Source organism: Rhizobium sp. ZK1 (assembly GCF_047782645.1).
Lineage (GTDB): Bacteria > Pseudomonadota > Alphaproteobacteria > Rhizobiales > Rhizobiaceae > Rhizobium.
This window is the reverse complement of record NZ_CP180587.1, coordinates 287,062-344,542: the sequence shown is the minus strand read 5'-3', so window position 1 is coordinate 344,542 and position 57,481 is coordinate 287,062. Positions and strand designations below refer to the sequence as shown.

General features: G+C 59.4%; 49 protein-coding genes (2 of these 49 running past the window's edge). 25 read left to right on the top strand and 24 right to left on the bottom strand.

Going from position 1 to position 57,481, the window contains the following annotated elements; translation table 11 throughout:
* Positions 1-314 carry the 3' portion of an RT0821/Lpp0805 family surface protein gene (locus tag ACK9YZ_RS24200; protein WP_416067885.1) on the top strand. It extends 58 nt beyond the left edge of the window, so 314 of the gene's 372 nt are visible here — the last part of the coding sequence; its start codon lies beyond the left edge, outside the window; its stop codon occupies positions 312-314.
* 400 nt (positions 315-714) lie between these two features.
* Positions 715-969 carry a hypothetical protein gene (locus tag ACK9YZ_RS24195; RefSeq protein WP_216759330.1) on the top strand — a complete coding sequence of 85 codons (255 nt, stop codon included), beginning with the start codon at positions 715-717 and terminating at the stop codon, positions 967-969.
* Between the two features lie 121 nt (positions 970-1,090).
* Here ACK9YZ_RS24195 and ACK9YZ_RS24190 read toward each other — a convergent pair whose 3' ends face one another.
* The 6 genes from ACK9YZ_RS24190 to ACK9YZ_RS24165 all read right to left on the bottom strand — a co-directional run bounded on the left by ACK9YZ_RS24190 (position 1,091) and on the right by ACK9YZ_RS24165 (position 5,909).
* Positions 1,091-2,419, bottom strand: coding sequence for an ATP-binding protein (locus ACK9YZ_RS24190; protein WP_416067884.1), 1,329 nt, complete (start codon positions 2,417-2,419; stop codon positions 1,091-1,093).
* Positions 2,416-3,075: a response regulator gene (locus tag ACK9YZ_RS24185; protein ID WP_416067883.1), complete on the bottom strand. Its 660-nt coding sequence runs from the start codon at positions 3,073-3,075 to the stop codon at positions 2,416-2,418. Before ACK9YZ_RS24185 ends, ACK9YZ_RS24190 begins: the two co-directional genes overlap by 4 nt.
* A 289-nt stretch (positions 3,076-3,364) precedes the next feature.
* Positions 3,365-4,060, bottom strand: coding sequence for an outer membrane protein (locus ACK9YZ_RS24180; protein ID WP_416067882.1), 696 nt, complete (start codon positions 4,058-4,060; stop codon positions 3,365-3,367).
* Entirely contained in the window at positions 4,057-4,812 is a 756-nt protein-coding gene (locus tag ACK9YZ_RS24175) for a methyltransferase family protein (RefSeq protein ID WP_416067881.1), read from the bottom strand. The genes ACK9YZ_RS24180 and ACK9YZ_RS24175 overlap by 4 nt, the downstream gene beginning before the upstream one ends.
* Positions 4,813-4,817: 5 nt before the next feature.
* Positions 4,818-5,579 carry a carboxy-S-adenosyl-L-methionine synthase CmoA gene (gene cmoA / locus ACK9YZ_RS24170; RefSeq protein WP_416067880.1) on the bottom strand — a complete coding sequence of 254 codons (762 nt, stop codon included), beginning with the start codon at positions 5,577-5,579 and terminating at the stop codon, positions 4,818-4,820.
* 57 nt (positions 5,580-5,636) lie between these two features.
* On the bottom strand, positions 5,637-5,909 hold the full coding sequence (locus tag ACK9YZ_RS24165; RefSeq protein WP_216759336.1) for a hypothetical protein: 273 nt from the start codon (positions 5,907-5,909) through the stop codon (positions 5,637-5,639).
* A 136-nt stretch (positions 5,910-6,045) separates the two neighbouring features.
* On the opposite strand from ACK9YZ_RS24165, the gene ACK9YZ_RS24160 reads away from it, so the two are divergent.
* The 3 genes from ACK9YZ_RS24160 (at position 6,046) to ACK9YZ_RS24150 (ending at position 9,104) form a co-directional block, all read left to right on the top strand.
* Positions 6,046-7,839 carry a glycosyltransferase family 8 protein gene (locus ACK9YZ_RS24160; protein WP_416067879.1) on the top strand — a complete coding sequence of 598 codons (1,794 nt, stop codon included), beginning with the start codon at positions 6,046-6,048 and terminating at the stop codon, positions 7,837-7,839.
* A gap of 35 nt (positions 7,840-7,874) precedes the next feature.
* Positions 7,875-8,561 carry a glycosyltransferase gene (locus ACK9YZ_RS24155; RefSeq protein WP_416067878.1) on the top strand — a complete coding sequence of 229 codons (687 nt, stop codon included), beginning with the start codon at positions 7,875-7,877 and terminating at the stop codon, positions 8,559-8,561.
* Positions 8,562-8,858: 297 nt separating this feature from the next.
* Positions 8,859-9,104, top strand: a complete 246-nt coding sequence (locus ACK9YZ_RS24150) for a hypothetical protein (RefSeq protein ID WP_416067877.1) — start codon at positions 8,859-8,861, stop codon at positions 9,102-9,104.
* A gap of 80 nt (positions 9,105-9,184) precedes the next feature.
* Here the strand turns inward: ACK9YZ_RS24150 and ACK9YZ_RS24145 are convergent, their stop codons facing one another.
* Both ACK9YZ_RS24145 and ACK9YZ_RS24140 read right to left on the bottom strand, forming a co-directional pair.
* Positions 9,185-10,537, bottom strand: coding sequence for a GAF domain-containing protein (locus tag ACK9YZ_RS24145; RefSeq protein ID WP_416067876.1), 1,353 nt, complete (start codon positions 10,535-10,537; stop codon positions 9,185-9,187).
* On the bottom strand, positions 10,534-11,019 hold the full coding sequence (locus tag ACK9YZ_RS24140; RefSeq protein WP_416067875.1) for a pyridoxamine 5'-phosphate oxidase family protein: 486 nt from the start codon (positions 11,017-11,019) through the stop codon (positions 10,534-10,536). The genes ACK9YZ_RS24145 and ACK9YZ_RS24140 overlap by 4 nt, the downstream gene beginning before the upstream one ends.
* A 304-nt stretch (positions 11,020-11,323) precedes the next feature.
* Here ACK9YZ_RS24140 and ACK9YZ_RS24135 point away from each other — a divergent pair, with 304 nt between their 5' ends.
* Genes ACK9YZ_RS24135 through ACK9YZ_RS24125 form a run of 3 tightly spaced genes read left to right on the top strand, consistent with a single transcriptional unit; the run spans position 11,324 to position 13,027 of the window.
* Positions 11,324-12,139, top strand: a complete 816-nt coding sequence (locus ACK9YZ_RS24135; protein WP_416067874.1) for an arylamine N-acetyltransferase family protein — start codon at positions 11,324-11,326, stop codon at positions 12,137-12,139.
* Between the two features lie 39 nt (positions 12,140-12,178).
* A complete protein-coding gene (locus tag ACK9YZ_RS24130) occupies positions 12,179-12,790 on the top strand; it encodes a YceI family protein (protein WP_416067873.1) in 612 nt (203 codons plus the stop codon).
* A gap of 30 nt (positions 12,791-12,820) precedes the next feature.
* Positions 12,821-13,027 (top strand): hypothetical protein, encoded by a 207-nt coding sequence (locus ACK9YZ_RS24125; protein WP_416067872.1) that lies wholly within the window; start codon positions 12,821-12,823, stop codon positions 13,025-13,027.
* 145 nt (positions 13,028-13,172) lie between these two features.
* Here the strand turns inward: ACK9YZ_RS24125 and ACK9YZ_RS24120 are convergent, their stop codons facing one another.
* From ACK9YZ_RS24120 to ACK9YZ_RS24095, 6 genes are all read right to left on the bottom strand, one after another.
* Positions 13,173-14,018 carry a carbohydrate ABC transporter permease gene (locus ACK9YZ_RS24120; RefSeq protein ID WP_216759345.1) on the bottom strand — a complete coding sequence of 282 codons (846 nt, stop codon included), beginning with the start codon at positions 14,016-14,018 and terminating at the stop codon, positions 13,173-13,175.
* A 6-nt stretch (positions 14,019-14,024) separates the two neighbouring features.
* Positions 14,025-14,942 carry a carbohydrate ABC transporter permease gene (locus ACK9YZ_RS24115; RefSeq protein ID WP_416068493.1) on the bottom strand — a complete coding sequence of 306 codons (918 nt, stop codon included), beginning with the start codon at positions 14,940-14,942 and terminating at the stop codon, positions 14,025-14,027.
* Positions 14,943-15,061: 119 nt separating this feature from the next.
* Entirely contained in the window at positions 15,062-16,315 is a 1,254-nt protein-coding gene (locus ACK9YZ_RS24110) for an ABC transporter substrate-binding protein (RefSeq protein ID WP_216759346.1), read from the bottom strand.
* Positions 16,316-16,885: 570 nt separating this feature from the next.
* The gene (locus ACK9YZ_RS24105; protein WP_216759347.1) at positions 16,886-18,031 is read right to left on the bottom strand and encodes an ABC transporter ATP-binding protein; all 1,146 of its coding nucleotides are present in this window, start codon (positions 18,029-18,031) and stop codon (positions 16,886-16,888) included.
* Positions 18,032-18,162: 131 nt separating this feature from the next.
* Entirely contained in the window at positions 18,163-19,101 is a 939-nt protein-coding gene (locus ACK9YZ_RS24100; protein ID WP_416067871.1) for a PfkB family carbohydrate kinase, read from the bottom strand.
* A 3-nt stretch (positions 19,102-19,104) separates the two neighbouring features.
* On the bottom strand, positions 19,105-19,905 hold the full coding sequence (locus ACK9YZ_RS24095; protein WP_416067870.1) for an aldolase: 801 nt from the start codon (positions 19,903-19,905) through the stop codon (positions 19,105-19,107).
* A gap of 226 nt (positions 19,906-20,131) precedes the next feature.
* Here ACK9YZ_RS24095 and ACK9YZ_RS24090 point away from each other — a divergent pair, with 226 nt between their 5' ends.
* The gene (locus ACK9YZ_RS24090) at positions 20,132-20,893 is read left to right on the top strand and encodes a DeoR/GlpR family DNA-binding transcription regulator (RefSeq protein WP_112542647.1); all 762 of its coding nucleotides are present in this window, start codon (positions 20,132-20,134) and stop codon (positions 20,891-20,893) included.
* 155 nt (positions 20,894-21,048) lie between these two features.
* Complete coding sequence (locus tag ACK9YZ_RS24085; RefSeq protein ID WP_416067869.1) at positions 21,049-22,083, top strand: LacI family DNA-binding transcriptional regulator; 1,035 nt, start codon at positions 21,049-21,051, stop codon at positions 22,081-22,083.
* On the opposite strand, the gene ACK9YZ_RS24080 is transcribed toward ACK9YZ_RS24085, so the two are convergent.
* Together ACK9YZ_RS24080 and ACK9YZ_RS24075 are read right to left on the bottom strand one after the other, a co-directional pair.
* Positions 22,071-23,024, bottom strand: coding sequence for an alpha/beta hydrolase (locus ACK9YZ_RS24080; RefSeq protein ID WP_416067868.1), 954 nt, complete (start codon positions 23,022-23,024; stop codon positions 22,071-22,073). The two genes, ACK9YZ_RS24085 and ACK9YZ_RS24080, sit on opposite strands and share 13 nt — an antisense overlap.
* A gap of 9 nt (positions 23,025-23,033) precedes the next feature.
* Entirely contained in the window at positions 23,034-24,182 is a 1,149-nt protein-coding gene (locus tag ACK9YZ_RS24075) for a Gfo/Idh/MocA family protein (RefSeq protein ID WP_416067867.1), read from the bottom strand.
* 252 nt (positions 24,183-24,434) lie between these two features.
* On the opposite strand from ACK9YZ_RS24075, the gene ACK9YZ_RS24070 reads away from it, so the two are divergent.
* The 7 genes from ACK9YZ_RS24070 (at position 24,435) to ACK9YZ_RS24040 (ending at position 30,430) form a co-directional block, all read left to right on the top strand.
* Complete coding sequence (locus ACK9YZ_RS24070; protein WP_416067866.1) at positions 24,435-25,256, top strand: sugar phosphate isomerase/epimerase family protein; 822 nt, start codon at positions 24,435-24,437, stop codon at positions 25,254-25,256.
* A gap of 9 nt (positions 25,257-25,265) precedes the next feature.
* Positions 25,266-26,342 (top strand): Gfo/Idh/MocA family protein, encoded by a 1,077-nt coding sequence (locus tag ACK9YZ_RS24065; RefSeq protein ID WP_216759354.1) that lies wholly within the window; start codon positions 25,266-25,268, stop codon positions 26,340-26,342.
* A complete protein-coding gene (locus ACK9YZ_RS24060) occupies positions 26,342-27,163 on the top strand; it encodes a sugar phosphate isomerase/epimerase family protein (RefSeq protein ID WP_416067865.1) in 822 nt (273 codons plus the stop codon). The genes ACK9YZ_RS24065 and ACK9YZ_RS24060 overlap by 1 nt, the downstream gene beginning before the upstream one ends.
* The gene (locus ACK9YZ_RS24055; protein WP_416067864.1) at positions 27,160-27,993 is read left to right on the top strand and encodes an alpha/beta fold hydrolase; all 834 of its coding nucleotides are present in this window, start codon (positions 27,160-27,162) and stop codon (positions 27,991-27,993) included. Before ACK9YZ_RS24060 ends, ACK9YZ_RS24055 begins: the two co-directional genes overlap by 4 nt.
* On the top strand, positions 27,990-28,712 hold the full coding sequence (locus ACK9YZ_RS24050) for a ribulose-phosphate 3-epimerase (RefSeq protein WP_416067863.1): 723 nt from the start codon (positions 27,990-27,992) through the stop codon (positions 28,710-28,712). Before ACK9YZ_RS24055 ends, ACK9YZ_RS24050 begins: the two co-directional genes overlap by 4 nt.
* Positions 28,709-29,653 (top strand): ROK family protein, encoded by a 945-nt coding sequence (locus ACK9YZ_RS24045; RefSeq protein WP_416067862.1) that lies wholly within the window; start codon positions 28,709-28,711, stop codon positions 29,651-29,653. The genes ACK9YZ_RS24050 and ACK9YZ_RS24045 overlap by 4 nt, the downstream gene beginning before the upstream one ends.
* A gap of 471 nt (positions 29,654-30,124) precedes the next feature.
* Positions 30,125-30,430 carry a hypothetical protein gene (locus ACK9YZ_RS24040; protein ID WP_183734098.1) on the top strand — a complete coding sequence of 102 codons (306 nt, stop codon included), beginning with the start codon at positions 30,125-30,127 and terminating at the stop codon, positions 30,428-30,430.
* Positions 30,431-30,663: 233 nt separating this feature from the next.
* Here ACK9YZ_RS24040 and ACK9YZ_RS24035 read toward each other — a convergent pair whose 3' ends face one another.
* On the bottom strand, positions 30,664-31,524 hold the full coding sequence (locus tag ACK9YZ_RS24035) for a helix-turn-helix domain-containing protein (RefSeq protein ID WP_416067861.1): 861 nt from the start codon (positions 31,522-31,524) through the stop codon (positions 30,664-30,666).
* A 140-nt stretch (positions 31,525-31,664) separates the two neighbouring features.
* Here ACK9YZ_RS24035 and ACK9YZ_RS24030 point away from each other — a divergent pair, with 140 nt between their 5' ends.
* Complete coding sequence (locus ACK9YZ_RS24030; RefSeq protein ID WP_416067860.1) at positions 31,665-32,513, top strand: N-acyl homoserine lactonase family protein; 849 nt, start codon at positions 31,665-31,667, stop codon at positions 32,511-32,513.
* 138 nt (positions 32,514-32,651) lie between these two features.
* On the opposite strand, the gene ltnD is transcribed toward ACK9YZ_RS24030, so the two are convergent.
* The 5 genes from ltnD to ACK9YZ_RS24005 all read right to left on the bottom strand — a co-directional run bounded on the left by ltnD (position 32,652) and on the right by ACK9YZ_RS24005 (position 45,437).
* The gene (ltnD, locus tag ACK9YZ_RS24025) at positions 32,652-33,530 is read right to left on the bottom strand and encodes an L-threonate dehydrogenase (protein ID WP_416067859.1); all 879 of its coding nucleotides are present in this window, start codon (positions 33,528-33,530) and stop codon (positions 32,652-32,654) included.
* Between the two features lie 304 nt (positions 33,531-33,834).
* Positions 33,835-38,544 (bottom strand): hypothetical protein, encoded by a 4,710-nt coding sequence (locus ACK9YZ_RS24020; RefSeq protein ID WP_416067858.1) that lies wholly within the window; start codon positions 38,542-38,544, stop codon positions 33,835-33,837.
* Positions 38,545-38,560: 16 nt separating this feature from the next.
* Positions 38,561-42,883: a hypothetical protein gene (locus tag ACK9YZ_RS24015; protein ID WP_416067857.1), complete on the bottom strand. Its 4,323-nt coding sequence runs from the start codon at positions 42,881-42,883 to the stop codon at positions 38,561-38,563.
* Between the two features lie 501 nt (positions 42,884-43,384).
* Positions 43,385-44,695, bottom strand: a complete 1,311-nt coding sequence (locus ACK9YZ_RS24010; protein WP_416067856.1) for an ATP-binding protein — start codon at positions 44,693-44,695, stop codon at positions 43,385-43,387.
* Positions 44,688-45,437, bottom strand: a complete 750-nt coding sequence (locus ACK9YZ_RS24005; RefSeq protein WP_416067855.1) for a response regulator transcription factor — start codon at positions 45,435-45,437, stop codon at positions 44,688-44,690. The genes ACK9YZ_RS24010 and ACK9YZ_RS24005 overlap by 8 nt, the downstream gene beginning before the upstream one ends.
* 226 nt (positions 45,438-45,663) lie before the next feature.
* Here ACK9YZ_RS24005 and ACK9YZ_RS24000 point away from each other — a divergent pair, with 226 nt between their 5' ends.
* From ACK9YZ_RS24000 to ACK9YZ_RS23990, 3 genes are all read left to right on the top strand, one after another.
* The gene (locus tag ACK9YZ_RS24000; protein ID WP_416067854.1) at positions 45,664-46,521 is read left to right on the top strand and encodes a MipA/OmpV family protein; all 858 of its coding nucleotides are present in this window, start codon (positions 45,664-45,666) and stop codon (positions 46,519-46,521) included.
* 100 nt (positions 46,522-46,621) lie between these two features.
* Complete coding sequence (locus ACK9YZ_RS23995) at positions 46,622-47,866, top strand: efflux RND transporter periplasmic adaptor subunit (protein ID WP_416067853.1); 1,245 nt, start codon at positions 46,622-46,624, stop codon at positions 47,864-47,866.
* Positions 47,867-47,875: 9 nt separating this feature from the next.
* Positions 47,876-50,977, top strand: a complete 3,102-nt coding sequence (locus ACK9YZ_RS23990; RefSeq protein ID WP_416067852.1) for an efflux RND transporter permease subunit — start codon at positions 47,876-47,878, stop codon at positions 50,975-50,977.
* A 181-nt stretch (positions 50,978-51,158) separates the two neighbouring features.
* On the opposite strand, the gene ACK9YZ_RS23985 is transcribed toward ACK9YZ_RS23990, so the two are convergent.
* Both ACK9YZ_RS23985 and ACK9YZ_RS23980 read right to left on the bottom strand, forming a co-directional pair.
* Complete coding sequence (locus ACK9YZ_RS23985) at positions 51,159-52,442, bottom strand: cystathionine gamma-synthase family protein (protein WP_416067851.1); 1,284 nt, start codon at positions 52,440-52,442, stop codon at positions 51,159-51,161.
* A 658-nt stretch (positions 52,443-53,100) separates the two neighbouring features.
* Complete coding sequence (locus ACK9YZ_RS23980) at positions 53,101-53,694, bottom strand: transglutaminase-like cysteine peptidase (protein WP_416067850.1); 594 nt, start codon at positions 53,692-53,694, stop codon at positions 53,101-53,103.
* Positions 53,695-54,395: 701 nt separating this feature from the next.
* On the opposite strand from ACK9YZ_RS23980, the gene ACK9YZ_RS23975 reads away from it, so the two are divergent.
* The 4 genes in view from ACK9YZ_RS23975 to ACK9YZ_RS23960 are tightly spaced (at most 48 nt apart) and all read left to right on the top strand, a layout consistent with a single transcriptional unit that may run on beyond the window.
* Positions 54,396-54,830, top strand: a complete 435-nt coding sequence (locus tag ACK9YZ_RS23975; RefSeq protein WP_216759369.1) for a helix-turn-helix domain-containing protein — start codon at positions 54,396-54,398, stop codon at positions 54,828-54,830.
* 9 nt (positions 54,831-54,839) lie between these two features.
* Positions 54,840-56,681 carry a peptide antibiotic resistance protein gene (locus tag ACK9YZ_RS23970; protein WP_416067849.1) on the top strand — a complete coding sequence of 614 codons (1,842 nt, stop codon included), beginning with the start codon at positions 54,840-54,842 and terminating at the stop codon, positions 56,679-56,681.
* An 11-nt stretch (positions 56,682-56,692) separates the two neighbouring features.
* Entirely contained in the window at positions 56,693-56,911 is a 219-nt protein-coding gene (locus ACK9YZ_RS23965; protein WP_183734128.1) for a hypothetical protein, read from the top strand.
* Between the two features lie 48 nt (positions 56,912-56,959).
* Positions 56,960-57,481, top strand: partial view of a YcaO-like family protein gene (locus ACK9YZ_RS23960; RefSeq protein ID WP_416068492.1) — the 5' end (the start) only. It continues 636 nt past the right edge of the window; only the first 522 of its 1,158 coding nucleotides appear in the window; the start codon lies at positions 56,960-56,962; the stop codon falls past the right edge of the window.

The window sequence follows — 57,481 nt, the reverse complement described above, 5'->3', positions numbered from 1 at the left end:
ATGCTTGTTCTCACTCCGAGCCTCTCGAAACAGCGATCACGTCACCGGTCGTCTCCAAGGCCGTTCCGCAAACCGACCAAGCGGTAATTGCGGACGCGGTTGGCCAGGGGACAGTTGGCTCAAGTCCTCTGGCTTGGGCGAATCCTTCGACGGGCAGCGCCGGCGTCATTGATCAGATCGATGCTAGCAGCGATGGTGCGCAGGGATGCCGCAGCTTCGTCACCAGTCAGCAAACTCTTGATGGAATGACACGTTTTGTCGGCGTGGCGTGCCGCTCAGGAAATTCCTGGAAGATGAGTAGCGTGCCCCAATAGTCTCAGCTGAGGCATCAAGGGTGAGTGGCGGTGCAGTGGCGTGTCCTTTGGGTCTTCGGCCATGATCGGCAGGCAACCACTACTCAGATGACAAGCAATCGGATTACAGTTGCGGGACTAGCCACGGTTTTGGTCCCGCTTAGATGGTCCGCGCGGTGTTCACTGTGGCTGATCGCCAGATCGAACTCACCAACCCATTCTGAACGCGCGCGAAACTGCCAACGCTCCCCCTAGAGCTGCGCGCGTTTGGTTGGTCGCTACCGGAGAATATGTTACGACCTTTTAGTGTGGCAGCCTCTCCTGATTGCAGAATTGCTAAGCGTTAACCTTTCATTAACCATGGCTCCTTAGCGTCCGGAAAGTGAAACAATATTGTCCGGCTATTTTCGAGGAGGGTGCCATGTCGCTCGTAACCGTGCCCGGTAAAATTCGCCTCTATGGCGGTCACGCTATCCTGATCATGACGGAAGGAAACCTGCACCAGGCAGTATGCATCACCGACGATGCAATGCCTGCCGGTGAAGGCGACGTTATGCAAGGGCTCCTTCAGTATCTTCATGTTTATGAGGATATCGCCGATCGCAAGTTCTCAGACGGCGAACTGGCATATGATGGACGGGTGTGGATTACCTCCTCCGACATCAAGCCACACTGAAGAGCGGAGCCGATTTCGACTTCGCCAGTTATAAATGAATCTCTGGCGCGGGAGCGACAAGGTCACCTCCTTCGTCGAGGAGCAATCTCGTTCCCGCCGGGCGCCACGACGCCAACCGTCATCACGGAAGGAGGATCCGGGCCTCGAATCCATCCACCCGACCGCTTGCAGGCGATTGAAGCTCGAGTACTCCGCCCATCTGCCGGACGATCGTGTCGGCGATCGCGAGGCCAAGCCCCGAACCCTTGGCGGAGGTCGCACCGCGACGAAACCGCAATTTCAAGCCTTTGAGATCGGTCGGAGAGAGCGCCGGGCCGTCGTTGGCGATGCCAATGATACCTTCATCGTCGACGGAAATCCTGATCCGGCCACCCGGCTCTCCATGAACAACTGCGTTTTCGATGAGATTGCTTACGACAATGCCAAGCGCGTCAACATCGACAGCACGCATCAGTGGTTTGGTCGAACTTGCGTAAACGAGCCGCTGCGTCGTTGCTGAATCGTGCCTGTAGTCGCCTATGATCAGATCGAGCACACGCCGGATGTCGGTCATGACCGCGGTCTGCCCAAGGCCGGCCTCCGCCCGTGCGAGCTGCAAGAGCTTTTCGGACGTGTGTCCAAGCTTGGTGAGTGCTCGCTCTATATTGCGCGCCCGCGCCTTCAAGGCCCCGTCCGGCAGCTCGGCCAGAAGCCTTTGCGTCTGCGCCAAGGCTCCAGCCACAGGCGTACGCAGTTCGTGCGCGCTGTGGGTGGCAAACTCCCTTTCGGCATCGATCGTGGCACGCACTCGCTGAAGCAAAAGGTTGACCGACTGGGCGATCGGTTTCAGTTCTCGAGGCGTCGTCTCAGTCTCGACCGGCGATAGGTTTCCCCCGTTCTTTTCCGAGATCGCTTCGCGCAGCCTATTGATAGGGTCCACCGCTCTTCCCGTAATCCACGCCATCAAGAGCAAGCTGAGCGGCAGCAAGACGGCAAGGGGGATGAGCATGGTCACCGCACTTTCGCGGACTGCCTCACGCCGATTGCTGAACTTGTCGGCGACCTGCAGGAATATCGCACCATTTGTACTGGCAGCCGTGTAGAAACGGTACTTTTCGGAATCATGAAAGCCGACCGTCAGTGGCACATCGAAGGGCTCCGCGGGAGCGTCTTTCGAGCGGAAGAGAATGTGCCCATCTGCTGCGCGCACATGATAGACCAGATATTCTCGGGCGTGAGGGGTCGCCGGCGCCCGCTCTTGCTGATCGCTGTCCTGAATATCCGGAATCCGCCCCTCCTCGACGATCGCCAGCAGTCGTTCGGCAGTTTCCTCGAGCGCATTATCGAAGACCTCGTCAAACTCCGAGCGCATCACATGGATCCCAAGTCCGATGGCCCCAAGCCAGAAAGCGACCATGACGCCCGAAAGCGCGGTCATGAGCGGCCAGATGATGCTGCGGCTTTTCGTCATTCAACCATCAGCATATAGCCGATGCCGCGCGCTGTCCTGATCTTCTCCATGCCGATCTTCTTGCGCAGCCTGCTGATGTAGACCTGCACCGTATTGCTCTCGACCTCCTCGCCGAACGCATAGAGGGCTTCCTCGATGCGCTTCTGCGTCACTAACTTTCCCGGCCTCTGGACAAGCAGATCGAGCAACGCCCATTCGCGTGGGGTCAACTGAACGTCCTGTCCGCTGACCGTGATCGAATGCGTTGCTCGTTCAATCACGATGTCAGCAACTTGGACGATGTTTTGCGGACGCCCCTCGTAGCGACGACGGACGGCAAGGATCCGTGCTTCGAGCTCATCGAGGTTGAACGGCTTGATCAGATAGTCATCAGCGCCTGCGTTAAGACCGGCGATGCGGTCGGAAATCTGATCACGCGCAGTCAGGACGATTACCGGTGCATCGCCTCCCCACGCCCGGAAGTGCTCCAGGAGAACGAGCCCGTCGCCGTCGGGAAGCTGCAGATCGAGGAGGACGAGGCCGTACTCGACAGATTTGCTCGCAGCCTCGGCATCGACGATCGTGCGGACCCAGTCCGTCGCATAGCCGGCCGTGTTGGTGTGGTCTCGAACGGCCTCGCCGATGAGGTCGTCGTCTTCGACCAAGAGTATGCGCACGTTCCACCCCCTTAGTTCAATGTAGAGCGAGCTCCGTGCCTGTGTCGATGGACCGGCTTTGGACCCGCGAGAGCCTCCGGACAAGCTCGCGCAAACCTTATGTTGGTCTGCAACGCGACAGACAGCATGGACCCAACGCCTTACAAGAACTTAAGCCGCCGGCAGATATCGCCAAGAGCGACCAACGTACGCAGCAGCAGACAAGGCCTTCTCCCACACGCAGTCCGAAGCCGCTGCAGGTGAAGGCCAAGACGACCAACGTGCGAAGGTCACGTCGGCGCCATATGCATTACCAGTGGTATGAAATGCCGACATTAACCGCATTGGTGACGATGTTTGTCTTCAGGCGGTCGCCGCTGTCGATCGGAACGTCGACGCGCGAATAGGTGCCCTTATATTCCACGAAGGTCGACCAGTGGTCGGTGACGCGGAAGTCGACGCCGGCCTGCGCCTGGAAGGTCACGCCGCCGAATTCGTAGTCGAAGGTCGTGCCCTGGGGACGGGTGACTTCGACATGCGGAATGTTCACGCCGACACCGGCACCGAGATAGGGTGTCCAGGGCCGCGCCGGGTCCTTGAAGCGGTAGAGGCCGTTGACCGTCACAAGGTTCAGGCCGTCGGTGAATTCGAAATGCGTCCAGCCCGGCGAACGCGCCATGGTTTCGTCGTCGGCATAGACCTTGTCATGGGTGTAGTCGAGCGACACGCCCCAGTTCGTCAGGTTGAAGTCGCCGAGCCACCAGGTGACACGGCCGCCGTAATAGGGCGGGCTGCCGAAGGACTTGCCTTCCCAGCCGGCGCTGAAGGAAGTGCCGTCGGAAACGTCGACGTGGCTGTGCGGTGCCGTCTGGTAACCGCCGTAGATGGAAAATTCCAGATCTTCGGCGGAAGCCGTGCCGGCAATCGATACAAGAGCGGAAAACGCAATGCCTGCCAGAAGCGAGGTGGCCAGAAGCGAGGTGGAAAGGCGCAAGTCGGGTCTCATTGAATACCTTCAGTCTTGATTTCTTCAAATACACCACGCTTTTTGAAGGCACTGACTAATCCCGTGAGGGCGAGAACCGCCCCAAAAAGCAATCCCAGCACGATTGCAAAGGCTCGTTCCTGTTCCGTAATCGAGCCGAGTGCGACCTTATAAAACTCGGTTGCCAACAGCGCGATAAAGGTTGACGACACCGTGGAATAGTCTTTTGCCACCACCCGTTTCAGATTGAACGCCATCCCTCTCGTCGATTCGTCGAAGGCGTCGAGCTTCAATCCCCATCGCGGGACATCTCGGCAGTAGGCTTTGTAAGCGGCGCCGAACTTATCGTGCAGGAACGCTTCTTCGGCGTAGACAATGCACTGATAGATAAAGGCAAAGAGAGTGCATCCGACCGCGATTGCGAACGGATTGCCGTGGAAGACAAACAGTCCGACGTAGATCAGCATGTTGCCGACGTAAAGCGGATTTCTGCAGACGCCGAACATGCCCTCGGTGACAAGGTCATCGGCATAGACACGTTTGTTCAAGCCGCCCCGCCTGATGTAGGCATAGCCAATAACGCTCGCCCTCAAAATCAGCCCACTGAGCACGATGAGCAGGGCCACCATGTCCTTCGGCAGCTCGAGAGCAGGATTTCCCAATGGCGCGGTCGAGGGCGGCACAGCGGCAAAGAGTGCGATAATGATCAGTGGGAAAGCCTGATTGCGATATTTGAAGAAGAACGTGCCGATCCTCAGCATAAAGTATTTCATGATGCTCACTTGATTGCGACGATCCCGCAGAAATTGTACCAGCGGAAAAAGACCTCGGTGCTTTTGAAGCCAGCCTCACGAAGAAGCTGGATGTTTTCGTCCAACCGGTAAGGAATAAGGACATTTTCCAGCGCCTCCCGCTTCTTCGAAATTTCGATTGTGGAGTAGCCGTTCCGTCGCTTGAAATCATAATAATGGTCTATGAACAGGCGGTTGAATGTCGTGTCTTCGCTGGTTAGCTTTTCAACCAGGAGCAGGCACCCCTGCTCGTTGAGCCCGTCGTAAATTGTCCGCATGACCCGCTCGCGGTAGAGAGGCCGAACAAACTGCAGCGTCAGCACCATCGTTACGACGCTTGCCTTCTCAATCGAGAATCCGCGATGGAGGTCGACCGTGTGAAGATCGATGGAGCGGTTGGTTCCGGACTCCGCGATCTTTTCTGCAGCTTTCTTCAGCATCTCCGGAGCATTGTCGATTCCGACGAAATCGATGTGATTGTCAACTTCACGGTCCAGCGCCAGAAGGGTCGTGGCCGTGGAGCAGCCGATATCATAGAGCTTCGACTGGGGCTGCGCGAAATCCCTGGCGAGCTCGCAGACCATCCGTTGCATCTCGCCATAAAAAGGAACCGATCGGCTGACCATATCGTCAAAGACATTCGCGACGGTCGAATTGAACGAAAAGTCGGCAACGGAATCGTGTTCTTCGGCGAAAACTTCGTCTCGCGAATTGGTATGCAATATTAGACGGTTAGACTGTTCGGTCATATCCGCTCCGGTGTTCAATGAATGGAAATCGGGCGCGTCTTTCCCCGGCCCATTGCGTCACAAAACGTTAACATCGAATCCTGACAATAGGCTGAAGGCTCCACAGCATCGCTCCACCAGGAACCGTCGATGCTTTCGGTTAGCGAGGCTGCCAAGGCGCTCCAAGTCAGCGTCAAAACGTGAGAATGAGATGATCTTCTCACCGCGCAGATTGTCGATGCCGATCTTGCTCTTGACGCCTGCGATCACGGAGGCCGTAGGCTCCACACCGTGCCGGTTGTCGGCGAGGCTGCCGCGAATACCAAAAGAGGTAAAACCCTCTGATGGCATTGACAAAACTCTCTTGCGCACAATGTTTGGGCCTTGAGGTGGTTAAGTTGAAATGACTTTTCCGAATTTTCATTGAATATCCAATCTCGAATAAGGCTCCTTTTGTCGTTGAATACTGCATATCTCAGGAGGTGGGATGTCGGTTCCTATACGCCGCAAGGCCATATACGTGTTTACGGATGCGCGAATGCTTCCGGCAGCCTGCTGCGCGCTTCTGTCTGTCGGACGCAACAGTCAAAGGAACGATATCAAGCCGGTCATTGTCGGCATCGATTTGCCTGAGGACCAGAAAGCTCGGGTTGCGACCTTCAACGCCGTCAACGGCATCGATATCGACGTCGTCGATTTCACCTTTCCCACCGATACGCCCGAGACGGCAGGCCGCTGGCACAAGTCGACGCTTGCGCGCCTCTATCTCGACAAGCTGATGGGCGAGGAACTCGAGCGCGTTCTTTACCTTGACGCGGATATATTGGCCGTCGCCAATGTCGATCCACTCTTCGATGTCGATCTCAATGGCAAGGCGATCGGCGCGGTTGACGACTACCGCATTGCCTTCCCCGACAAGATCGGACGGTTGGAGCGGGAGCTCGGCCTCGACCCGGGGGCGGGATATTTCAATGCCGGCGTCCTTCTCATGGATTGCGCCGCCATCCGGGCCGGCGGCTTTTTCGAGATGGCGCGTTCGCTGCTCAGATCAGGGCGATCCTTTGCCTCCAACGACCAGGATATTCTCAATATTGCCTTTCGCGGGATGTGGCAAAGGCTGGACAACCGCTGGAATGTCCAGACCGGTATCATGCCGTATATCCACAATGCTGTGCTCCTGCATTTCACCGGACGTCGCAAGCCGTGGCATCTTTCGGTGCAGGCTGGACAGTCGGACTATGCCGATATTTATAAGAACATGCTTTCGAAAACGCCGTGGTCGGGATTTGTCAGCCAGCGCAGTGGCTTCCGAAAGGCCGCCGACCATCTCCTGGCGCTCGGCAAGCGCGCCGGCGCGATGAACCGCGCGCGACAACTGAAAGCACATTTTGGCGCGAGTGAGGTCCCTAGTGCTGACAGGAGCCCCGGATCCGAAAATTCCCGAAGCCCCGTCTTTCACACGCAGGGCGCCGATGCGTGGCGCGCATTCTTCAATCGCTACTCGCACATCGTTCTGGTCGCCAATAGCGAGGCGCTCGATCCGCAGTCGATGCGGACGGAGTTTCCCGGAGATACGTTGTTCGTCTTCTTCAACAAGGTCTACAAGGTTCTCGACGACAGTTTTCCCGGGCATGCCATTCTTGTGGCGCGTAGCGGCATGATGGGCGCCAATATCGTCCATCGGCGGGAGGTGGACGAGGTCCTGAAATTCTTCACGTCTGACAAGTTCCTCGGCGTTCTGAATATCCGTACGGCACCCGAGGAACGCTTCAGCCCCGTCGGCGCATTCAAGGGTGCGACAGTCATGTACAGTGATCTCGAGATGCTGATGTCGGGGCACTATCCGCCGGACAAGATTCCGACGAGCGGCTTTGCGCTGGTTGTGTGGATGCGCGAGCTTGAGGTGACACCAAAGATCGTGCTCGCCGGATTTTCCGGGAAACGGAGTGCGCGCTGGAAGGTCTTCGACGTTCATGACTGGACATTCGAGCGGATCTATTTCGGGATTCTGGCGCGAAGAGGTATCATCACCAGCGCCGAACATGCCGGGCCGTCACGCTTCGATCTTCTGACCCGGCAATTTCCGGATGCGGAAAGCGAGGAGATCCAGAGGGCGATCAACGACGCACTTTCGACGCGTCTCGATCACGCGCTGACCCTCATCGACGGCCTGATGTCGCTAACCAAATGGCAGCGGGCGCTCGATCAGGCCTTCCGCAAGGCGCGGCCAAAGACCCGCAAGCAGCGCGCACTCGACCGCCAAAAGAAGCAAGCTTCCTGAAGGCAACACAGAATTCGTCCCACGGAGAAATTGATATGACCGATATCGTCAACATCTATGTTGGTTTTGATTCAAAGGAAGTTGTCGCCCATCACGTGCTATCACAGAGCATTCTGGAAAAATCGAGCGTGCCGGTGAGGATCACGCCGATCTACCTGCACAATATCGCAAGCATATTCACGCGTGAGCGCAACGCCCTGCAGTCGACGGAGTTCTCCTTCTCACGCTTCCTGACGCCCTATCTCAGTCGGTATGAGGGATGGAGCTTGTTCATGGATTGCGACATGCTTGCGCGCGCGGATATTGCCGAGCTCTGGGCGCTGCGCGATGAGCGCTATTCCGTCATGTGCGTAAAACACGATTACCAGCCGAAGGTCGAAACGAAATTTCTCGGCCAGGTACAGACGAAATACGAAAAGAAGAATTGGTCGAGCCTGATCCTCTTCAATAACGCGAAATGCAGGGCGCTGACGCCTGATTATGTCAACACCGCGACCGGGCTGCAGTTGCACCAGTTCAAGTGGCTCGACGGCGACGATTTGATCGGCGAGCTACCCATTATCTGGAACTATCTCGTCAACGAATATGACAAACGCGATGACGCCAAGATCGTGCATTTCACAGATGGCGGACCCTATTTCGACGAATACAGGAACGACGATTACGCCGAGGAGTGGTTCGCGACACGCGAGCGCATGCTACACGTCCAGCAGCGTGGCTGACCTGCAGCAGCAATGCTGGGCTGAGTCCGCCTGAGGCTCGCCGAGCGGCCGAGGATCATCACGAGAAGCTGAAGGAACTTCGCGGTCGACGACGGCCGTCGACCGCGACAGGAGGGCGCACCATACTTCAGATACTGAAGCCATTGCTGCGATGCGCGAAATTTGGAGACGCGCCGAATCACCTTTGATGAGGCATCGGCCGTACCACAGCAGCCTAACGGTTCAGGGTTGCAGCTTGTAAACTTTTCGCGGAAGATGGGTGGCGACCTATGGCGCAGCGAGCGTGGAGGTTCAATCGTGAACGATGGAAACCCCTTTATTGAAGTTGTGCTGGACGGCTTGGTAGCCGTCGTTATCTTCCTCAGTGCGGCAACCGTAGTCGCGATGGCAGCAGCATTTGCCTCCCTCATCACTCATGTTGCTGGAATTGTGGAAGAACCAGGCGCGACAGGTCCGCTAATTGCAACATCCTGCATTCTTTTACTGTCAACTCTCTTGTCGGTTCTCGCCTCAATAGCGGCTCAACGTCTCAGCTTCGGCTGATGGGCGATGTCGATTTTATCCCGATTATGGTTTCTGACACCAGCTTCAGCACGAGAGAATTGCCTGCCTGATTTGTCAATTCATGGGTAATCGCCTGCGGTCGCGTCGAGCGTGAGAGGTCCTTCCGCCTCCAGCTTTACCCGACCTCTTCCGACGCGAACGAGACGTATGGGCGCCTGCTTCTCTTCGAGCCGGCGACGCAACAGCAGGAGCCGGGTTTCGAGATTGTCCTTGATCTCCGGCATGCGGGCACCGGCCGCGAGCCGCATTTCCCGGTTCGTGAATTCGCTTCTGCCGTCGCTCAGATGCCAATCGAGCATCAGCCGCAGCAGGGTGCCGGCAACGCCCTTCACTATGTAGGCGCCGTCGACGAAAACGCTGTCGTCGAAGCGGTGATGAACGACGCGGACTTCTCGCCCAGCGGTAGCAGGTTCGGACAAACTGACCACCGGTTTCAATTCGGCGGCTGCCGCTTCCTGTTCGCTGGCCCTGAGGGCGCGGGCGGCCTGTCCCACCAGAATTTCGAGAGCAGCCTCGTCCTCTTCGCGGAAGGCGAGCCGCTCCGTGCTCTCGACGAAGAGTACGCCCGTCACCGTGCCGCGGACGGTCATGGGAACGGCAATCTGGCTCATAGCCGTCGGCAATTGTGGGAAAGCGACGATGCGCGTGACATTTTCAGCCCCGTCCGCCTCCAGACCGATCGCTTCGCCGAATCGACGCACGCGGCTCATATCGCTGACCTTGATCGTCTGGCCACTCGTTGCCGCAGCGCCGATCAATCCCTCGCTGCCGGCGATTTCCGATCCGAGGCCCGAGCGCTCGTAGCCGATGCTGCCGGTCGTGGTGAGGCAGCCGCGATGGTTGTCATGGATCAGCACGAGCGCATTATCGTATCCGAGAACGTGTTGGACGCCGCACAGCAGGCTTTCGATGATCTCATCGGCCTCCGCCTTTCCCTCGATGGCCTTGACCGCCTCGGAAAGGGCGGGAAGGCTGACAGGCGCACGGCCGGTCATGGGCGGAGCCGTTTCCACCGGCGAGGGAACCTTTTCGATCCCGTGCACCCGGAAAATATCGGCGCTCCTGAGCCGCATGACATCCGACATGCCGACCTGCGCGCTGCTCGCCTTGAGCTGGCGGGCGATCTTGTCGAACAGTGCGCCGGCATCGACAGAACGCACAAAACCGATATCGAGCAGGAACTGATCTCCAGTGAACCCGTCGACGACGATCAGCGTGACCTTGGGATTGGCGCGCACATTCGCCGCCGTCTTGGCGAAAAACTGGTTGGAGAGCGCGACATGCTCCTCATCGACCCGCACCACATGGGAGAGATAGGATATGTTCGGCATGCCATCGGCCGAGGCCGTGGCGATGATGGAGGGAATGACACCCTCGAAGCAGGCGGAAAGATCGGAAAGCCGCAGGTTCATTGAGACCTCGCGCCAGCCTGCGTGCCTGCCAGCATGCCGGCGAGCGGGCCGGGCGTCTGGACGTAGATTTCACTGATCACCAGCCGGGCGACCCGCGCTTGGCGCGCCGTCAGCCAAGGCGCGATAAGGCGTCGCGGCACGCCGAGGGATTCGAGCTCGTCCGTCGCCGCGGTCATAAAACGATCGGCACGATCGAGGTCGGGTGTTTCCGTTTCTCGCATCTCGGCAGACCCTTTCAGCTGAAAACTGACGTAATCCGACGGGCTGACGAAGGTGGCCGCGATCCGCCCGGTCTGCCGGATACAGGATTCGAGCCGTGGCCACTGCCAGGCAGAAAAGATGACGTCGATTGTCTCGCGGTCTTCCAGCAGATGGAAGCCGACGCCGCGTCCTGCCGAAGGGCGGCCGGTCTCGTCAGCCACAGCGAGGATGCACATCAGCGGCCGATTGAAAAAATCGAGCAGCCTGTCGTCGACCTTCATTGCCGTCCCCCGTTGCTTATCCCTGGTCTTCTTAGCAAACTTTTAGGATATTCGGCACGGCTTGCACATTCATTTAGGAACGGCGGTTTTCGCGGTGCGCTATAGAAGCGCCGCACCGGCTGGACGGCCTCAAAATCATCATTGCCCGTCGTCAGCGGCCTCGTGCCACCAGGCGAAAGACATCGGCGCACCGCCCGCATGCCGGAGCGCGGCACGGATTTCTACGTCGCATCACCAGAACCTGAACAACGGTCCATCGAAAGGAGACCGAAGGATGACACATGTCCCTTCGAATGAAAACGGAATGACCCTGACAGCAACGCAGCTCGATGCCTATCTGGCCCGGATCGGGATCGAGCGGCCGTCGCGTCTCGACATCGGCAGCCTGTCGCAGCTGCACCGCGCCCATCTCATGAGCTTTACATGGGAGACGCTGGACGCCTTCATGGGATGGCCCTCCGCGATCACCCCGGCTGCGGCCTTCACCAAGATGGTCGAGGGGCGGCGCGGCGGCTGGTGCTACGAGATGAACGGCCTCTTCGGCGCCGCGCTTGCAGCACTCGGCTTCCGTGTGACCCGTCTTTGCGGCGGCGTCGACCGGGAAAAGCTTGGCGACATCGCCATCGGCAATCATCTGACGCTGCGTGTCGACCTCGACCGTCCCTATCTCGCCGAAGTCGGCGTGGCGGACGCCATCGTCGAGCCGGTGCCGATCGCCGCCGGGCCGATCAGCCAGCGCGGTTTCGACTTCTCGATCATGCCGGCGGACGGTCGCTGGCTGCGCTTCAACAATCACGTGCGCGGCATCGCGAAAAGCTTCGACTTTCAGCCCGAATATAGCGATGAAGCCGCGATGGCCGCAGCGCACGGCTGGCTGATGCAGGATCCCGGCTCGCCGTTCACAAATGCGCTCGCGGTCCTGCGGCACACGGCGGACGGCTATGTCGCCCTTCAGAACGACCGCCTGCGCCGGGTAACGGCAAACAGCCTCAGCGAGCAGCGCATCACGAGCGCCGACCATATCTGCGACACGTTCGAGACCGTATTCGACCTCGACATTCCACAACCCGACCGCGTCTGGGAGCGCCTCCAGGCCATCAGCCGCGACAAGGCGGCCTGAGCCGATACCCCGCAACATTCCACGCCTGAGGAAACATCCATGCTTCGTATAACTGCATTCGCCCTTGCTCTTGCCTTGAGCACGATCCCCGCCCTTGCCACCGATCCGGCGCCGGGCGGGGCCTATAAGACCGACCCCTCGCATTCGAGCTTCAGCTGGTCGTTCAACCACTCCGGCCTGTCGCGCTACACCGCGCGCTTCACCAAAGTCGATGCGCGGCTCGACTGGAAGCCGGAAAAGCCGGAAACCTCCACGCTCTCCGTTACAATCGATCCGCTTTCGGTCCGCACCGACTATCCCTGGCCGGAAAAGGTCGACTTCGATGCGGAGATCGGCAGCGGGGAGACCTTCCTGGCAGCCAAGCCGATCACCTTCGTCTCCAAGACGATCCACGTGACGGGCGAGAAGACCGGCACCGTCGAAGGCCTCCTCTCCTTCCGCGGTGAGACGCACCCGGCAACGCTCGACGTCACGTTCAACGGTTCAATGGCCGAGCACCCGATGATGGGCGTCCCGAAGATCGGTTTCTCGGCGACCGGTAGGATCCGCCGCAGCCAATGGGGAATGGATTTCGCAATACCCGAACTTGGTGACGTCGTCACCTTCGCCATAGAAACGCAGATGGTGCCCGCTGATTACTCATTCCAGTAGAAACGAAATGAGATGCAGATCCGGCAGGACATGTGTCTCAATCCCGGCGGCCTGGTTGTGGTCGACAGCCGAAGCTGGCCCTGTGCGGAACTGCGGGTCGACTGGCTGGACGATGGCCGCCCGGTGGCTGCTGTTGGACGCGCTTGGGAAAGCTCTCAGCCACAGGCGAGCGCCTATGTCACCCGCGCGCTGGCCCCTTCGGCAGCGCCGTCCTATGGCGTCCCAGGCGACGAATGAGGATCAAGGCCGGTGGCTCGCTGGGTGGTGTCACGTCGTCTGCGGCTTAACGATCGAAGGGATAAAGACGACGTGACATCACCTTAGCCCACAGTTCATCAGTCTCTCGACTGAGCCTTGGACCAGGCCGGAGAATGGTTCGTTTTCAGCTCTTCACCGATCCGGCGGCCATTCCCGCGAGAAAGTAGCGTTGCGCAATCAGATACAGGACCAGAAGCGGGAGCGATCCGAGCACGCTCATCGCCATCATCTGGTTCCACTCAAACGCATGTTGGCCCATGAGCAATTCGATGCCGATGGGAACAGTCCGCATGTCCATCGACTTCGTCAAAGTCAGGGCAAAGAGGAATTCGTTCCATGCCAACAGAAACGTATAGACCGCAGTCGCCACGATGCCAGGCACCGACAAGGGGATGATCACACGCCACAGCGCCGTCCAGCTTGACCCGCCATCGACAAGCACTGCCTCATCGAGCTCCCTTGGCAGGGTATTGAGATAGCCGGTCATAAGAAGAATCGCATAAGGCAAGGTGAAGACCATGTAGGTCAGAATCAGCGCAAAATAGGTGTTGAAGATACCGAATGCGACGACCATGCCGAAATAGGGGATCAAAAGCGTGATCGGCGGCACGGTCTGCGTGCTGATGATGAACACATTCAGCGTTTTCTTGAGCCGGAATGAATACCGGCTGAAAGCATAGGCCGTCAGGATGGCGATCAGCACCGTCAGAACCGTTACCACTCCTGCGACGAGATAACTGTTGAGGAAGAAGCGAACCTTCGTTGGGTCGTTGAAGATCGCAAGATAGGCGACGCTGGTGAAACGGTCAGGCAGCAGCCGCGGCGGGAGGGCAAAGATCTCGGTGTTCGACTTCAAGGACGTGAAGAACATCCACAGGATCGGAAAGCCCGCGAAGACCAGCCCGACCGCCAGCCCGAGATATGTCAGCAGGGTCGGTACGATGGTGCGACTGAGAGAGCGTTTTGCCATTGCCGGTTACCTGGCCTTCTGATGTTTGATGTAGAAATATGTGGCGCCCATCGAGATGATCAGAATGAAGATTGCACTCGCCGACGCGCGCGAAAATTCGTAACTCGAAAACGCCAGTTTGTAGGTGTAGGTGCTGAGTACCTCGGTCGCATAGATCGGACCGCCTCCCGTCGTCATCCACACGAGGGGGAAGACCTGCATTGTCCAGATGAAATCAAGCAAGGCGATGCTGATGATGATCGGCATCAGTTGCGGAATGGTGATGTAGCGGAATTTCTGGAACTCGTTGGCACCGTCGATGCCGGCGGCCTCATAGAGATCCTTGGGAATGCCCTGAAGACCAGCGAGAAGGCTGACCATGTAGAGCGGGTATCCTGCCCAGATATTCGCAAAGGTCAGCGCATGCAGCGCGGTTTTCGTCGAAGAGAACCACTCGACCTTGAAGTCGATGATATGCAGCGTCATCAGGATACTGTTGACGACGCCGTTGGGATCAAGCAGCAGCCGCCAGATGATGGCGATGATGACAGCTGTGAAGAGCCACGGCAAAATGTAGAGAACCCGCAGAATGCTTCTGATCAGCGGATCGACACGCTGGCTGTTGAGCAAAAGGGCGAAGGCCAGACCGATCAGCAGATGGAAGATGACGCTCATCACCGTGAAGTAGAGGGTCTGCCCGACCGACTGCCAGAAAACCGGATCTCTGAAGATCGTCGCATAGTTCTGCAATCCGACGAAGGACGCGTCCTTTTTCGTGATCGCTCCGTCCATCAGCGAATAGCGCAGAACGGTGATCATGGGAAACAGCATCAGGAGGCAGAATAAAAACGTCGCTGGGGCAACATAAAAGTAGGGAACCAGCCTCTTTCTTACTTTGTAAGAGAGTAGGCCGTGCTTGCGCGTTTTTGATTGCGTCCGGATCATGGTTTCTGTGGCGAGGCTCATGAGAGGTAATTTTCTCCCTGGTCGTAACGCATTGCTTCGTCGCGATGCGGCGGCAGCGTGACAAAAGTCTGTCACGCTGCCGCCACCGTCTTGGGAGACTACTTGCTAAATTCGACCAACCATTGCTTCTGCGTATTGGCAGCCGCGTCCTTTGCGGTCTGCTGACCGTCGAACATTTTTTGAACTTCGACGTTCATCTGGCGCATGAGATCTTCGGCCACCGGCAATCCGACGAATTCGTTGGCCAGCTTCCCGCTTTGGAATATCTTGAAGGCTTCTTCAAACAGCGGGTCCGACTTGGAGAAATCGGGTTTGGCGTGGATATTGCCCGGGAAGGCGTTGGCGATCGACACGAGGCGGCTGTTCACTTCCGGGCTCATCAGATATTCGACGAGTTTCCAGGCTTCCGCCTTGTGCTCGCTTTTGTCGCTGATGCCGATACCCCAGGAAGCATAGGGCAGCCCGCGCTTGCCGGTATAGCCGTCGATGGCCGGAAGGGCGGAGATGCCGAACTTCAGATCAGGGTTTCGCTGGCGGATGAGATTGATGTGCGCCAACGAGTCGATCATCATGCCGACACGCCCGTTGACGAATTCTTCGACCTTGTCCTGCTCCTTCTTGGCAAAAATACCGGGCGAGATGACGCCGGCGTCCTGCAGCGACTTGATGTATTCAAGTGTGCCGACGACGGAGGCATTTTCCAGATCGGGCTTGCCATCCTTCAGCATGGATGCTCCAGATGCCCAGACCCAGGACATCACGTCATTCTGGATGCCGCCGGGATTTTGCAGCGACAGCGGCAGCACCCAACCATATTGGTTCTTGTCCGCATTGGTCATCTTCTTTGCGGCAGCGGCGAACTCCGTGCGGTTCGTCGGCATCTTTTCGACGCCGGCGGCCTTTGCCAGATCGAGGTTGACGAAAACCGGATAGACGAACGAGGCAAGCGGGAACATGACGCTTTGCCCGTTGACCTTGATGATGTCGGCGATCTGGCTCTGATCATATTTGGCATCAGCCATCAGGCTGTCCATCGAGGCGATTGCACCCTGCTTTGCCAAGCCGTTCACCCATGCGCCGTCGAGGCCGACGACGTCGCTGAGTGTCCCGGACGCCGCACCAACGACGATCTGATCATGGGTGGCAGAATAGGGACCGCTGACGAGCGTCACCTTGATGCCGGGGTTTTTGGCTTCAAAGTCGTCCATGATGCCTCTCAGAGCACCGGCGGGCATTTCTGGCTCCCACCATTGGATGAACTCGAGATTGGTCTGGGCAAAGGCGCAGGTGGCGCATAGTGCCCAGGCGGCTACAGCCGATTGAGCCGCCACGATAAATCTTCTGACGTTCATGTTTCCCTCCCTGAAAACGATATTTCACTCGATCCTCCCGATCGAGACCAAAGTAGGTTCCCTTAGGGGTCTGGCTGTCAATGAAGAACTGCAATCGGTAAAAGCAAGAAGGCTGCAGGAGCAAGAAAAATTAAGATAAGCTATTGATTAAATTGGATTTTAACCTCAGACTTTGAGATGTTTTTTCTTTCTAAGACATTTTCTCGTGTCTCATTTTTTCTTTACTTTCGTAAACAAATGAAAGCTGCGGCGCCCAAAGGAAAACAAATGAAAGGCTTGGCGGGCGACGAAAAGGGGGGCCAAGCTGCGTCGTGCTCGCCGTCGACATACGGCTTTAAAGCTGCATTCAGGCACCAACGAGCACCAGGGGAACCTGGCCTATGGCTGCACGGTCACAAGGTTACGAGACGGTGCGAGATCTTGCGATCTCGATACGAGAGCGCGCCAAGCCGCTACGCAAAAAGCAAGGAGCTTGGCGACGAATACGTCCGAGCAACGAAGCAAGCGTGCGATCTTGCGATCGCCACCGACCAGCTCCGCTATCGCGGTTCATCCTGGAGCGTTTCCGGGTTAAATTGCCAAATGCGTCCGGGGGTCGAAGAAGTGCAACTTGGACGTATCGATCGCCAGGTTGATCATTGCGCCCGGCTGGACCGGGCTGACGGCTTCGAACTTCGCTACGGCGTTTGCCGCACCGCTCAAGTCCTCGACGGCATCGGGATCGCCGGAATCGATCCGCACCGCGTCGATCTTCAAATGAACGATCAGTTCAGAGCCCAATTCCTCGATCGATTTTACAAGGGCCGGTATCGTCGGGTAGCGTGATCCCGATTCCAGACCGCTGTCGTAAAGATCTTCCGGGCGAATGCCGAAAATGATCGTTTGGCCCTCGAATGCCGCCAGACCGGGAGAGTGCTCAAATGCACTTGTCGCGACCGGTATGGAAAAGCTCGGCAGATCGATCCTGCCGTTCTGCAAGCGGCCTTCGAACAGATTCATGGACGGCGAGCCGATGAAACCCGCAACGAAGGCGTTGACCGGCCGGCTATACAATGTCTTTGGCGTGTCGACCTGCTGAAGGACACCGCCCTTCAAGACCGCAACCCGGTCGCCCATGGTCAAGGCTTCGGTCTGATCATGTGTCACATAGATCGTCGTCACACCGAGCTGCCTTTGCAGGCTGACGATTTCGGCGCGCATTTGCACGCGCAGCTTGGCGTCGAGATTTGACAGGGGCTCGTCCATGAGAAAGGCCGCCGGTTCCCGCACCATTGCGCGTCCCATGGCAACCCGCTGTCGTTGGCCACCGGAGAGCGCTGCCGGTTTGCTGTCGAGCAGCGTATGCAATTGAAGGATCTTTGCTATTTCGTGGACCCGCTTCGTGCGCTCGTCCTTGCTTTTCCCGGCAAGCTTCATCGAAAAGGCAATGTTGTCGAACACTGTCATATGCGGATAGAGCGCATAGTTTTGAAAGACCATCGCGATATCCCGGTCCTTCGGCGCGAGATCCTCGACATTCTCTCCGCCGATGCTCAGGGTTCCGCTGCTGATCTCCTCCAGCCCTGCGATCATGCGCAACGCCGTCGATTTTCCGCATCCCGAAGGACCCACGAGGATGAGGAACTCACCATCATTTATCGTCAGGCTAAGATCCTTGATCGCGTGGAATTTCGTTCCAAAGGTCTTGCAAATCTTGTCCAATACAACAACGGCCACGGCACTTCCTCCCTTATTGTCACCGCCATCCCATCCTCAGGACAGCTCCTCCCCGGCACCGCTTCAGATCGAACCGAAACCGTCATCTGCGCAGCGCTAGGCCGATCGTCCAGGACACCGGTGATGAACTCTCAGTCTGCTGGCGCAATCGCTCTAGGCACGGGCGCATTTTCCTTGACCATCCATGCGAGACAAGCGCTCTGATCCGGCAGGGCCATGCGGCCACCGGGGCCAGTCACCGAGATCGCGGCTGCGGCAGTTGCATAGACGGCGCAATCGACAGGCTGCTTCCCCCGTGTCAGCGCAAAGGCATAAGCGCCGTGAAAGCAATCTCCGGCGCCCGTCGTGTCGACCGCTTTGACCTCGTAGGCCGGAACGTGCCACAAAACGGCGTCTCCCGTCTGCCTGATATAGGATCCTCGCTCACCGTCGGTTAAAACGACTGCGCTACGGTCGTCAGACCACAGCTTGCGCAGGATCGACGTCGGATCGGGTTCGCAGGAATAGGCCTGCGCAAATTTCAATGGCAATACCAAGTGGTTGGACAAGCTCATCAATCGTTCGGTTGCCGGCCCGATCGTCCATTCAATGTCTGCCACCACTGCCAATCCCAGCTTGCGGGCGCGCGCAACGATCGTATCGGCGTGGGTGGCATAACCGTCGATCAAAAGCACCTGGGCCTGCGCAAGAATGCTGTCGGCCAGCGACTCCGAGGTTCCGTGCGGCACGTCGTCGTCATAGGCGATAAACCTGTCGCCTTCAGGCCCGACCATGATCACCGACCGTATTGGCTTGGCATCGGGACGGCGCGGCGCAAAGGATATATCGACCCCGTGCCGTTCAAGCTCGCGGGCGCTGATATCGGTGAGAGGCTGATCACTCAGCCAACCGATGAAACCGGCCCGCCCCCCCAGCTTTGCGACCGCGACAAGGGCCGTCGCGACATTGCCGCCGTGATCCTGGGTACGATTTGTCACTTTCCCCTTGCCGGCACTCAGTGGGCGGTCAACATAGATGATATCGTCGATCGCCAAGGCCCCGAAGCCCAGAACCTGAAGGTTGTGTGCCACCTGTCAACCGCCCGCCGCAGCGAGCGCCTCTTGCGGCGCCATACCGCCGTGAATGACGAGCTTGAAGGCGCGTGCCGCCATCGTCGTGTCGCCGTGCCCCCAAAGGTTTCGCCCCACCACGGCACCCTTTGCCCCCGCACGCAAGGCATCGAAGGTTTGCGTCAGAGCACCGAGCAGATTTTCCGTTTTCGGACCGCCGGCAATAACGATGGGAACCGGGCAAGTGGCAACGGTTTCCCGAAAAGAATCGAAGTCCCCGGTGTATCCGACCTTGATCACGTCAACGCCGGTCTCAAAGCCGATCCGCACGGCATAGGCGATTTCATCGGGGGTGAAGACGATCTTGCCGCCGTTTGAATAGTCGCGGGGATAGACATGGGCAACGACCGGCATTTCAAAGCGAGCGGCGGCGTTGACGGTATCGGTGAGCCAGCGAATATATTCGCCTTCCGTATTGCCGCGCACCGGAATGGCAACGGCCAGAGCATCGGCACCGTAGCGCACGGCATCCTCAGGGGTCGCGATCAACTGACGGATTCGGTCGTCCGGCGTAAAACAGCCGGCTTGAATGACCAATGCGGCCTTGCCGGCATAGGCGGGCCACAAGTGGCGCGCAGCACCAGGCTGAATGCTGATATAGTCCGGCTCTCCGGCCATCACCCGCTTTAGAGCGCCCGGCAGATCCGCCAGGCCGCCCTCACGGACGTTGCCATAACCAACGAAGTGGTCGACCGCGCCACCGAACAAATGCCCCGACGGATGTGAAAACAGCCGTGACAGGCGAATTTTGGTTCCAAGGCCCATAGCGATGCTGTCCCTCTACAAGTTTGATTTCGCGCTGAGACCCTAACTCGAAAATAAACGAATGTTCAATATTTCGATTTCTTTCGTTTTGATTTAAGATGGCTGTAATGTGGGCCGGACATATGCTGATACCGCCCTTCATCGCGTCTTTTGACCACAATGGTTTCCGTGTATTTTCGATTTTCGAAAGCTCCGGTACCGGCACTAAAGGAATTCGAGGTAAGACATGCTTGCGGAACAACGGCGACATCAGATCATGCTGGAACTTCAGCGGACCGGCCAAGCGCGCACGACGCAGCTGGCGGAAAACTTCGGCGTCTCCGAGGTGACCATCAGATCCGACCTGGAAATTCTGGATGCCAAGAAGCAGCTCATCAAGACACATGGCGGCGCGATCGCACTGCCGGCCAGTTCGCCCGCGGCAGCCTTCGAAGAACGGATGAACCGCAATTTCGATGCCAAGCGACGCATCGCGCAGATGGCGGCGCGCCAGATCATCGACAACCAGTCCGTGGTGTTCGACAGCGGCTCGACACTGCTGCAGGTCGCCATGCAAATGCCCCCGGTCAACAATGTCGTGGTGGCCACAACCGCCATGAACATCGCCCAGCATCTGATGTATCGGCCGGGGCTGGACGTGCATATGATCGGCGGCCGGGTCTTTCCCAGTACAGTGAGCACGATCGTCTCTGATTCCGACAAGGCCGTGGGCGGCCTTGTCGCCCACCAGGCGTTCCTCAGTGCTCATGCCATCGATCACGCATTCGATGTCGTCGATGTCTCGGAGGACATTGCGCGCACAAAACGTAATCTGGTCCGAATGGCGAGGCGTGTCATCCTGGTGGCGGATTCCAGCAAGTGGGATATTGGCGCCTCGTCCAAGGCATTTTCGCTTTCACGTGTCGATCTGATCATCACCGACACCGGTATGCCACATGGGATTCGCAGTCGGCTGGACAAGCTGGGAGTCGAAGTACGCTATGTATAGAGGCGGTTACGCCGCCAATTGTGCTTCACGTAACAAAAAATTTTGCGCATGCGACATTGTCAGGCTACAACGCAATTCGAAAGCCCTCACACTGACCGCCTTTGCGATATCGGCTGACACAGACGATCCTTGGCGCAGTGCAACCAGAATTGCCAATGGCCAAGATGACGATCAAAACCATGGACGATTTCGCCCGGTCCTGTGGCGTTTCCCGTCCAACGCTTTCGAGGTATTTCGATGACCCGAACAGCGTAAAGGCGGTGACGCGTAAACGTATCGAGGAGGCGCTGTCGGCATCGGATTACCGTCCTAATCTCTATGCGCGCAACCTCAATCGCAAGAGGACACGGAACATCGGCATTCTCGTGCCCGTCATCACAGATCCATTCTACGCCGAAATGGTCAACCGTCTGGAATTGCTCGTCCGTGGTGAAGGTTACTGGCCAATCGTCATTTCGTCCCACGGCCTGCCAGATCTTGAAGCCGAGGCTGTGAACACGCTTCTGTCCTTGAAGGCTGCCGGCGCGATCATCGCGCCTCTGGGGCTTTCTTCTGAGCCTGGCATCTTCGAAAAACTCCGGGAGAGCATTCCCATCGTCTATTTCGATACGTTCATCGAAGGCGACACGCCCTTCATTGGCAATAACAACGCTCAAAGCGTTGCGACCATTGTCGACTATCTCTGCCGATCGGGCGAGCCGCCTGCATATTTCGACATTCCGCATGTCAATCACAATTCCGGAGAGCGGCTGGCGAGCTATATCGCCACGATGGGGTCGCTCGGTTTCGAACCGGTCGTATTTGGCGACACCGAGAGTTACGGCTGGGACTTCGAACATATGGGATATGAGCAGACCGACGCAATGATCGCGGCTGGTACGCTTCCGGGCAGGACGATCCTCTGCGCGAACGATCGCCTCGCCTTTGGTACGATGGCAGCCGCCCATTCGCGCGGCCTTCACATCGGCCGCAGGAGTGACAGCGATCTGCGCATCGCCGCCCATGACGACCACCCCCTCAGCCGCTATACCTGCCCGCCGTTGACCACGATGGCGCAAGACTTCACCGCCATGGCGCGCAGCAGTGTCGACACACTGCTTTCGATGCTGGACGAAGACGATGACACCAGGCAGGTCGTTGCACGAAAAATCATCCTCGACGGTACATTGGTGATGCGTCAGTCGGCGTGATCGATGAGCCTGCGCCATCCGGCAACCGCCTCTTCCACCGCCCGCCGCGCCGCCGGAATGTGCCGCCCCATGGAAACGAAGCCATGGATCTGATCCTGCCAGCGCCGCAGGATTACAGGGACCCCCGCCTCGGCAAGCCGGCGGGCATAGGATTCGCCTTCGTCTGCGAGGATATCCTGGCCCGCAATCGCGACGAAGGCTGGCGGCACACCCGCGACATTTCCGACGCGCAGGGGAGAGACGCGCCAATCAGCGATATCGGCCGCGTCGCGGACATAATGATCGCGGAACCAGCGCATCGTCGAGGCCGTCAAACCGTATCCTTCCGAAAATCTGACAAAACTGTCGGTCGTCTGCCCGGCATCGGTGTTGGGATAGAGCAGAAGTTGCGCCGAGATTTTCCGCGCAACGCCATCGCGCGAGAGAAGCGATAGGACAGCAGCCAGATTGCCGCCGGCACTATCGCCCGCAACCGCGATCCGTTCTGGATCGATACCGAGCGCGCTTGCCTGCTCCACTACACAGGCTAGCGCCGACAAGCAGTCTTCCAGTCCGGCCGGGAACTTGTGCTCGGGCGCCAGCCGGTAATCCGGGCAAAATACGATACAGGCGCCGATATTTGCAAACCAACGGCAGATCTCGTCATGGGATTCAAGCGTACCGACGACCCAGCCGCCGCCGTGAAGATAGAGAAGTGCCGGCGCATCCTTGGTCGGAGCGCCCACGCCTCGGTAGATCCTGAGACGGATCGGGCCACCCGTCCCAGCGATCGTTTTGTCCTCGATGGCCGCGACCGGCTCACGATCGCCCTGCAATGTCGGGCAACCCAAGTCATAGGCAGCGCGGGCCTCGTTTACTGTCCCCCGCTCAAAGGGCGGCTGGTTTGCGGCGCGACCGAGCGCCAGGACATGCGCGGCGCCGGGATCCAATCGATCTTTCATCGCTTCACCTCAAGCAAGCAGGCTGCGAGCTTCATCGTCCCCAAGCAGCGGCGGTTGCGTGACTGTTCCCGCAATCGCAATCGCGCTCCTCGCCTCGCTGGATGCCAGGGTCGCCTCCATGATCTCGAGAACATGAAGCGCCAAATCGCCGGAGGCGCGCGGCGCCCTGCCCTCGCCAAGCGCGCGGACGAGATCGGCAACGCCCAGCATGCGATAGTTGGCGCGGTCGGGAGCGCTATACGGCCAGTTCAGGGCGCCATACAGCTCGCCTTCGCTCTCGAAATCCTTCCATTCCGCGCCGCGCTCGGAAAGCGAGACCGTTCCGCCGAATGTATCGGGATCAGGCAGGCGCAACGAACCCTCCGTGCCGTGCAATTCGATCGGATGATTGGAATGCCGGAAGACATCCCACGACGTACCGAAATTCACCGTCGCGCCCGACTGGAACTCGAGAAGCGAGAGCACGTTCGTCGGCGTACCCACTTTGAACGTCGTGTTCTTGAAGGGGCCATCAGCCGTTATCAGCCGTTCTTCCTGGCCTTTCGTCGCCATCGCCATGACGCTTTTCACCGGGCCAAGCAGATTGACCAGCATGGTCAGATAATAGGGACCCATGTCGAACATCGGCCCGCCACCGGGTTGATAATAGAATTGCGGATTGGGATGCCAATGCTCCATGCCGCGGCCGAACATGAAGGCGGTACCGCTGACCGGGCGGCCGATCGCACCTGCATCCATCAGGCCTCGCGCCCGCCGGCCGGCGGCGCCGAGGAATGTATCGGGAGCCGAACCCAACAAGAGATCGCGACTTTTGGCCTCGGCCACAAGCTTCCGTCCCTCAGCGGCCGACGTCGCGAGCGGCTTTTCGGTGAAGACGTGCTTGCCTGCGGAAAGCGCCGACATCGTCACGTCGAAATGGACGGCAGGGATCGTAAGGTTCAGGACAAGATCGACCCCGGGGTCTGCCAGGAGCGCATCGACCTCCATTGCCCGGATGCCATATTCCTTCGCCCTCAGCGCCGACACGTCGGATGAGATGTCGGCACAGGCCCTCAATTCGACCCCGGCAAACAGGGCGGCATTACGTAGATAGGTCATCGAGATATTGCCGCAGCCGATGACACCGATGCCCAGCCTGGTTCCCGGATATGCTCTCATGAATTGGCCTCCCCACCAATTTCAGATGTTTCGCCCATCATCGACAGGCATCGCTGCCGCCACAACCGCTATAGAACATTTTATTTGTTGACGCGCGATAAATTTTTATGAACCATGCGGAAATAGCGATCCGACGTCACATGCGGCTTGCCAGGGGAGGTTCGCCACTCCACCGCCATGCCAAGAATGCAGTCATGCGGGTCCGGCGGCATATCAACGAAGGCCTACGCAAGACGAAGTCAAGGAATGGGCATGAGTATCAAAGACCTGAAAGTCGGCTGCCAGACATTCACCTGGGAAATGCTCGGGAAAAACTGGAATGGCGGCCCGGACGATCTGCTGGAGGCCATTGCGGAGGGCGGCTATGCGGGCATCGAGATTACCGACACGATGATCGGCCGCTACGCGGATCATCCCGATCATTTCGCCGCGAGCCTGAAGAAACATGGGCTGACGCTCGTATCTTTTGCGATGGGATCCAAAAGCGGCTTCACCCTCAGGCAAGAGATCGAGAATGACCTCAGGACCACACAACGCTGGATCGATTTCGCGGCCGCCTTTTCCGGCGCCCTCGTTTCGATCGGTTCGGCGACGGTTGTCTCTGAAGGGCCTCGGGAAGCGAAATTCGAAATCGCCGCGGAGTTCTACAATCGGGCCGGCGAATTGGGCAGATCTTCCGGCGTGGATATCGCTGTGCATCCGAGTTCGCACCACAATACGCTGCTGTTCGACCGTGCCGATTATGACCGGATCTTCTCGCTTATCGACAAGAACCTCGTCGGCTGGGTGCCGGATACCGGCCATATCCTGCGCGGCCACGACGATATTCTGGATACGCTGCGAACCTATCAGGACCGTATCCGCTATCTGCACCTCAAGGACGTCGATGCAGAGGGCAAATGGGCCATGCTTGGCAAAGGAGTCTGCGATACGCCCGCCGTGATCGACATCGTCGCTGCCGCGCCGCGCTTCAATGGCTGGCTGGTCTTGGAAGAGGAATCAGACACGGCCGCTGCCGACCCTGCGACAGCCGTCAGGACGAACCGCGAAACGATGCGCCGCTACGGCGCCTGAGGAAGAGATATGATCCGTAAGGAAGACCGACGGCTGCGTGTGGGTGTGCTCGGCTGCGGCCCGATCGCACAGTTCGCCCATCTCGAATCCTGCGTGAAGGCTGGGAATGCCGACCTTTACGCCATCTGCGACGCAGCACCTGACCTGCTCGCGCGCATGGGCGCGACATACGAGCCTCAGAAGATGTACGCCGATTATGACGCGATGCTCGCCGATCCCGAGCTCGAAGCCGTCATCATCGCCACGTCCGATGCCTATCACGTACCGATGTCCATCAAAGCGCTCGATGCTGGAAAGCATGTGCTCTGCGAGAAGCCCACCGGTGTTACGGTCGAGGAAGGCCAGGCGCTCGCCGACGCCGTCAAGCGCTCCGGCAAGGTGCTGCAGGTCGGTCACATGAAGCGGTTCGACCCGGCGCTGGAGGCTGCCCGGGATTTCGTCCGTGACGATATCGGCGAGATTTTCGCGCTGAAGGCCTGGTACTGCGACTCCACCCACCGCTACACCAATACCGATGCGGTCCAGCCGCTGCCGATCACCAGCAAATTCGCCAGAAAACCCTCCGGAAATCCCAAGGCTGACCTGCGCCAGTATTTTATGCTGGCGCATGGCTCGCATCTCGTCGATACCGCCCGTTTCCTTTGTGGCGAGATCGTCGCGGTGCGAGCCCGCCTTCTCGAGCGTGCCGGCACCTATTGCTGGTTCGTGGAAACCGAATTCGCCAATGGCGCGCTCGGTCATCTCGATCTGACGGTCGCCGTCCGCATGGACTGGCATGAGGGGTTTCAACTCTATGGCGAACATGGCTCGGTGATCGCCAAGACCTTCAATCCCTGGTACTTCAGGGCGAGTGAAGTCGAGATCTTTCACGAAAAAGACGCAACGACCCGCAAGCCGCTCGGGGCCGACGGGCACTTCTTCCGCCGGCAGTTGGAAGGGCTTGCCGATACCGTGCTGAACGGCGCGCCGATGCGCGGCGCCGATATAGAGGACGGCATCGCCTCCATCCGCGCCATGGTCGCCATCGCCCGCTCGGTCGAAACGGGCGAACGTGTCGAACTCGCAACCGTCACGGGATCGGTCTGATGCAGCTTGGCATCTTTGCAAAGACCTTCCCCGGCACCGATCCCCGGCAAGTGCTTTCGGCCGTGCGTAACAGCGGATTTGCGACGACTCAATTCAATCTCGCCTGCGTCGGTCTGCCATCGATGCCGGATGCAGTGGCGCCGGAAACGATTACAACGATCTGGGCGGCAGCCGAAGTGGCCGGCGTTTCGCTCGCGGCACTTTCAGGCACCTATAACATGGCCCATCCGGACAAATTCGTGCGGGAAAGAGGGCTCAAACAGCTTGGCGTGGTGATCGAAACGGCAGCGGCTTTGCAGATTCCGCTCGTGACGCTCTGCACCGGCAGCCGCCATGCCCAGGACCAATGGATGTATCATCCGGACAATGCGCTTCCGTCCGCCTGGGCCGATATGGCTGCCGAAATGGAAAAAGCGCTGGAACTTGCCGAGCGGCACGACATCGATCTCGGCATTGAGCCGGAACAGGCAAATATCGTCAGCTCCGCCGCCGATGCGGTGAGGCTGATCGGAGAGATGGGTTCGAGGCGCCTGCGCATCGTGCTTGATCCAGCGAACCTCTTCGAGCAGGCGACACCGGCCGAAGTGTCCGACATCGTCGCCAGGGCGATCGATATCTCGGCCGGGTACGTGACGATGGCCCATGCGAAGGATCGTTATGCCGATGGCCGCTTCGCGACGGCGGGTCAGGGCATCGTCGATTTCCCCGCCTTCATCGACGGCCTGCGCGCGACCGGTTTTAGCGGTGCGTTCGTCACGCACGGTCTTGCGGCAGAAGAAGCACCCGCCGTCGCCAGATTTCTTTCGGATCTGATCCGATGAAAACGCGCCTCGCCTTCAGACGAGACGATGCCGACCTTTCAGTCTACGACTGCGGAACAGGCAAAGCCTTGCTCTTTCAACACGGCCTCGGCGGCAATGAGGCACAGGTCGCACAGGTTATCCCCGAGGCGCTCGACTGGCGGCGGATCACGACCGAGTGCCGCGGGCATGGCAGCTCGACGCTCGGCACGAGACGCCCCTTCTCGATTGCGATGTTTGCGGCCGACGTCATCGCCGCAGCAGACGAAAAGGGAGTAGACCGCTTCATCGCCGGCGGTATCTCCATGGGCGCAGCCATCGCGCTTCATCTGGCAAAAACGCACCCCGAGCGCGTTATCGGCCTCGTCCTGGTCCGCCCGGCCTGGTCTTTTGCGCGCGCCCCAGCCAATCTCGCGCCGATCCGCGAGATCGCGGCATTGCTTCGATCTCATTCGCGTGCCGATGGCCAGGCACTTTTTGCCAGATCGGCGACGGCGGAACGTCTGCGGATGGACGCGCCAGACAATCTCGCTTCCCTGCTCGGCTATTTCGAACGCCCGGATGCGTTAGCCTTTGCCGACGTGCTTGACGACATCGCCTCGGATGGCACGGGCGTTTTGCAAGAGGACGCGGCAAAACTTGCTGTTCCCGCTCTCGTCCTCGGCAACCGGCAGGATGCCATTCACCCTCTCACCGTCGCACAAGTGATGGCTGACACACTACCAAACGCGCATTTCCTCGAAGTGCCTGCGAAGGCAGCGGGTGCGCAAGCGCATTTCGCCGCTGTCCGAGCGGTCGTCCTGCAATTCCTCGACACAGAATTCAAACATCGGAGCGTCGCTCAGCCATGACATCGAAAACTCTTCCGGGCGGCGTCATCGCCGCATTGCCCCGGCACAGACTGCTCGGCGAGTTTTCGCTCTGGTCCGCAGATCTTGCCAATATGGAGCGCGACCTTCACCGCATCGAGCCCTATGTCGATCTCCACCATATCGACGTTGCCGATGCACGCTTCACGCCCGGCTTCCTGTTTTTTCCCGATTTCGTCGCCCGCATCGCCAAGCTGACGGCAAAACCAATTCATGTGCATCTGATGGTCGAGGCCGAGATCGTCGAGGAGCAGACACGCCAGTTCATCGAGGCGGGCGCCGATCTCATCAGCATGCATGCCGAGAACGGCGAAGCCGGCTTGCGCGCTGTGGCACTCGCAAAGGAGCTCGGCGCCGAAGCCGGCGTCGCTCTGCGGCTGGAAACTCCGGTCGCCGAGGCAGAACCGTTCCTCGCAGATGTCGCCTTCTTCACGCTGCTCGGGACCTCGATCGGCGTCAAGGGACAAAGCCTCTCGGATAAAGCGTGCGACCGGCTGCGCGAAGCGCGGTTGCTGATGAAGCGTATCGGACGCGAACAGGAGATTGTTCTTGCAGCAGATGGCGGCATCCGCGAACAGACGGTTCCACTGTTGCGGGCAGCAGGCGCCGAGACGGTCGTGCTCGGATCACTGGCGTTCGGTGACACGGATCTGCCGGGCCGTATTGCCTGGCTGCATGCTCTGGAGACTGAGCCCCGATGAGGAGGATTGCGCTTGCATTTGATCTGGGTGGAACGGAGTTGCGCGCAGCATTGGTTGGCGACGGCGGCAAATTGCTGGCCTTCGCGTCCGTGCCAACGCTCGCCAGGGATGGACCGAATGCGGTCATCGAGCAGATCGCGATGCTTGCGAAAAAAATCTGCTCGGACGTTCCCGACGCCAAGCCGCTCGGCATTGGCATCGGAGCGCCCGGCCCGCTCGATCCGGTCGCTGGCATTCTCACCGCACCACCGACCCTCTCGGGCTGGCGTGAAGTACCCCTGGCGCGCCTTCTTCAGGACCGCCTGAACCTGCCGGTGCGGCTGGAGAACGATGCGAACGCCGCCGCTCTCGGCGAATGGCGTTTCGGCGCCGGCCGCGGCGCGGCCTCGCTGGTATTCGTCACCGTGTCCACCGGCATCGGCGGCGGAGTGATCTCCGATGGCCGAATCGTGCATGGGCGCCGTGGGCTCGCAGGCGAAATCGGCCATATGACCATTACGAGCGAGAGCGAACGATGCCTTTGCGGGGCGGTGGGCTGCTTCGAGGCGGTGGCGTCAGGCACGGCACTCGGCCGGCGTGCGACCGCTCTTACAAGAACAGGCGACGGCTCGGCGCTGCGAATGCTGTCCCACGACGGCGAGGTGACCGGTCGACATGTTGTCGAGGCGGCGCGCGCCGGCGACGAAACGGCACTCGCGCTGATGGACCAGGAAGCCCGTTGGCTGGGCATCGGCTTTACCAATCTGCTCCATCTCTATTCGCCAGACATGATCGTCATGGGCGGTGGAATTTCCCACGGATACGATCTCCTTCGGCGAGCGATTGAGACTACCATTCACGAGCGAGTGATGCCCGCTTATCGCGACGTGCCCGTGGTGCCGGCGCAACTCGGGAGCCATGCTGGATTGATAGGCGCCGCAAGCCTGATTTTTTCAATTTAACATGCAATGAAACCGCAGTTTCCCATCATGAATTACACTCGCGATTGCTCATGCCCTTGCGCGTGAGCACAGCCGAACCTCGAAACGTTGGCCCGATCTGATCATTCAGAACTGCAGCGAGGCGCTCACGAAAAACAGATCGCACATGTTGGTGTCGGCGGTGCTCTTGAAGATGTGGGAATATCCAAGGTCGGCGCTGACCGTGCTGCCCGAAAGCCGGCTTCCAATTGTCCAGCTGGCAATGTCACCGCTTTCAATGCCGAAACGCGCTTGCTCAAATACATGGCCGTAATCGATGCCGGACAGGGACGCAACTCGCCCAGCCTGTCGGCGAGCATCCTATTGCCTGCCCGTGGCTGCGTGCGCCAGACGATTTCGTTGCGCGTGAAGACACCGTTATTAAAGTTTGAGTTGACCGTTTCCGATGGCGAGGCGACATTCGCATCCTGTGGCAAGGCAGGAGGAAAAACGATGGGCGAGTCGGACAGTTGGCGCCATATGGCAAGCGCACCAAAAGACGGCAGTCGAATCCTCGTCACGATACGCCCATCCGAACAGGGGCCGGCAGAAGTTGACCTCGCGTATTGGTCGAAAGGCGATCAATTTGCTGGAGAAGGCTGGCGCGCATCGGATTCCTCGCCCGGACAGGTCATCGAATATGCCGAGCCGGAATTGAAGTGTTGGATGCCCATGCCGTCGGCCAACCTCAATCGCACCTCAATGCCCTCACCCTGGGAAGGCGATGACGACCAGAACCTCGACGGGTCAGGGATTTAGAGATCGCCCCGCATGACAATGGTTCCTGCCTCCGCGAAGACCGCTGAAGGTGACGATGACGTTCGCCGTAGTCAGAAGTCGATCCAGAAATCTGCCCGTTTGGACCGAAGAGGCGAGTGATCGGTAGCGACATCAGCGTTCGTGTTCGCACGAGGCGCTGCAGGGCTCAAGGCTCCCTCCACCTTGCACGGCGCGGCTCCCAAGACGGCTGCGCAGTTTACAGACTTTGGATGCTATGCCCGCCCTGTTGGGCTGGTTCCAAAGCTCTCGCGAAACCGGCGCGAGAAGTGCGAGCGCGACACGTAGCCCGCAGCCTCGGCGGCGGCAATTGCCGTCGCGCCGGATGTGATTGCATGTTGCGCAGCCTTCAGACGCTCGCGCCGCAAGATTGCACGGAAGGAGGTGCCGTCTGCGGCCAATCGACGTCGCAGGGTGGACGCTCCAATTCCGAGTTTTCCTGCGACATCAGAAACGTTCCAAGCCTGCGAAGGGGCCGTTGCGATCAGCCAGGCAATGTCGTCCGACAGGCTTTGTCTGAAGAGTGGGCGTGCCTCGGTAAGTGGCCGCAACAGCGCCAGAACCTCCGTCAGCCTGAGCCGTTTGATCGTTTCGCCGACGCTGACGTCAGCGATCGTGGATGCGGCGTGGCCAATCGTCTCGACGAGATCGATGCTCAGCGGCACGGCGTCGAGATCGACGGCACTATGGGCGCGCTCCGCAACGGACAGCGGTGGGATGCCCTCCGGCAGGAGCGGCACGTCGAGCCGCAACGCTGCGTAGACGCCCGTTTTATCGTCTGGAATGTTGACGACGTCCATCGGCACACCACCGGGCAACACGAAGAGCGAGCCGGCCGGGAAGGACCGGGTGCGATCGCCAAGCCACACGTCCTTTTGGCCATAAAGCACGACGCAGATCATGGGACAATCAAGCCGAAGAGCCGCCACCCGTTCGCGGTCGAAGCAGCAATAGGCGAAAAGCTGCTCGCCATAAGGATGCATTCCCACATCGAGCTTTCCCGCCACCATGGGGCGGAGCCGATCGAGCAGGCGGCGAGAAAGCTCGGAACGTCGGTCGCGTATCATCATGTTCATGAGCGCAATGTATGAGAAGGCGCGGCAAGAAAAAATACCGCGGGTGAGCGTTTCGGGCTCAAGTGATCACAAATCCGGCGCATAGCGTGCGACGGAGGACGGCACAAGGAGGGTCTTCAAGACAAGACAAGGAGACCTTCATGAAGACCTTCAAATTTGCGCTTGCGATCGGGGCAACGGTCGCATCGCTGTCTTTCGCCTCCACGCCGACACGCGCTGCTCCGGACCTGGAGCTCTGGCGTCTGGATTGCGGCGATGTCGTCGTCAAGGATTTGTCGATGTTTTCGGACACCTTCGCTTCTGCCGGCAAGAAAGGCGTGCTGACGGATAGCTGCTACGTGATCCGCCACGGCGGTGACTACCTGCTATGGGACACCGGGCTTCCTGCCGGCCTCATCGGCAAGGCACCGGATCAGGATGCACAGATCGGCGTCTCGCTCAGAAGCGACATCCCGACCCAGTTGAAAGAGATCGGCATCAAACCGGAGCAAATCGCAACCGTCGGCATCAGCCACAACCATTTCGACCATCTCGGACAGGCCGCGACCTTTTCGAAAGCCACGCTGATGATCGGTGCTGCCGATTGGCAGACTTTTCACGACAATCCTGCGCCCTTCGCGGTCGTACCGGATCTCGTCAAACCCTGGCTCGATGGCAAGGCGAAACTCGACCTCGTGAGCGGCGACCGTGACGTCTTCGGCGACGGTTCCGTGATGATGCTGTCGATGCCCGGTCATACGAAAGGGGAAGCCGCCCTCCTGGTAAAGCTTGCAAAGATGGGGCCGGTCCTGCTTTCCGGCGATGTCGTGCATTTCGAGGATAATCTCGTCACTCGCGGCGTGCCGGGTTTCAATGAAAACCGTGCCGACACGCTCGCATCGATGGAACGGCTCCAGGCGATTGCAGCCGGGCTGAACGCAACGCTCGTCATCCAGCACGATCCTACCCATATCTCCCGCCTGCCGGCCTTCCCCGAAAGCGCAAGATAAGCGACACGGTTGCCATTGGCACAAGGTCACAATCGCCACCGGGGTTAACAAGCCGGTGGCAGCAACCCGGTTGAACTCGTCAAGATCGTTCCCCCGTGTCTCGTCCGTCGGCCGTGTCGCGCAATTGCTCCCACGATTTCACTGCAGTTCCGTGATCAGACTGTAGAGACGTGCGACCGAGGCATCATCGTCTCGCTCCATTCCCGCAGCGGCCGTCATCAGAAATAGCTGCAGGGCCTCTGCTGCCATTGGCGTCGGGAACCGCAATTCTCGGGCGATGTCGCCGACGATGCCGAGATCCTTGGTGAATATGCCGACGGCGCTGCGCGGCGCATAGTCCTCTTCAAGCACATGGGGGATGCGGTTTTCAAACATCCAGGAATTACCGGCCGACTTGGTGATGACCTCGTAGACTTTCGTCAGATCCAGACCAAGCCTCTTGGCAAAGGAGATGGCCTCACATGCCGCAGCAATATGCACGCCCGCCAGAAGCTGGTTGACGATCTTGAACGATGTTCCGATGCCCGCCTCGTCACCGAGCGTGTAGACGGTTTCGGCGACCATATCGAGTGCCGGTTTTGCCGCTGCGAAAGCCTGCGGAGATCCGGACGCCATGACCGTCAGCCTGCCTTCCGCCGCCTTCGCGGCTCCCCCGCTGATCGGCGCGTCGAGATAGTGAAACCCTTTTTCCTCAACCCTTGCGGCGAAGTCTCGCGCATCCTTCGGCGCGAGCGTAGCACAGGCGACGATCACCGCGCCTTTGCTCAAATCCTTGACGATGCCATCAGGGCCAAAAATCACCTCTTCGGTCTGTTTCGCGTTGACGAGAACCAGGAAGACAACGTCTGCGTCCCGAACCACGCTCGCCAACGTGTCGCCGGTCCTTCCTCCTGCGGCCTCGAAGGCGGCCCGGACGTCTGCTCGAATATCGTAACCGCGTATGGAGGCTCCACGCGCCAGAGCCGATCTGGCCATGCCCATTCCCATCGAGCCAAGGCCCACAACAGCAATATCCATTGAATCATCCCTCCGTATTCTGACGTTCGAATTTCCCGCCGAATGCCTGAACCCGGTGGCTTGCAGTCAGAACTGGGAAACCCGAACCGCGATCACTGAAAACCAGCTGCATGCCGCTGCCGCAACGGCCACTTTGATGAGTGGTATCAGATCGATTGCCGAACGGTCGACGGAAAAAACCAGCGAATAGGAGGGGCATTTCCCCGCATCCGGGCTGCGCACGTCATTGTCGATATCATGCGAGGGCAGCGAGCATCGAACGGAGGCCGAGGCGCTCCATTGCGTGCCGCCGATGAGCATCCGATCAGGTGCCTGTTTCGAACAGCGCGGCATAAACCAGCCGTTCTTCGATCACCCGGCGATTGAAGACTGCATTGCCGCGCCGTTCCGGAACGGTGCTGTCGGTGTAATAGCGTTCGAATTCGCGCAGCATCAGCCGCGCCGGTTTGCCGCCGGTATCGGGCAGCGTCACCGAAACCGACCATATTTCAGGATCGAGGAAGCCCGGAAGCATGATGGTAGGGTCAAGCACTGCATCTGTTGCTGCCGAAAGGTCAAGTGATGATGACAGGGAGATGGCCCGGCCTGCACGCGGCTCCACCGTCCGCGCGCCAGGTGCAGCAGCGGCTGGAATGGCAAAGATGCCGCCCGGATTGATGCCTGGCGTCACCAACGGGTTATCGCTCGCGTCGCCACCAACAATCGCGCTCGCCAGGACGCTTTGGTCGCGCCAGGCCAGATCGGAATCGATCTCGGGGTCACGGGTTTGAAGCACCAGTTCGACGCGGTTGCGTCCGGTCTCGTGGACGCCGCCGATGAACGATATATTTGTGTACTCCGAATCGACAGGAAACTTCATCGGTCCAAAATGAGGCACCCTGCCCGTGAGCTTGAGGCTGATCTGGTTGCCGGTCATTTGCAGGCTGGCCTTGCGTCTGGGCAGAACCTGCGCGAATTCGGTCATCACCACTTTTGAAATCTTGGCGGATGACAACGCGTTGGGTTGATAGCGCACCAGCGCAAGCCGGACAAAAGGCGTATAGGCAATGCCCGGATCGAGTTCGATATCGCAATACCACAGGTGCCGGTCTGCATCCCAGTGGACCCGATGGCCGATCACTTCGACAAAGGTGCCGTCCGGATGTTCCTGAAGCTTGAGCTGCTCGGACGTCACCCGTGCTGCGAAGTCGCTGGCACTTGTCTTGGTCTTCGGCAGATCGGTATCCCAGATCGGGTCCAGGCCCCATTGGGTCACGACCGGCTGCATCTCGGCCGGAATGTCTGTGAAGCGGGCATTCTCGCCAAAGATGACGACGCCGAGAAGTTCACCGTCTCCGGAGCTGAACCAGGGGCGGTCGAGCCAGACGCGTAGGCCGTTGCCGATGCGGGTAATCTGCTGAGCGCTACCGGAACCTGTGCGGGTCCAGCGGAACGTCGGCACGACATAAAGCACACGCGGATCATCGGGTGGCGCACTGGCGAGTACGAGTGTCTGGCCGGTATCGCCTGCCGGATCGGTCAGCACAGGAGCACCCGCATCGTCGTCAGCGGCAAGCTTGACGGGTGCGCCGGTGGCGATCGGGCCAAGGCGGGTGACAAGATCGCGCACGGCATAGAGCGGCGGCGGCAGATATTCGCGGAAGCGCGTCGTGGCGCGCAGGCGATAATGGATCAACCGGAATTTCGTGTCGCCGAACTCATGGCGGTTCGCCGGGGCTCGCGGCCGAGCCGGATCATGGATCTGGCTATTGACGGCATCATCGAGATTGAATTCATTGTCGTGGTTCTCAGCAAGCTGGATCTCGCCGAGCTGGCCCTTGCCGACAATCCGCTCCGGTGCGGGCTTGCTGAGGTCATCGACCCATTCGTGCCAATCCGCCTCGATCTCGAACTTGCCGGTCGAAGGCCCGTGCAGGCGAACGATACGGGAATGCAGATCGGTGAATTTCGAGCCCGGTTCTCGAAAGTTGGAGAATGCAATGAGTTCGGGCAGGCAGACCGGCTGTTGCGTGGCATGCACCATCACCAGATTGCGGAACGGCGTCAGGAGCCAATTGGCACCCATGACGGCCATGCCGGAAACGAATTTGCGCTCCGCCGTGCTCAGCGTCCAACGGGGCACACCGAACGTTTCGATCAAATGGGGATCCGCAAAACTCGAATAGACGAGCCGCACGATCCGTCCCTTGGCAACAAAAAACGTCAGCGTTCTCTCGTTCTCGTCCCATTTCGGCGCACCGTCGTCAAGGAATGTTTCCTTGCATGGCAATTCCGTCAGATCCGCCTTTCTCTCCGCAACAATCAGGCGGAAACCGCGGCTGTGCGGCCAATCCTCCTGGTTCGCCACCATGAGCACCAATTCCTGATTGGGAGCGCGGCGCACGACGCAGCTTGGCCCGAGGATCATTTCGGTGGCGACGCCAGGCAGCGCGTGTCCGGCCGCGGCCCGCAGCGCGATACCGGCCGCCGCCGCGTCCGGCAGATAAGGGGTTTCAACCGTTGCTTCACGATGAATGACATATTGGCCGGCGGAAAGGCGGTCGCCTTCGGGATTGTCCGGCCCGGGCAGTGCCGGCGGCACGGCGTTGGTCTTGGCAATTTCGGTAAGTGAGGTCGGTGTGATCAGTTCGACCTGTGCGCCGGCTTCGGCATCGTAAAGCGTACCTGCTTCGCGAGCCGCGATTTCGTAGCCTTTCTTGATGGTCAGGGGGTCGGCAAAGAAGGGGTCGAAAAGGCCGTGCTGCTCGCATTGCTGCTGCGAGGATTTCGGCGGCACCAAGTGACGCTCGTTGCGTGCTCTATATTCGAAGTCCTGCGATTCCGGCTTGGCGATGGCCGCGGAAAAATCCGCCGTGCCGAGATAGGCAGCCGTATCGCTGTCGAAGTTGCTGCGGATCACCATGCGTTCGAGAGATTCGCCTTCGCTCACCCGGTGACGCTGCACCAGCGCCGGCGGATCGATGGGTTCGAAGCGCCAGTAACCGACGGCATCGGTTGCCTGCTCGAGTTCACCAAGGGTCGGATCGTCCTTGTCGAGGCTGTTACCGGCGCTGTCGACGAGACGAGCCCGGAAACGATAGAGCTGGCCGAACCGCAGCTTCGGCAATGAGCCCTTGGCAGCCTTGAACTGGGCGGCGATCCCATTGCCGTCGGCTGCCTCGTCGGTGATCACGGCGTGCTGTTCACTTTGCAGCTGCGTATCCTTGACCGGAGCGGATCGCAGCACCAGGCCCGGACGCGGGGCGCTGAGGCTCCAGCCGGTCCAGCGAAACAGCGACTCGTGCAGATAATGATCGTCGGGATTTACTCCGTCGCTCGCAGTGCTTGTTGTCGACGCGCCTGAGACATAACCTTCGTCTGGAGGTAGAGGCAGCGACGTACCGGATTTGATCAACCGGTAGTCGCCGACGCGGGCGCAAAGCGAGAACCATTTGCCCGGGGTAACCTCATCCTTGACGGGAGAGACATCGACCCGGAAGCCGCGTATCACGTCCTCTGCAAAAAACACGATTCTGTTGCCGTTGGCCGATTCGACAGCCTGATTTTTCAGGGCGGCGGCGGCGGCATCGGCGGCAACTTGTGCCGCCCGGCCGTGACGAGACACGCCAAGGCCGCCGGAGCGCAAGGCGGCAACAGCCTGCTTGTCGCCGGTCGTATAGGTCACCTCGCCATCGATCTGGCGCAGGCTGAGACTTTTGCCGACAAGGTTCTGTGCGCTGAGAGTGAAGCCCACCGTCTTGTGCACGGCCCCATCCGGATCGACCTGATAGACGTCGAACAGGCCGGGCTTGTCCTTTTCAACCAGACCCCAGTTATCGTCGGAGGCCTCGAGCCTGAGCAGGCCGCGCTGGAAGTCACTGTTGCGCGGCCGGGTGAAGAAGCGCTCCTTGTCGTCCTGCCAGGCTGTGCGTGGTGTCATATCGTCATTCGGGTCGTGGCCGCCCGGCAGGCTGACCAGTAGCGATATCAGCCCTTTACCAATGCCGCCGCCGGCGACGATGGCCTGATCGAATGGCTCATCGTCTTCGACCACGCAATCGATCAAAAGCCCGAGCGCACGCAGCAAGGACGGATAGTCTGCATACGAAGCGACGATCCGGTGAAAATCGAAATCGGGCACTTTCGGCGGTGCCGGAATATCGGCATAGGACGGACGCCGCATGGTGCGCTCGGCCGCACTCGGCGGTTCACGGTTGTAAAAACGATTGGCTTGATAGTAGGCATATTCGTCCGCGCTGGCGAACTGATCCATGAGCGAAGCGTCCGGCGCGCCGACAAGCGGCGTGTTGGGTCCGCCGGGCCGCGGGTTGAACCAATCGGCCGGCAGGGTGCGCCGCACGACTTGCCCGGCCACTGAAGGACTTCCGGTTTCCTCTGCATCGATCGCGGCAACCGGGGTGCGATATTGTCCGCCCGGTCCGAAGACCGCGTCATTCAGGAAGCTCTCGATCGATCTTCCGTTTTCCGCCTCGCCGAAAAAGCGCGAAAATCCGGGCAAGGCAACTTCGATCGGGCGATCGCCCAGATTGAATTTCTGCGTTCGCGTGCCAATGCCGGTCAGCATGTCCTTGAGGTCGGGATGTGCGTCTTTCCAGGGCAGCAAGGTCGGATGGTTCGAGGCCGCCTGCACCGCAAGCCGCCCATAGTGGCGTCGGAGGAATTTGAGCACGTTGCGGACCTGGAACGAACGCAGATTGACTTTGCTCATGTCCTTGAACTGGAAACCCGCCACCGGGGTCGCGGTACCGAACAGTTGCTTCCAAAGATCGGAATCACCCAGATTCAAGGGTCTCAGGGGAACCTCGGCAGGCCCTACCCTAAGCCCGAATTTCGCATCCGCCATCAGCGCCGGCCAGTCGAGAAACTCCGGAAACGCCTTGAGAACCTGCTCGTCGGCTGCCTGCGGCCGAAGCCTTGGAGAAACGGATATCGTCACCCGGCGCCTGCCGGCATTCGGCCCGTCGGTAAAACGCCCATGAGGCAGAACCGTCCAAAGAAGTGTCTGGGTTGCCATCGATTTTCCTCCCCGCTCAGGCAAAAGCTTCGCAATGGTCGCGCCATGCATATTCAGTATCGGCATCGATCTGGCCGAGTTCCTGATCCAGCGGGACAGTGGGATTAAAGCCGAGCATTTCGCGCAGGCTCGGATCGCCATTGGCGCCCGAGAATTTGCGTTCGCAGGTTATCGTTACGCTACCGGAGAAAATGAACACCGATATCTCGATCGTCAGTTGCGCCTTGCCGACGCATTTGCCCGACTGGAACTCGTAACGAAGCTCCAGATAGAGTTCGAGCGACGCCGTGATGATGCCGAGCACGCTCACATGGCCGCCGAGCCGGAAATAGCCGGTCAGCGAGGCGGCGTCCTGCTCCATACGGAAATAAATCCCGGCCATCACATGCACGCCACCCGAGGCGACACCGAGATCGATGGAAATGCTGGCGCCGAACTCGAACGACGCTTCGAGGATCTGGACGCCGTGCGGATCGATGGTGACTCCGAAGAAGCCGCCGCCGCCGAACATGTAGACCGTAAGGCAGAACGGCTGCTCACGGGTGCAGAAATTGAAGCGGACGCTGAGCGGCTGACCGATGAAGGGCACGGTAAACCCGGCGCCAAGCCCCAGATTGCTGAGACTCATCACCCCGATGCTGATGCTGGGCAATGTGACCGAGAAGCCGGCATCGATGCCCTTGGTCGAGATATCGAGATAGGGCGGGTCGCTGAAACCATCGAGTGGGATGAGGTCGCGCAAGGTTTCGACAAAACTTAACGGACCGACGAACTTGATGTCGTTGAGCAGCACATCGACATCCATCTTGGCGGCACTGTCGATGGAAAATTCAATTTTCTCGAAGTTCAGCTCGAGAAAGCTGGCCGGCGCAATCAGCACGAGATCAAAATGCTTGAGGCCGCAGGAGACACTGATCTTGGGTGCCGAAGCACCGTTTTTCTTGACCTTGGCTTCCACGGCAATCAGGAAACCATGTTTATCGTTGGCTCGAAACAGCGCCTTGTCAGGCGTGTGTGCCGTTCCCGGCAGCCACCAGCTGTCAATTTCCGGGTTCCAGTCGAAGCGAATTGTCAGTTCTTCGCCGACAAGCCCTTCTATCAGTTTGAGCAGATCGGCAATGCCACCGAGGACCTCTTCGACGGCGCTCATCGCGTCGACAATGACCTTGCGCGGGGCACCGTCAAGCAGATCGAAACCGCCCACGGTCGTCTTGAGCGGACCGATCGCAGCAGCCACCGCCTCGACCCGGGTTTTCAACGTCGCCGGATCGGAGAACAGGGCTTCGATCTGGCTTGGGTCGCCAACGATGGCATCAAGCGCGTCGAACAGCGCCTTACCCTGTGCCACAAGCACGGGCAGGGTCTGAAGGTCTTCAAGAACCGTATCGAGCTGGGCAACAAAGCCGAGAAGGCTCTGGCGGATACCCGATGGCAGATTGACGCCGCCGATATTCGCGTTAGCCGCGGTCTTCAGGTCGGCAAGGCGGGCACGGGCCGTCGCGATGCTCGCCGGGATATTGGCGAGATCCGGAGCTGTGGCGGCCCCATTGACGACGAGCGAGGCGAGAGCCTGCAATTTGACTGCGACATCGTTGAGCGCCGTCATTAGCTGGTTGGCGGCTGCCTCTACAGGGGCAATTTGCGCGGCAGCATAGGCCTTTGCCTGCGCAAGCAGGTCGTTCAGCGACGCCTTGAAGGCCGACATTGCAGCATTGCCGATGCTGCTTGGCTGCGAAGCGATGCCTTCAATGAACGAATAGAGACGCACCAGGCCGTTGATAAAGGATTCGACCTGGGTGCTGGCCTCGCTGCCGAACTTCGGAATTTTCTCCGGCGAGTCGACGAGATTTGCAACGGCCTCGATGACTTCGCCGAGCGGAATGCAGCCGAAGAGCAAAGGCAAAGGCAGATCGCTGATCGACGTCGGGAAGCCCCCGCCGGCAGGCACTTTGCCGTCGATAAACTGGCCGACATCTCCCATGACCGGACCGGCAAAACGGGACAAGGCGTTGGGCTTCAAATTAGGCTGGACAAAACCGCCCGACCGGTCGCCCTGTGACGAAAAGTCGAGCTTGGCCATGTTGGGATCGTTCTTTACGTCGGCAAAGACCTCGCCGACATTGGTGTCGAAGCCCTTCCTGAGATAGAACGCGTTCCAGACCAGGGCATTCGATTTGGTGCTGCCGCTGAGATGGGCGAGCGCACCGATGCGAGCCCGTGTCTCGGAGACCTTGGGGAAAAAAACCGGCCGGTTCAGCCCGTTGCTGAAATTGCGCAGTGTCTGGTTGTTGGCCTCAACCTCGCCGCCAAAATCGATCTCCTCGACCTGGACCGATGTATCGCCGGCCTTGACGCTCGTGGCCATCGCAACGCGCTGCAGATTGAGCGTCGCGGTGTGTTTGGCGCCGGCATTGGCATAGTCCTGGTTCGCGATGGCCGCATTGGTTTCCGCAGCGGCGAAATCGGGAACGAGCTTGGTGCTGCCCGGGTTCAGAATCCGCGGACATGCCAGGGTGTTGTCCATGAAAATCATCGGCAGATCAAAGGCCACGCGCCGCCCATCGAGATCGGTTGCGACGAACTGGAATTTGAATGGCTGGCCATTGACGTTGGGCCAGAACATACGCTGCCCGAATCCGGCGACGTCCGAAGCCGTTGGCTGATCGAGATTTGGCGTTACCTGCGTAAGAACCCGTATGCTGGTGAACGGGAACTGGCGGGAATAGAACACATTGCCCGCATTGTTTCGCAGCTGATCTGCACCAGGCTCCACATAACTGCGCTCGCGTTCTCGTACGATGAGAAACAGGCGTTGACGCACATATGCAGCATTGCCCGGCATCTGCTCGATGACCGGTTTGCCCTCACCGTCCTTGGCGCCGTTGTGGAACTTGCGCTCGCTGACTTTGACCAGGGAAACACGATGGCCAAAGGGGAACAGGAAGCCGCGATAAACGACGCGCACATAGTGGTCTCGCCCCATGCTGGCACGATGCCCCCACTCCTCGACCGAAAGACCCGGCGGATCCCAGTTGCCGCGTGATTCAAGCCAGCCGCCAAGTGCCGTCAGCATCATCAGATTGGTATCGACGGGCTGTGGCGTGTAGTTCGACACCGAGAAGTTCGATGAAAGATGCGCAATCTGGAACCGATCGTAATCGTCGAGCGGCATACGGAAGGGAGCGGTGCTCGGCGCGGGCAGTGCGGCGGCAACAGGGACGGGCCAGCCGCTTTGCATGGACTTGGTCGAACCTTCGCCGCTCAGCGCCCAGATCGCCCGCACGGTGCGGTTGGGATCGTCATAGGGCGGCTCGATCGTCTTGCCGTCGGCATCAGGAGCGACGAGCCTGGAGTGCCAGAGTTCGGTGCGGCTTGTCGCCGGGGAGGTTGCAGGAGCTGTGGCGTGGCGCCATTTTTCCGCTGCATGAGGCGACAGGATCAGCCGCCACGGCAACTCGATCGACGTCGTTAGCGCCGACGGCAACGCCGGACGAGGCGCGCCAGGTCTGACCGCTACGGCAACATCGAGATCGAAACGATCCCGTGGTAGTGTCTTGAGCGCAGTGCCACCCGAAAACTGGCGCGCTCTCAATGTTGCGAAATCACTTTGGACGGCGGCAATCTGAGTGCTTCTGATGGCGAAACTGGCCAAGGCGGCGCGTTTTGCGGCCGGCAAGGCGGCCAATCTGCGGCTATCGAATAGATCGGTCGTGGTGAATGCGCGCCGCCTCGCCCCGCGAGGTCCCGCATTTGCCGCCACTTTTAGACTGAGAGCCTGACAGGCATCGAGAACGCCCTCCAAAGTATAGGGAACATCAAAGCCATCCGGCACCTGGAACACCAGTCGCGATTCCCCGGCAATGCGTGCCCGGATCGGAGGCGTACGCGGAGTTTCGGTACCACCCGCGGGGTCTTGCTTGACCTGTTCGTCAGGCCGCTGCGCGGCAGGATTTTGAGTTCCGGAGGGCCGGGTCTCGAAAAACGTTTCCTCGGTGATCGACTGGGGCGGAAAATGCAAGATTATGTTGGCAGCTCCCGAAGCCTGCTTTTTCAGTCGGGGCGGAGTTCCTGCAACGATCGTCAGATTGCGCGTCTCGATACGCAGCGCAACCAGGTCATCGGGTCTGACAACCGCATCGCCCGGCCGGTTTTGCTCAAAGAGATTGCCGACAAAATCGAGCGGGCGCGGGACGAATATCGTGCCCAAATCAATACCGGTCACGGGACCGACGATTGTGCCTGCCGCACCCGTCAGCACGCTCGTGCTGGAGTCCAGGCCTTCCGCACGTATTTTAGTGAGAGACTGCGTTCCCGCCCTGATCGGTCGTTTTACCATCATCCGCCCTCCCCGCAGTGATAGAATAACATTTGCACGGGCAGTTGCGCCCGGAGCCACCAATTCACGAAAAAAGAAAGACAATTCGACCACAAAGAAAAAGATAGGAAAGAATAGTCACCTTCTCGCCAAACAGCAGCGAGAAGGCGAATGTTCTATTTCTTTTTCTATTGCCGCCCTGGCCAACAACATAAATCCGAGGGCAATCTACACCAAATATTAGCATAACTGCGAATGCGCTTTGGCTAGCGGTAACGAATTCCTATCAACGACAACTGAACCAGCGAGAATGTTTCAATTTGGCTCGCAACAGCAACGGCTTTTAAGGCCTTGCAACGAGCTCGCATCACAACCTGACGCTCACACTTCCGCCGCGTGAGACACCGAGCACGACACCTTTGTCGTGGGCCCATAGATCAAGGAGTAATTTATCTTCAACATCGAGCATGCACGTCGGATGGCGATCGTTGAAGAACCTTCGACAGCAGATCACCGCTTCATCCTTCATTTCGGTATCGCGACAACAACGCTGAGGCCAGCCGGATTGCGCTGCCGCAGCTCCAATGTGCCTTGGTGGGCGTGAACAATATCTGCGACGATCGATAGACCGAGGCCAAAGCCGCCTCCAGCACGAGACTGGTCCGACTTGAAGAACGGCTCAAGGACCCGCTCTCTAAGTTCCTGGGGAATACCGGGGCCGTCATCTTCAACGATGATCAGTACGGTTTCCGGCCGCTCAGCCATCGTCACTTCGACCTTGCCTGCAAATTTAGCGGCGTTGTCGCAAAGATTGGTGACCGCGCGCGTGATGGAAAGCGGCCGGCACCTGGCCAGAAGCCGGTTCGGCCCGGTGTATCGGACGGCGTGGCCGATATCGGCGAATTCGCTGCAGACCGTCTGCAGGATGCTGGCGACGTCTACGAGCTCGATCATCTCGGTCGCATAATCGTTTCTAAGATAGTTCAGGCTCTCCACCAGAAGGCTCTCGATCCGATCGATGTCGGAAAGCAGGGCGTCTTTCTGACCGCCGTCGCCCATCCGCTCCACACGGAGTTTCAGTCGCGTCAGCGGCGTGCGCAGATCGTGGCCGATACCGCGCAGCATCCGGGTACGGGCTTCGATCATCAGACGGATGCGCCGACGCATGCCGTTTAGCGCCCGGGCCAATGCAACGATCTCGACCGTTCCCCTCTCCTCGAAAACGGGGGAACCGGTGGTGATATCGGAAACCGCCGCCGCATGGGCAATGCGCTGTATGGGTTCGGTGATCGCTCTGATCGCGAATATGAAGAAAAAGCCGATCAATACGAAAAAAGCGACGAAGTAATAGGGGCCGCGTCCCAGGAACGCGCTGCTCAGCATGGAATCTGGAAAACCCGAGGTGATGACGATCGTGCCGTCGTCGACACGCGCGGCGATCACCCGCCGGTCATCGAGGAAAGTCTGCCAGCCGCCAATCGGCGGCGCGTTGTCTGGCGGAAACAACCGCGCAGTGACGATGTCCAGAAAGCTCTGGTGGCTCGAAGACTGTACGAACCGGCTCGCGGTCGCCGTCGGCGTAAGTTCGATGTCCCAGCCGGCGCGACGTGCGTTGGCGAGGATGATCCGCCGATCTTCAGGCGAGGCGGGTCCGAGAAGCTCGGCGATGGCGTTCAGCTTTTCGGCGATATTCTCGAGATCCGGGGCGGCAAGATCTTCCCTGGCCCAGCGCTCCACCGCATCGCCCATGGTGATGATCGTCACCAGCGCAACCAGAATGATGATGGTGATCTGGCCGCGGATCGTCATCGTGACACGATGCAGGCGTTTAAACATCGGCCTCTTCCACCCGCGCGGTAAACACGTAACCGCCAAGCCGGACCGTTCTGATGAGAAGCGGATCGCGGGGATCCTTCTCGATCTTCTGTCTGAGCCGGCTGATATGGACGTCGATGCTCCGCTCGATCGGACCGGCGAGCCCCGCATGCGTGACCGCAAGCAACTGCTCGCGCGTCAGAACCCGACCGGCATTGCGGCAGAAGGCAAGAAGCAGATCGAACTCGTGGGTGGTCATGGCAATCCTGGCCTGGGCCGGATCGTGGACCTGACGCCGGGCCGGATCAATCCGCCAGCCCTCGAAACGCAACAATCGCGGCGCGGGTCTCGCCTCTCGCTGTGCTGACAAGCCCGACCGGCGCAGGAGGCCTTTGATCCGGGCCAGGAGCTCACGCAAAACGAAGGGTTTGGTGACGTAGTCGTCCGCACCGATCTCCAGCCCAACGATCCTGTCGATGTCGGTGCTCAAGGATGTCAGCATCAGGATTGGGATGCCGCCACCTGCGCGTAGGCGCCGGCAGAGGCTGAAACCGTCTTCGCCCGGCAGCATGACATCGAGGACAACGAGATCGAAGGGCATCGCCCGCATCTTCGCGTCCATCGCTGCACCGTCGCCTGCGAGCTCCGCATCCATACCCTGCTCGACGAGACTGTCCCGCAGCATTTCGGCGATCTGACGATCGTCCTCGACGATCAGGATCCTCGGCCGTTCGACGGCCGCTCGTGCGCGCTCATCAACCAATCACGCTACCTCCGTTCTTCGGCTCCATCCTTACCATGAAGAGCGAGGCCTTCCTCTCCCGCGATTTATGAAGAATTGTTTCCATGGCGCAGTGCGGCCCGCTCAAGCAGAAACAATTCTTAACAACATCCAACACGCAATGCCCGTCGTGCATGGCACTGCTGAGGCGTGGCGTGCTTCCAGGTCGGTTTCGGAGGATGCGCGCGAAGTCAACCTCGGAGCATTCATGTCTGCCTCTAACAAACTGACCGTCGATCGGTCCCGGCTGCTTTCCATCGCCGTGGCGTCTCTGTTCTTATCGCCCTTTGCCGCGCAAGCCGCCGACTTCACAAGCGATGGGCAGACCGCGCAGGAACCGCCACCGCCGGATCCGGAGCGTTTCGGCCCGGTCCGCCAGGCGTTGCACGATTGGCACGTCGTCATCGGCGCCGGCGCTGCCTTCAAACCGAAATATGAGGGAAGCGACGAGCTTGAAGTCTCGCCGTTCCCCTTCATTTCGGCCGAATTCTTCGACCGGATCACCATCGATCCAAGCGGCATCGAGATAAAGGCCTTCGAGAAGGATGCTTTCCGCTTCGACGTCAATGTCGGCTACGACTCGGGCCGTAACGAAGACGATGCCGCCACGCTGCGCGGCATGGGCGATATCGATTTCGGCGTGACGGTCGGCGGCAAAGGCACCTACACGTTCGGGCCTGCCAATCTCTTCGTCTCGGTCGACAAGACGATCGGCGGAAGCGAGGGCCTGCTCGCAACCGCCGGCGCGGCAATCTCGCAGCCCCTGTCGGAGCATCTCATCCTCGGCGCCGAAGCCTCCGCCACCTTCGCCGACGACAATTACATGGAAGCCTATTTCGGTGTCGACGCTGGCCAGTCGGCCCGCTCCGGTCATGCTCAGTACAAGGCTGGGGCCGGGATCAAGAGCGTCGATCTCTCCGCCTCGGCCACCTACCTGATCAACGAGAACTGGGTGGTCAGGGGTGAGCAGGGCGTGGGCTTCCTGGTCGGAGAGGCGGCAGACAGCCCAATCGTCAAGGAAAAGGTTCAGTCGAAAACCATGCTGATGCTGGGTTACCGGTTCTGACTCGGCTGGTCGAAGCATCCTGTTCAAAACCCAAGGGGTCGCCGACGCGGCGGCCTTGAATATCCGGCAATCAAACAAGAATCGCGCAGGGAATGAATAGATGACCTTCTTCACGCCGCTCTCTCCCACGCTCTGCCCGTCGCAGGGCGACCGACCGTTCCAAAACTCCAGAACGGACCGTCTGGTATCGGTCGCCCTGCTGTTTGCGACCGCGGGACTGCCAATCCACGGTTTCGCCGCTGACATGGAGGCGCCGAAAGTGTCGGTTATCGCTGCGAGAGCCCAGATTCTCGAACAGAGCGTTTCCGTCGTCGGCACGGTCGTTGCGATGGAAACGACGCTCGTCAATACCGATCTGTCCGGAGCCCGGATAGTCTCGATCGCCGCCGAAGAAGGCGATCTTGTCAGCCGCGGACAAGTGCTTGCGACACTGGATACATCAAGGATCGATATCGAGCTTATTCAAAACGACGCGCAGGCGGCAAGCGCGGCGGCACAGTTCGGGCAGGCCTCAAGCGCGCTCGACAATGCCTTGATTTCGCAGGAGGAAGCAGGGGCAGATCTTACGCGCGCGCAAAAGCTCGTTCCCAAGGGGTTGATGTCGCAAGAAGCGCTTGAGCAGCGACAAAAGGCGCTCGCGCGCGCAGCGGTGACGGTGCGAGCCGGCAGGCAGGCCGTCCAATCGGCAGAAGCAGCCGTCAAGACTGTCGCTGCGGAGCGCAAGGATATTGAATTGCGACTGAGCTATGCGACGATTGTTGCGCCGGTGGCCGGCCGGATCATCAACCGGTCCGCCAAAGTCGGCGCGACCGCTTCCTCATCCAGCGAGCAACTCTTCGTCATCGCAAATGACGACCAGCTCGAACTGGAAGCGGAAATCCCGCAGGCCCAGTTCGATGTCGTGCCCGTCGGCGCCGTCGCTCATGTTTTTCTCGGCGACGGTCGTGATGGTTTGACAGGCATCGTCCGTTTCGTCGCGCCGGCGCTTGCCGACCGGACACGGCTCGGACGCGCCCGGATCACCCTGCCCCGTGGTTTGGCCGCCCCGATCGGCGCCTTTGCCTCGGCACGTGTCGAGATCGGAAGCAGCAAAAGCATATTCCTGCCCACCTCGGCGATTGCCGGTTCCGGCGAGGAACCGTCGATCAAGATCCTCAAGGACAACAGCATCGAACGAAAGCCGGTTTCGCTCGGTTTTCGCCAAGCCGGTTTCGTTCAGATCCGCTCCGGCGTCGACGAAGGCGACCTGGTGGTGACGAAGTCGGGCGGCTTCATGGAGGCCGGCGATCACGCAGTCCCGGTCGTGGAGCAGACCGATGCAGGCCCGGTTTCCGAAAGCAACTGAGGTTATCCGATGAACATCTCCGCATGGGCGATCCGCACGCCGCTGCCCGTCATCCTCCTGTTCGTCATCCTCACGGGCCTCGGGCTGAAGAGCTACTCAACGCTGCCGATCACCTATTTTCCGGCCATCAATGTCCCGGCAGTCGGTGTGACCGTCGAAGAGACCGCTGCAGCACCCGATCAGGTCGAAATCCAGATCACCAGGCTTATCGAGGGCAGCGTCGCGGCCCTTCCCGATATCAAACATATCGAGTCCACAATTTCGGAAGGTCGATCGGAGACCAAGGTCGAGTTTGAAATCGGCGTGCCGGTCGACCGGGCCGTCTCCGACGTCAGGGACGCGATCACGAAGATCCGTGATCGGCTGCCGGCGGCCATCGATGAACCTGTCATCGACAGGATCGATCCCGAAAACCAGCCGATCGTCACCTACTCGGCCCATAACGGCTCGATGTCGGCGGAAGATCTGTCCTTTTTCATCAGCGACGTCGTCGTGAGAAAACTCCAGGGGCTGGCCGGAATTGGCCGCGTCGAACTCGTCGGCACCGTCAATCGGGAAATCCATGTTCTCCTGAAGGCGGATAGGCTTGCCCCTCTCGGCCTGACGGCGGCCTCGGTCAGCGATCAGATCGCCGCAAGCCAGTTCAATCTGCCGTCAGGGCGCGGCAGCGTCGATACGCAGGACATGACGGTGGCAACCAAGGCGGCCGTTTCTTCCCTCGACGAGCTCAGGGCCATTCGTCTTGCCTTGCCGCAGGGAAAGAGCGTCTCTGTCTCCGATGTCGCTGCGGTTGCCGACACGAGGGAGAAGCGGCAGGATTTCGCGCGCGTCGACGGCGAGCCGGCGATCGGCTTTACGGTCTACAAGGCGACGGGCGCAGGAGACGTCGATGTCGCCGAAAAAGTTGCCGCAGCCCTTGAGGAGATGGCCGACTCAAGGCCCGGAACGGAGTTCAAGATCGTCGACGACAGCGTCACGCTGACGCTCGCCAATTTTCTGTCTGCCCGCAGCACGCTGATCGAGGGGACCATTCTTGCCGTGGTCGTCGTCTTCCTGTTCCTGCGCGACTGGCGCGCCACCGTCATTGCCGCCATCAGCCTGCCGCTTTCGGCAATCCCGACCTTCTGGGTCATGGAACTGGCCGGCTTCTCGCTCAATATGCTGAGCCTGCTTGCGATCACCCTGGTGACAGGGATTCTCGTCGACGACTCCATCGTCGAGATCGAAAACATCGTCCGTCACAAAAGCCTCGGCAAAAGCGCCTACAAGGCTGCGATCGACGCCTCCGACGAGATCGGCCTCGCCGTCATTGCGATCTCGGCCGCCATCATTGCCGTCTTCGCCCCTGTCGGGATGATGCCCGGCGAAGTAGGTCAATATTTCCGGCAGTTCGGCCTAACGGTCGCGATCGCCGTCTTCTTCTCGCTCCTCGTCGCACGCCTGGTAACCCCGCTGATTGCAGCCTACTTCCTGACGTCGCCAAGCAAGGCGCCTGCGGAAGGGCGCCTGGTCGCGCGCTATCGCGCGCTCGCCGGCGTGGCCATCAGATGGCGATGGATCACAGCCGGACTAGCGGCCGGCCTCTTTGCCATGACGATCCTGCTTGCCGGTTTCCTGCCGAGCGCGTTTCTGCCGGCGCAGGATACCGGTCGGATGACGGTTTCGATCGAGCTGCCGCCAGGCTCGACCCTTACCGACAATGAAGAGGTGAGCGATCTGGTTGCCCGTCGCCTCAAGACGATCGAGGATATCGAGACGGTGTTCGTGCGCGCCGGATCAGGGTCCGACGGCGTGCCTGACATCCGCAAGTCGGTCATCGTGATGTCCATCGCAGATCGCAGCCAGCGCAAGCTTTCACTTGAGCAAATCCAGGAAAGCGTCGAGGCTCAATTGAAGGCCATTCCCGACCTTCGCTTCGAATTCATCAACGATCGCGGCGGCCGGGATATCTCGTTCGCAATCCTGAGTGCCAATGGTGAGCAGGCGTCGAGGGCCGCCCGGGCAATCCTGACCGAAATGCGCTCCAACGCGATGTTCGTCAATCCGGCTTCGTCGGAAGCGACACGCCAGCCGGAACTCGGGGTGGTCGTGTCGCCGGAGCGAGCTGCCGATCTTGGCGTCAGTGCAAGAGAGGTCGCGACAGCAATCAGGGTTGCGACGTTGGGCGATGCCGATTCCAGGCTGCCATCGTTCAAGGACAGCGGCAGGTTGATCCCGATCCGCACGCTCGTCGAGGATGCCGGGATAGACCGGTCGGAGAAGCTGCGACAGTTGCGGGTGGTGACGTCATCGGGAACCCTCGTGCCGCTCGAGGCAGTCGCACGCCTGGAGGAAAGCGAAAGCGTGTCCGTCATCCATCGCATGGAGCGTCAGCGTCGGGTCGAAATCGGCGCGGACCTTGCAGCAGGGATCACGCAAGGCGAAGGCTTTGCAGCGCTCAAGAACTTGCCGTCCGTCAAGGCGCTGCCAGCGGAAGTCGAAATGCGGGCTACCGGCGATTCCGATTCCAAGGACAGCGTTTTTGCGAGTTTTGCCTTCGCCATGATCGCTGGCTTGAGCCTTGTGGTGGTCGTGCTCATCTTGCTGTTCGGCAGCCCGCTTACGCCGCTGACGATCGTCACCCCTCTTCCGCTTGCGCTTTCAGGTGTCGTTGCCTCCCTCATCGTCACCGGCCATCCCGTGTCGCTGCCGGTCGTCATCGGGATCCTCATGCTGATGGGCATCGTCGTGAAAAATTCGATCATGCTTGTCGATTTTGCAATCGAGCTCGAGCGGTCGGGCCTGTCACGTATCGAAGCGACGATCGAAGCCTGTGCCGAGCGGCTACGCCCGATCGTCATGACGACGCTGGCAATGGTGGCCGGCATGGTACCAGCCGCATTCGGCCACGAGATTGGCGGCGAGTTCAGGGCGCCTATGGCGGTCGCGGTCATTGGCGGGTTGATGGTTTCAACGGTCCTTTCGCTCGTCGTCGTTCCTGCAAGCCACGTCCTGATCGCCAACCTCGGCGACGCGATCAAACGCCTGGCGCAGAAAATGTCGGGCAGCAGAGCTGCCGCTGATGGCCCAGACGGCGCCTTCGTCGAAAGCCCCGACAATTTTGGCGGTTAGTGCTGCGAGACGATCCGGCTGGCAGGATTCACAGGTGCCTCGCGATCGATGGACAGTAGCAAATGACCGCAAGCGGATGGCTGTGGCGGCACTGTCTGCATCTCAAATCCCGAACACGTCAGCCGAGCGATATCGGGCCGGCGCTGAGCGGCCCAATATGGTTGCGGGTTGACGACGCGGCTTATGCTGCATCGAGCGCCAGGGTGAGATCGGCAATGAGGTCGTCTGGATGTTCGATACCGATCGACAGCCTGATCGTTGCATCGAGGACGCCGATGCGCTGGCGCACCTCGGCCGGCACGCCCGAATGCGTCATGGTTGCCGGATGCGATGCCAGCGATTCCGTTCCGCCGAGGCTGACGGCAAGCTTGAAGATCTTCAGTGCGTTCAGAAAGCGGAACGAGGCCGGCTGGCCACCCTTGATATCGAAGGAGAATGTCGAACCGGCGCCGCTGCACTGGGCCGCGAATGTCCTGCCGACAGCGGAATCGGGATCGCTATATGGCAGGTAGTGGATCGTTTCGACCTTGGGATGCTGCCTGAGGAAATCCGCCACCGCCTTGGCATTGCTGGCGGCGCGCTCCATGCGGATCTGCAGCGTTTCGAGTGAACGCCCGAGCATCCAGCATGAATGCGGATCGAGCTGCGTGCCGATGGCGCCGCGAAGCGCCTTCACCTGCTTGATCAGCGCCCGGCTGCCAAGCGCTGCCCCGGCGATCAGATCCGAATGGCCGCCGACATATTTGGTCAGGGAATAGAGGGAAATGTCCGCGCCATGCTCGATCGGGCGCTGAAAGACCGGGCCGAGCAGCGTGTTATCGCAGGCGACGACAGGCATATGGCCCTGCTTCTGACCGATTGCATCGGCAATCCGCCGGATCATCGCGATGTCGACAAGGCTGTTGGTCGGGTTTGCAGGCGTCTCGATCAGAATGACAGAGACACGGCCCTTGGCCATCGCCTCCTCGGCCGCTGTCTTTACAGAGGCTTCACTGACGCCATCGGCAAAACCGACTGCGGAAACGCCGAAATTGAGGAAAGTCTTCGCAAGCAAGGTTTCCGTCCCGCCATAGAGCGGCTGCGAATGGAGGATGGCATCTCCCGGACGGACGAAGGCAAGTAGGACCGTCGCGATGGCGGACATGCCCGATGAGAATACCGCGCCGATTTCGGCTCGCTCGTAGACCGCCAGACGATCTTCGATGATCTCGCTGTTTGGATGATTGAAACGCGAATAGACGAGACCTGCCCCCTTGCCTTCCGGCGGCTCTTTCCTGCCCGAGACGTAATCGAAGAAATCGCGACCGTCTTCGGCGGAGTTGAAAACGAACGTGGACGTCAGGAAGACGGGCGGCTTGACCGCACCTTCGGAGAGTTCCGGATCATAGCCATAGTTCAGCATCTGGGTTTCCGGATGCAGGGGATGATCGCCGATATGGGTTCTTGGAGGATGCGGTACAGTCATGGAACGTCTCCCTCATTGGCGCTTCCTGGCACAATATGTCTGCGCCTCGCTAATATCTGGAGCGCTGCAGCAACAGAGAAACACCCACGGGCAAATGACCAGCAAATTTAGTGAATCAAACGGCCTGGCTGGTGGAGTTGTGATACTGCAATCTCAGCGGGGCATTGAGATGTAAGTCGACGATACGCCGAGAACCGTACCAAATCGCTCAAACCACAAGGACGGACACACCCTGGCCGCAACCATCTCATCAGGCGACCGGTGACAGGCGTGCTGGCTGGAAAGTGGGCGCTCGGGTTGGCCACAGCCAGGGCGCCGACAGCACTGATGAGTGCAGCGGCCTGAGATCAGGGTCCAAGCGAGCGGACGGCAGCCTATCTCCTCGGCTGACGGTTCACCAATGTCCGAGATTGATTGATGACTGAGACCACTGTTTTGACGAAGCTTTGTGACACCGCCGATATAGCGAGGATCTATGCCCATTCCGGGCTGGAATCGCGGGAGTCGGATATGTGATCTTTCGGGTCGGCGATCAGTGCTCACGCGGGCCAGGCTATTTGTCGGATGGCTTCCTGGCCGGGCGGCGAGCAGCCGTGGCCCTCCCGTCGAAAGAGCTGCACACCACACATGCGTCGGAGATCAGACCATACAGGTAGATCTAAAGTTCGTACCATATCCGCGGATCATCGCCTGACTGGATCATCAGCCACCGAAGATCCGTATCCTTCCAGCTCTTGATCTCATTCATGCGATTATCGAGGACCAGATCGCCACGATCGGTCTTGACGACGAGAACCGCGTGGCCCTTGCCCGTGGGTGTCTTGGTTACGGCGATCCGCAGTGCCTTCGTTGACCAGCCCATAGCGATGAGGTGGTCGCGCTTCGTCAGCGCAAAATCCTCGCAATCACCTGACTTTACGTTCACCTGCCAGACATCGCCCTGATCGGGCCGTTCGTCCACTGGGCGGATCGAGCGGTTGACCGAGGTGTTGACGGCGTGAAGCTGCTTGTCCGCAAGGGGACTTAAGGAGATTTCGGACGCGTCGCCGCGAGCAGTACACTCATCCGGATTTCGGGCGCAGAACATTACATGCGCAAAAGGTGCTGCGGTCCGGCGCTTTTCGGAAATAAAGCTGAATACCGGCGCCGTCTTCAGGCCCCGGGCTACGCCGCCCGGACCGTCTGCATGAGCAGCCTGAACCACAAACAGAGATGCAAGCGTAACCACGACAACCAGTTCATGCTTAGACATTTTCTACCCCGGTGTGGCGGTTTACCGAACGATGATGAACTCAGCCCAGCGGCGATGAAGCATTTTTAGGCGTGCGTCATTCGAACGGTGGGCACGTGATCGCGATCTCTTTTTCTTGGACGTTTCCGGAGACGGTCATCATTTAGGTGTGTCCGGGTCTTCAGTCACAGCGGAGCTGGCGGCATGCGCATCGCGACCGACGCATCGACGCCAACGGTTTGACAATTTAAACTAGCACGGTGAGCAGCAATTTCAATTGTCGCGATAGGTGCTGATTTGAAAAAACGTTGGCGAAGGTGCCGCATCCGCTTGGATGGACTTGCTTCAGGAGCTTGATCGAATAGGCGACGCCCGGCAGTGAACGGTTTGCCATCCCGGTCGCTAACTTAAGCTGACACTAAAGAAGGTGACGATTGCGGGTGGTCGTTCACGAGAGCAAAGCATAAGCACCGTCGTCGTAATCTCAGACATCCAACACCACGAGAAGGCGTGGGAACCTTCTCGCTTGGCGCCGCACGAGACGGCAACCCGTTCGCCAAGCCCAAACCGGTCAATCCGTGCACGCTCTTGGGCCTGGCACAGGTTGGTGCCCAAATTGCGCACGCGTGCGCCGCGGCCTGTTATAAAAACTATTATATTACTTTCGGTTGCATTTTCGCGCAAACCCCGCAATGATCATTCCATGATCGGAGGTACCAGCCATGAAGGCCAAATCGCCCACATCGATTGATGTCTATGTCGGTAGCAGAGTACGAGCGCGCCGCAAGCTGCTCAGGCTATCGCAGGCCGGTCTTGCCGAACGGATCGGCGTCACCTTCCAGCAGATCCAGAAGTATGAAAAAGGCATAAATCGCATTGGCGCGAGCCGGCTGCAGACGATCGCCGAAACACTGGGTGTACCCGTTCAATTCTTCTTCGAAAATCACACCGAGCCTGCCGCTTACAGCCTTGTCAGCAACGGCCGTGATGATGTGAATGCCTTTTTGATGTCGAAGGATGCCCAGGCTCTCAATCGCGCCTTCATGGCAATAGAGAGCTCAGAGATCAGGCAGAAGCTCATCGCCCTGGCCAAGAGCCTTGCCAGGAACACGACTTCCGACATTGATGACGTCATCCATCCAGAGGCCGGCGCCTGAGGACTTTTCGTGATTCATCTCCAGACCTTTGGCGAGTTGCGACTGACAGATGGCCTGGGCGCGCCGATCCGCTATCCGGTCAAGGCTCTGGTGATGCTGGCCTATCTGTGTTGCTCGCCGGATCACCAGCGCAGCCGACAAGAGCTTGCGCGGTTCTTGTGGAACGAGACCGGAGATCATCTTGCCGATCTCAATTTGCGGAAGCTGATTTCACGCATTCGCGATACAACGACCGTATCCGACGAACAGATCCTGAATTTCGGGCCGCCTTTCGTCACCCTGAACAAGGCCGCCATATCGGTTGATCTCGACACATTGCGAACGAAAAAGCAGCCAGTGGCGCAACTGGCCGTCGTCAGCGACCTTGTGCAACGCGGCTTCATTCCCGGTCTCGGCGCATCAACCAAGGCAATCGACGGATGGATCGAGCGCGAACGGCAGCTGCAAGTGCTCACCCTGAGGGACATCTTCGTCAGGGCTGCAGATCATATTCGCGATGATGAGGAACGTCGCCTTCTGCGCCGCTCGGGACTTCAACTTCTGGAAACCTTTCCCAACGACGAGCAGATCCGCTCCATCCTTCGCGGCACGGCGGATGATCATTCGCAACGCCACCTGTGGGCGACGAGATCCGTAGGAGTTGCAAGCAGCCCCATCGCGGAGCAACAAGACACCACCCTGCCGCAGATCGTAACCGCGACACCAGCGCCACGGCTTGTTCTCTTGCCTCCAGGCGCAGCGGCCTTGACGCGGCAGGCGGCAATTGCCGACGCCCTTATCGAGGATGTCACGATCGAGCTCTGCGCGCTACGCAACATATCCGTCGTCGCGCCCCATACAGCCGAGCAGATCCGCCGCGACTCCGACAAGGCCACGATCGTTCAGCGGCACTCGATTTCCTACCTCCTGGACACACGGCTTTCTGGAGAAGGGCTTTATGCGCAACTCATTTATTTCCCGACCGACGAGATTTTGTGGGCGGCCCGATTTGAAATGGCCGTCGAGACGCTGCCGACGCAAAGGCGCTTGATCGCCCAGAAACTTGCCGATGCGGTTTCGGGACAATTGAAGCGCAACGAAAGCACTCGCCTTCGCAACGAGGCTGACCCGCAAGCCTATCATTCCTATCTCGTCGGTGCCGGCTTGCTCACCAAGCTTAGCCTGCCGGATATCCGGCGTGCACGGAAATCCTTCAAGCGCGCACTGCATTTTTCTTCGGACTATGCCCCTGCTTTCACAGGCCTGTCGCGAACATTCACCAGCGAGTGGCTGTTGACCACGCAAGGCGATCCCGCCCTGCTGAAGCTTGCGGAAGATCAGGCGCTCCGGGCGATAGAAAGAGATTCAGAATCGGCAGCCGGGCATCGAGAACTCGGTGTGACGAAGCTCTACCAGGGTGCTGTCGATGATAGTGTTGCGGCACTTGAGCTCGCCGAAAGCCTCAGCCCGCATTATGCCGACGTCATCTACAGCCATGCGGATACGCTGGTCCATGCGTCGCGGCCGCAAGATGCGCTGGAGAAAATCAAGAAAGCGATCTCACTCAATCCGATCGCACCCGACGCCTACCTCTGGTGCGCGGCTGGGGCGAGCTACTTTCTTGAACGTTACGAGGAGGCGCTCGCCTATGTCGATCAAATGAAAGACAAGGCACCGGCCTACCGCATCGCAGCAGCCAGCTGCGCGATGATCGGAGATCGAAAACGGGCACAGTTTTATCGGCAACGCGCCGAAATGCTCAACCCTGCTTTCGAGGTCGAAAAATGGCTCGCCTTGGTGCCCTTCAAGGAGCAGTGGCAAAAAGAGCTTTACCGGGACGGTCTTTTCAAGGCCGGATTTTCAAAAACCTAACGGAGAATGTTATGGCAAAAGTTGTTGTATTGGGCGTATCGGGCGACAAGGGACTTTGGTTGGTGGACATTGACGCGGGGACTGTGACGCCATTGCAGGTGCCAGCAGGCACTGATCTGGCGGCAGCCGTCAAGCAACGAGAGGCCGGCGGCACATTGATCAAGAATGTCGATTTCGCGGTCGCCGTCTCGTCAGCGCAGACGGTTTTCTCCGGCCACGTGGATGGCTGAAGGCGAGCGACGCTGACCGGTCATTCCGATCCTTATTCTGACCGAACGATTGCGCCGCGGGACACGTTGTCCCGTGTCGCTCCTTATCTAGAGGCGATGGGCATCACGCGCCTGTCACGACAGACTGATCTCGATTGTGTCGGTCTTCCGGTCTGGTGCGCCTATACACCGAACTCCCGCTCCATTGTAATCGCCCAAGGCAAGGGACTTGAGGATATCGACGCCAAAGTCTCGGCGGCAATGGAGGCCCTGGAACGTGCGGTGGCGGGTGACCCCATCACCGTCACCACGGTGTCGTCGGCACGAGACCTCAAACGCCGGGGCGATCGCGTCGAACCGCTCGATTGCCTGATCGCAAGCGGCGAGCGGGTCGTGGGCGAAGACGAGGAATTGGCCTGGAGCCTGGCAACGGAATTGCTGCACGACCAGCCGATCCATGTTCCGCAGGATGCCGCCATCCTCGACCGAACAAGACATAATCGGTTCTGGATGTCGTCTGACGGGCTTGCCTCGGGCAACACTATGGATGAAGCAATATTCCATGGCATTCTGGAGCGCATCGAGCGCGAT

What these genes read in the sequence shown, in the direction of transcription:
- ACK9YZ_RS24195 (WP_216759330.1), top strand. Translation starts at nt 715, where the DNA reads ATGTCGCTCGTAACCGTGCCCGGTAAAATTCGCCTCTATGGCGGTCAC.
- ACK9YZ_RS24190 (WP_416067884.1), bottom strand. Translation starts at nt 2,419, where the DNA reads ATGACGAAAAGCCGCAGCATCATCTGGCCGCTCATGACCGCGCTTTCG.
- ACK9YZ_RS24180 (WP_416067882.1), bottom strand. Translation starts at nt 4,060, where the DNA reads ATGAGACCCGACTTGCGCCTTTCCACCTCGCTTCTGGCCACCTCGCTT.
- ACK9YZ_RS24175 (WP_416067881.1), bottom strand. Translation starts at nt 4,812, where the DNA reads ATGAAATACTTTATGCTGAGGATCGGCACGTTCTTCTTCAAATATCGC.
- cmoA (WP_416067880.1), bottom strand. Translation starts at nt 5,579, where the DNA reads ATGACCGAACAGTCTAACCGTCTAATATTGCATACCAATTCGCGAGAC.
- ACK9YZ_RS24165 (WP_216759336.1), bottom strand. Translation starts at nt 5,909, where the DNA reads ATGCCATCAGAGGGTTTTACCTCTTTTGGTATTCGCGGCAGCCTCGCC.
- ACK9YZ_RS24160 (WP_416067879.1), top strand. Translation starts at nt 6,046, where the DNA reads ATGTCGGTTCCTATACGCCGCAAGGCCATATACGTGTTTACGGATGCG.
- ACK9YZ_RS24155 (WP_416067878.1), top strand. Translation starts at nt 7,875, where the DNA reads ATGACCGATATCGTCAACATCTATGTTGGTTTTGATTCAAAGGAAGTT.
- ACK9YZ_RS24145 (WP_416067876.1), bottom strand. Translation starts at nt 10,537, where the DNA reads ATGAACCTGCGGCTTTCCGATCTTTCCGCCTGCTTCGAGGGTGTCATT.
- ACK9YZ_RS24140 (WP_416067875.1), bottom strand. Translation starts at nt 11,019, where the DNA reads ATGAAGGTCGACGACAGGCTGCTCGATTTTTTCAATCGGCCGCTGATG.
- ACK9YZ_RS24135 (WP_416067874.1), top strand. Translation starts at nt 11,324, where the DNA reads ATGACCCTGACAGCAACGCAGCTCGATGCCTATCTGGCCCGGATCGGG.
- ACK9YZ_RS24130 (WP_416067873.1), top strand. Translation starts at nt 12,179, where the DNA reads ATGCTTCGTATAACTGCATTCGCCCTTGCTCTTGCCTTGAGCACGATC.
- ACK9YZ_RS24125 (WP_416067872.1), top strand. Translation starts at nt 12,821, where the DNA reads ATGTGTCTCAATCCCGGCGGCCTGGTTGTGGTCGACAGCCGAAGCTGG.
- ACK9YZ_RS24120 (WP_216759345.1), bottom strand. Translation starts at nt 14,018, where the DNA reads ATGGCAAAACGCTCTCTCAGTCGCACCATCGTACCGACCCTGCTGACA.
- ACK9YZ_RS24115 (WP_416068493.1), bottom strand. Translation starts at nt 14,942, where the DNA reads ATGATCCGGACGCAATCAAAAACGCGCAAGCACGGCCTACTCTCTTAC.
- ACK9YZ_RS24110 (WP_216759346.1), bottom strand. Translation starts at nt 16,315, where the DNA reads ATGAACGTCAGAAGATTTATCGTGGCGGCTCAATCGGCTGTAGCCGCC.
- ACK9YZ_RS24095 (WP_416067870.1), bottom strand. Translation starts at nt 19,905, where the DNA reads ATGGGCCTTGGAACCAAAATTCGCCTGTCACGGCTGTTTTCACATCCG.
- ACK9YZ_RS24090 (WP_112542647.1), top strand. Translation starts at nt 20,132, where the DNA reads ATGCTTGCGGAACAACGGCGACATCAGATCATGCTGGAACTTCAGCGG.
- ACK9YZ_RS24085 (WP_416067869.1), top strand. Translation starts at nt 21,049, where the DNA reads ATGGCCAAGATGACGATCAAAACCATGGACGATTTCGCCCGGTCCTGT.
- ACK9YZ_RS24080 (WP_416067868.1), bottom strand. Translation starts at nt 23,024, where the DNA reads ATGAAAGATCGATTGGATCCCGGCGCCGCGCATGTCCTGGCGCTCGGT.
- ACK9YZ_RS24075 (WP_416067867.1), bottom strand. Translation starts at nt 24,182, where the DNA reads ATGAGAGCATATCCGGGAACCAGGCTGGGCATCGGTGTCATCGGCTGC.
- ACK9YZ_RS24070 (WP_416067866.1), top strand. Translation starts at nt 24,435, where the DNA reads ATGAGTATCAAAGACCTGAAAGTCGGCTGCCAGACATTCACCTGGGAA.
- ACK9YZ_RS24065 (WP_216759354.1), top strand. Translation starts at nt 25,266, where the DNA reads ATGATCCGTAAGGAAGACCGACGGCTGCGTGTGGGTGTGCTCGGCTGC.
- ACK9YZ_RS24060 (WP_416067865.1), top strand. Translation starts at nt 26,342, where the DNA reads ATGCAGCTTGGCATCTTTGCAAAGACCTTCCCCGGCACCGATCCCCGG.
- ACK9YZ_RS24055 (WP_416067864.1), top strand. Translation starts at nt 27,160, where the DNA reads ATGAAAACGCGCCTCGCCTTCAGACGAGACGATGCCGACCTTTCAGTC.
- ACK9YZ_RS24050 (WP_416067863.1), top strand. Translation starts at nt 27,990, where the DNA reads ATGACATCGAAAACTCTTCCGGGCGGCGTCATCGCCGCATTGCCCCGG.
- ACK9YZ_RS24045 (WP_416067862.1), top strand. Translation starts at nt 28,709, where the DNA reads ATGAGGAGGATTGCGCTTGCATTTGATCTGGGTGGAACGGAGTTGCGC.
- ACK9YZ_RS24040 (WP_183734098.1), top strand. Translation starts at nt 30,125, where the DNA reads ATGGGCGAGTCGGACAGTTGGCGCCATATGGCAAGCGCACCAAAAGAC.
- ACK9YZ_RS24035 (WP_416067861.1), bottom strand. Translation starts at nt 31,524, where the DNA reads ATGAACATGATGATACGCGACCGACGTTCCGAGCTTTCTCGCCGCCTG.
- ACK9YZ_RS24030 (WP_416067860.1), top strand. Translation starts at nt 31,665, where the DNA reads ATGAAGACCTTCAAATTTGCGCTTGCGATCGGGGCAACGGTCGCATCG.
- ltnD (WP_416067859.1), bottom strand. Translation starts at nt 33,530, where the DNA reads ATGGATATTGCTGTTGTGGGCCTTGGCTCGATGGGAATGGGCATGGCC.
- ACK9YZ_RS24020 (WP_416067858.1), bottom strand. Translation starts at nt 38,544, where the DNA reads ATGGCAACCCAGACACTTCTTTGGACGGTTCTGCCTCATGGGCGTTTT.
- ACK9YZ_RS24015 (WP_416067857.1), bottom strand. Translation starts at nt 42,883, where the DNA reads ATGATGGTAAAACGACCGATCAGGGCGGGAACGCAGTCTCTCACTAAA.
- ACK9YZ_RS24010 (WP_416067856.1), bottom strand. Translation starts at nt 44,695, where the DNA reads ATGTTTAAACGCCTGCATCGTGTCACGATGACGATCCGCGGCCAGATC.
- ACK9YZ_RS24000 (WP_416067854.1), top strand. Translation starts at nt 45,664, where the DNA reads ATGTCTGCCTCTAACAAACTGACCGTCGATCGGTCCCGGCTGCTTTCC.
- ACK9YZ_RS23995 (WP_416067853.1), top strand. Translation starts at nt 46,622, where the DNA reads ATGACCTTCTTCACGCCGCTCTCTCCCACGCTCTGCCCGTCGCAGGGC.
- ACK9YZ_RS23990 (WP_416067852.1), top strand. Translation starts at nt 47,876, where the DNA reads ATGAACATCTCCGCATGGGCGATCCGCACGCCGCTGCCCGTCATCCTC.
- ACK9YZ_RS23985 (WP_416067851.1), bottom strand. Translation starts at nt 52,442, where the DNA reads ATGACTGTACCGCATCCTCCAAGAACCCATATCGGCGATCATCCCCTG.
- ACK9YZ_RS23980 (WP_416067850.1), bottom strand. Translation starts at nt 53,694, where the DNA reads ATGTCTAAGCATGAACTGGTTGTCGTGGTTACGCTTGCATCTCTGTTT.
- ACK9YZ_RS23975 (WP_216759369.1), top strand. Translation starts at nt 54,396, where the DNA reads ATGAAGGCCAAATCGCCCACATCGATTGATGTCTATGTCGGTAGCAGA.
- ACK9YZ_RS23965 (WP_183734128.1), top strand. Translation starts at nt 56,693, where the DNA reads ATGGCAAAAGTTGTTGTATTGGGCGTATCGGGCGACAAGGGACTTTGG.